Genomic DNA, 57,671 nt, shown 5'->3' on the forward strand with positions numbered 1-57,671 from the left:
ACGTCTACTTCCTCGCCGAGCCCGAGGACGGCGAACTGGCGATCCAGGAAGCCCCCTGAGCGGTCCACCGCGCTCGGCGCGCCGCGACGGACTCGGTGTTCCGTGCAGGAGTGGCAACGACAACGGCCGTACCCGACGATACCGCGGGGTACAGCCCCGCGACGTTCGTCGCCCCCTCGCCGCTCCGAAGCGGATTTTATATCGCGGTATGTGATTTATGTCGTCTCCCGTCGAGCACTGGTGGCAGTCCATCCGCTCGCCGAGTGTGGTGTCGATCGGCCGTGAGCGGGCTGAAACGGCCCGACCGACGCGGATCGCGGTCGACTGACCCGGGACGAGCGGCCGCGCGACACCATCCTTTTTGTGCGAGCTCGTCAGTCGGGGAACCATGGCGACGGCGACCGAGGACCTGACGGAGCCGCACGTGCTCGCCCGGGCCAAGCGGCGGCTGTTCCCCGAGGACGGCGCCGAGGCCTACGCGGTCGTCGACACGCAGTTCGCCCGGGAGCGGTGGGTCGACCGCGCGACGATCGACGAGGCGGTCCGCGAGGCGCTGGCGCCGTTCAACCACGTTCGGGTCGGGTCGGGCTACCCCGACCTGGTGGGCGTACGGCCGCTCGACGACGACCTGCTGGCGGTCGACCGCTTGGGCGGCGAGCCGCCGCTGATCGCCGTCGAGGCGAAGGGGTACGCGGGCGGCGGCGTCGACACCGAGCGCGGCATCGTCCAGGCCCGGGACCGCCTCGGCGAGGCCAACGTCGCGTTTCTGGCCGCACCGAGCGCGGCGATCTCCCAGACCGACCGCTCGCTGGCGAGAGAGTGCAACGTCGGCGTGCTCGCGGTCGACGGGGACGGCGACGTTCGAGCCCTCGAACGGCCCCGCGTGGTCGGCAACCGCACCGCCGACGCGGCGACGAGCATCCGCTTCCAGGCCAGCGCACAGGGCGTCGCCGGCAAGAGCTTCGGCCTCAACCACCCGAAGAACTACCTCGCCTACCCGCTGGCGGTCGCCCACGACCGCGACACCGAGACGGTGCTCGCCGAGCGAGTCGTCGGGGCGACCGACGCGGCCCGCGCGGGCGCCGCGTTCCTGAACCTCGTCGCCGTCGAACCCGACCGGACGACGCTGACGGCGCTCGGCAAGGAGGTCGTCCGCTTCGGGCTCGCGGAGTGCGGCAGCGTCGACGCCGCACTCGACGCCTTCGAGGCCTGGAAGCGCTCCCGAAAGCGCTTCTGCGAGGTCGCGCCGAAGTGGGGCCAGCTCGCCCGCCGTGTCGTCTACGCCTATCCGGCGACCGAGTTGCTCGTGACCGAACTCCAGTCGCTCCACGACGACGGCGAGCGCGACCCCACGCTCCGCGAGTTCGTCGAGTACCTGCACGAACTGCACCCGACGTTCACCGTCGAGTTGTTCCTCCGCGGTGACGAGGGCGTTCGCGGCCGCGCGCTGACCGACGACGGCGACCTCCGGAGCGAGGTCCTGGCCGACGGCGACGCCTACCACTCGCCGACCGTCTTCCAGCTGAAGGCGATGCTGTACCACGCCGGAATCGTCTCCGAACGCGGCAGCGAACCCCATCGGCTCGACCCCCGCGAGGACCGCTGGGCGCTGCGCCACGACGTGAGTCCCGTCCGCGAGTGAGTGCGCGGTCGACCGCCTCGGGACCGTGGCGCGTTCGCAACATCGTCTCACACCGCCGTCAGTTCTAAGTGCGGCCTCGGGATAGGTTCGGCCGAAGCGTTCTATGACCCGCCGGATCGTCGGTCGTCCGGTGTTCGACCCGCGCTCGCCGCCCGCGGCACGAGCGGCCCGATAGCTGCAGCACTCGGGTTCGCGTCGCTCCGCTACGTTCCGTAGCCGCAGTCGCTCGGTCGAACACACACGCACATGCCGACATCTGCCGAGTCCCCTAGCCGGGGCTCGTTCACGCACGCATCGTATCGACGACAGTCGCATCGCTCGCGGTCGCCCCGACCGCTCGAACCTCCAGACGCGCCGCTCGACTCCGCCGCTCCGCCCGCTGGAGGTGGTCACCGATGACCACTGCTACCGAGACGGTCGAGTCCGACGACGCGGTAGGCAGTGAAGACACGACCGCCGCCCAGCCGTCGCTCTGGCGAAACCGCGACTTCCGCCGCTTTTTCGCCGGACAGTTCGTGACCAACGCCGGGGACAGCCTCTACAGCGTCGCGGTGGTGTGGCTCGTCTTCGAACTCAGCGGCTCGACGGTCCTCACTGGGATCGCCAACGCCGTGTTGTTGCTCCCGTGGCTCCTGCAGATCCTCGCCGGGCCGGTCGTCGACCGGCTCCCGCTACGACCCGTCCTCGTCGGGTCCCAACTGCTCCAGGGCGTCGTCGTCCTCGCGCTGCCGCTCGCGGCGGCGACCGGGAATCTGAGCGTCGGCATCATCTTCGCGGTCGTCCCGCTTCTGACGCTCGCGACGCTGCTGATGGCGCCGATGCAGGCGACGGTCGTCCCGCGGATCGTCCCCGACGAGCAGCTTTCGAACGCGAACTCCGCGCTGGCCACGGTCACGCTCGGCCTGGACATGATCTTCGACGCGCTCGGCGGCGCCGTCATCGCCGTCTTCGGCGCGACGGCGCTGTTCATCTTCGACGCGGGGACGTTCGTCCTCGCCGCCCTGCTGTTCGCCGGAGTCGCGGTGTCGCGGTCGGCCGGCGGCGACTCCGTCCGGGAAACGGGCGGGGACGACCCCGACGCCAACGGCGAGTCGATCCTCGGCGCGTACGTCGCGGACCTGCGCGACGGGATCGAGGTGCTGCGCGGCACCGTCTTCGTCGAACTCGTGGTGACGACGGCGGTGGCGAACCTCGCGACGGGCGTGACGCTCGCGGTCCTGCCGGCCTACGGCGACGCGCTCGGCGGCCCCGCCGTCTACGGAGCCTTGCTCGGCGCGCTCGGCGTCGGTCGGCTGGTCGGCTCGCTGCTCGCGCCGTACCTGGAGGGCGTCCCGTACGGCCGACTGCTGCTCGTCGGCAACGCCGCCGGCGCCGTCTGCTGGCTCGGCGCGGTCGCCGCGCCGTCGCCCGCGCTCACCGTCGTCCTCTTCGGGCTCGCGTGGATCCCTGCGGGCGCCAGCGGCGTGCTCACGGCGACGCTCAACCAGACCGTCTTCCCGACTGACCTGCTCGGCCGCGTCTCGACGATCAAGGGGACCGCTTCCGGCGCGACGCTCCCCCTCGGATCGCTGGTCGGCGGCGTCGTCGCCGAACTGCTGGGAACGGCGACGACGGTCGGGCTGGCGGCGTTCGGGTTCGGGTTCACGGCGCTGTACCTGCTGGCTCGCCCGCGACTCCGGCGACTCCCGGCGGTCGCCGACGCCGACCCGGCCGCCTTCGGCGTGACGGTCGCGTCGGAGTCCGGGAGGGAGTGACGCCTGTACCCTGTCGCCGCCCCCCTCTCGCCCGTCGTGACGGACAAAGCACTTACTTCGGCCACCGCTCACCCGTAGACGAGCATGCGCCCAGCCCACGCGGTCGCCCTCTGTGTCGTCGTCACGCTCGCCGGCTGCGCGACGTTCGGGGGACCGGCGACCGACACCGGCACCGAGACGCCGCCGGCCGAGTCCGCGACTCCCGCGGCCGGTCCGACCGCGGGACCGACGACCGCGGGGACGGAGACGCCGGTCCCGCTCGACCTCCCGGAGGGTATCGACCGTGACGAGGTGACGCCGGCGTGGGGGCTCTCGGAGGGCGACCGGGAGAGCTTCGAGGCCGCCCGCGGGGCCGACGAGTGGGTCGAACTGGAGTCCAGCGGAGCCGCCGAGACGTTCAACGACCTCCGATACGTGTACGCTGACGGCCGAGTCTGGGAGGTCTGGTACACGTACGGGACGCCCGCGTATCTGGTCGACACCGGGAACGTGTCGGCCGACGAGCGCGTCGTCGCCTACGGGACCCTCTCGACGGAGCAACAGCGGCTGTTCGACCGGGTCCGCACGGGCTCCGGGTGTTGCCCGGGACCGGACCAGGAGGGCGTGGAGCTGCCGGCTACCGTCCGGTACGACGACGAGACCTACCTCGTCGAGTCGGGCACGCGGAGCTTCGCGCACGGCGCCATCGACGTCGACCCCTACGAGCCCCGGCGGACGGTCACCGAGGAGTGAGCCGACCCCCGTCGCCTCGCGGGCGCGACCGGCGGCGGACCGGATCCCGGCGCTTGCCGGTCCCGCGCTTTTGAGCCCGCTCGACGTATCTCGAACGGAACCATGAACTTCGACGAGTTCACCGGGACGGTCCAGCACCGACTCGAACTACCCGGGACGGGGGAGGCCGTCCGCGCGACCCGCGCGACGCTGACGACGCTCGGCGAGCGGATCCAGGCGGGGGAGGCGACCGACCTCGCGGGCCCGCTCCCGATGGAGGTCGACTTCTATCTGACCGGCGCCGTCGCCGAGCACGGCCAGCGCTTCGACTGGAACGAGTTCCTCGACCGCGTCGCCGAGCGGGAGGGCCAGACGGCGCCCGACGACCGGGCCGACGTGGCCCACCACGCCCGGACGGTCGTCGCCGTGGCCGCCGAGGCGATACCGGCGGGACAGCTCGACCAGGTCCGCGACCAGTTGCCCGCCGACGAGGGGTGGGGGAACCTGTTCGAACTGGTCGAGGCCGACGGCGCGCAGGCGGAGTGAGCGCCGGCGGGCGACCCTCGGCCGACTTAACGCGGCCTCAGTGATCAGCGGTAAGCGCTAAGTGGGCGTCGTCCGAAGCCGGCAGTATGTGGCGTTCTTCCCGACGGGGCCGCGACGAGGTGACCTGTATCGCCTGCGGCGACTCGGTCGCCCGTTCGGAAGCCCGGGAGTACGACAAGTTCGGCGACCGCTGGGAGCGGGCGGGCAAGGAGTTCGAGCACCTCTGCAAGCCCTGCGACCGCGAGCGCTGTCACCAGCCCCGCGGGAACCTCGAAGCCCTCCTCGAAGACGTGGAGACGGCCGCCGACGGTCGCGACCGCGACGCCTTCCTCGCCACCTACCTCGAACTCGCCGAGCGAGCCGACTCCGTCGAGGAGCGGTAGCCGCTCCCGGACGCCGCTCGCTACTTCGAGGGCTCGTTTCGCTCTCGCCACGCGGCTCACGGCGCTTCGCGCCGAAAGACTCGCTCCGCTCGTCTCTCGAGCCCTGTCTCACTCCGTTCGACAGGACGCCGTTCGCATCGAGGTCTCCCTGCGGTCGACCTCGCACTGCTCGCGGTTCCCTCCGGTCACCGCTCGCTGTTTCGAGGCTCTCACTGCGTTCGAGCCTCGCCTACCACAGAAAGCCTATCTGTACCCTGGTCATAGCCCGCTACATGACTACCGAAGACGAGCAGGCCCAGGCCGGCACGGTCGAGGGCCAGGGCCCCGTCGAGATCGACGAGGAGATGGCCCGCCATCTCGAGAACAAGCGCGAGGAGCTGTTCGAGAAGTTCGAGATCCGCGACGAGTTCCCCGCGGAAGTGATGCGCGAGGCCGAACAACGCACAGAGGGCGTCCAGGCGGAGATCGAGGAGGAAGTCGACGAACGGCGCGACCTGCGGGACATGACGACCTGGACGACCGACCCGATCGACGCCCAGGACTTCGACGACGCCATCTCCGTCGAGAAACGGGACGACGAGTACGTCCTCTGGGTCCACATCGCCGACGTGACCCACTACGTCAACCCCGACACCGCGATGTGGGAGGAGGCCGTCGAGCGGGGCAACACCGTCTATCTCCCCGACTACACCATCCACATGCTGCCGCCGATCCTCGCCGAAACCGTGTGCTCGCTGGTCCCCAACGAGGACCGGCTGGCCCACACCGTCGAGATGCACCTCGACCCCGAGACCCTCTCCTACGAGGACATCGACATCTACAAATCGGTCATCGAGTCGGACGCGCGGCTCACCTACTCCGAGGCCGAGGAGATCCTCGACGACCCCGCGAGCGCCGACGACCTGCTCGAAGACACCGAGGTAGACCTGGCCGAGAAGACCGAACTCGTCTGGGAGCTGGCCGACCGGATGCACGAGCAGCGCAAGGAGGACGGGTCGCTCGTGCTCAACCCGGCCCGCGACCGCGCCCACACCATCATCGAGGAGTGCATGCTCAAGGCCAACAAGGCCGTCACGCACGAACTCATGTGGGACCGCGGGGTCGAAGCGATGTACCGCGTCCACCCCCAGCCCTCCCCCGACGAGTGGGACGAGGCGCTCCGGGAGATCCAGGATCTGGACGGCGTGTCGATCCCCGGCGACAAGTGGGACGACCCGCGCAAGGCCGTCAACGCGACGCTCGAAGAGGCCCCCGGTCGCCAGCTGAACAAGATCCAGCGGGCCGTGATGTTCGTGATGCCCCGCGCGAAGTACATGAGCGACCCCTTCGGCGGCCACCACGCGCTGAACTTCGAGATCTACGGCCACTTCACCTCGCCCATCCGACGGCTGTCGGACCTGATCAACCACTGGATCGTCGCCACCAACGACGTGCCCGAGGACCTCCAGGCGCTGTGCAAGCACGCCTCCGACCAGCAGAAGGACGGCGAGCAGTGCGAACGCGAGTACAAGCAGTTCCTCGAAGAGGTCGGTCTCGACGCCCACGCCGTCAACAACCGCGGCATCGAAGTGATCGACGAGGAGGAGTAGCGCGGAGGGTGCGGTCCCGTCCAGTCGTCGCCGACATCCCCTCGATTCACGAACAGAAATTTCCTGCGCCAAACCTATTTCCCCCGACCGACTGAACCGTCGTCCCGATGACACAGTCGCCCACGCGACGCGGGTTCCTCGCCGGGGTCGCCGCGACCGCAGCGGCCACCGGGTCGGCGGCGGCGGCCCCCTCCGACGACGGTCCGCCCGCCGTCGACCCGTCCGGCCCCGGGCGTCCAGCCGCCCTGCAGGACGACGGCGGGGACACCGGTATCGAATCGCTGCTCGACGACCTCGTCGAGTCGAGCCTGGAGGGCCGGACGGCCTCGGGCGCGACCGTCGCCGTCGTCGCCGACGGCGAGGTGGCGCTCACGAAGGGCTACGGGGTCGCCGACCGCGAGAGCGAGCGGCCCGTCGACGCCTCCACGCCGTTCCGCGTCGGGTCGGTCTCGAAACCCGTCGTCGCGACGGCGCTGATGGCTCGGATCCGGCGGGGGGATATCGACCTCGACGAACCCGTCGCGACGTACCTCGGCGCCGGGCTGGACGAGGCGGTCGGCTCGGCCACGCTCGCCGACCTCGTGACCCATCGCGCGGGATACGAGATGTCCAACGAGGGGCTGTGGATCACCGACCCCGACGACCTGCGGCCGCTCCCCGAGGCGCTCCGGCGGTGGCGTCACGCTCGCGTCCGGCCGCCCGGTGAGGCGCCCGCCTACTCGAACTACGGCTACGCCGTCGCCGGGGGCGTCCTCGGAGCGGTCGCCGACGCGCCCTTTCACGAGGCGGTCGCCGCCGACCTGCTCGACCCGGTCGGGATGACCGCGAGTAGCTTCCGCCAGCCGCTCCCCGAGTCGCTGGCCGAGTCCCACGCGACGGGGTACGGGCCCGGCAGCGTCTACGCCGACGGGGAGTTCCCCTACCTCGGCCTCGGTCCCGCGGGCGCGCTGTCGACGACGGCCGAGGACATGGCCCGGTTCGTGCAACTGCACCTGAACGACGGCGTCGTCGACGGCGAACAGGTCCTCCCCCCGGAGACCGTCGCGGCCTGCCAGCGCCAGTGGGCGACCGCTCACGAGCGGCTGCCGGGGATGGCGTTCGGGTTCGTCGAGAGCGACTACGGCGACGTGCGGACGCTCCGGCACGACGGCGGGACGCCGTCGTTCTACAGCCACCTCCTGCTGGTCCCCGAGCGCGGCCTCGGGCTGTTCATCGCGTACAACGGCGCCGACGGCGGTGCCGCGGCCGGTGACGTGCTGGAGGGGTTCCGCTCGGAGTTGCTCCCCGACCCGGAGTCGGACTCGGATCCGGAGTCGAACTCGGGCGCCGATGGAGGGACGCTCTCGTCCGACGGCCGGCCGACGCGGGCCGACGACCTCGGCGGCACCTACCGCTCGCTGCGTCGGTCGTGGGCCTGGCACGACCGGGTCACGACGACGCTGCAGGCCGGCACCGTCGAGGTGAGCGTCGCCGACGACGGCGCGCTGGTCACGACGGGCGGGAGCGTGACGCGCCGGTGGGTCGAGGTCGAGCCGCTGGTCTTCGAACGCGTCGACGGGAGCGAACGGTTGGCCTTCGACACGGGGGCCGACGGCGAGACCATCGAGTACCTCCACCGCGGCGCGAACCCGACGACGGCGTACGGCCGCGTCGAGGGAGCCGACCGGCTCTCGCTGCACGCCGCGCTGACCGTCGTCTCCCTGCTCGGCCTGCTCTCGGCGGTGTTCGGGTGGCCGGCGGCCACCGCCGTCGGGTGGTACCGGTCCGGGGACGACGCCGCGGCGGACTCGCGGCGGTGGACCGACCGGCCGGCGGCGCTCGCGCGTACGGTCGCCGCCGGGGCCGCGGTCGCCGTCCTCGCCTTCCCGGTCGCGGCGCTCGTCCACCTCGCCGCGGCGCCGTTCGCCGTCCTGTCGGCGCCCCCGCTGACGTTCGCGGCCCTGTTCGCCCTGCCGATACTGGGACTGGCCGGGACCCTGGCAGCCGTCGGGTTCGCCGTCCGCTCGTGGACCGACGGCTACTGGGGGCCGATCGGCCGGGTCCACTACGCGCTGGTCGCCGCGTCGCTGGCCGTCGCCTGCTGGCTGCTGTGGTACTGGAACCTGCTCGTCCCGCCGCTGTGACGGCGGTTCCGCCGGCTCTCCCGGTTCCGGCCGTCGGTCCGACTGACTCCCGGTCGAACCGGTCGCCGGCCCGCCCGAGTCCGCCCGACTCGTGCCCGAACTCTTAGACACGCCGAGAAGCGTCGAACGGAGCGTATCGGGTAGCAACGTGCGCCGTCCGACCTTCGATAGATACAAAAAATAATATACGAATATTCGAAGGAGGTTAAACGACTGTTCGAAGTGCGTTCGGAGAAATGATCTGGCATAACATTTTAGTGGGGATCGCCCGTACGTGTAACTGAGAGGTGATGAACCGATGTCGACCAGAGACAGGGCTCGACGCACACGGGAACACAGCGCAGCAGGCGGCCGGTTCTCCCGCTACGACCTCCTGCTACTGGTGATACCTGCGGCGTTCCTGCTGGCGCTCGTGGGATCGATCGTGTCGCCGCTCCCCGCGAGGGTGTTCGTGGCGGGGGCGTCCGTGGTCGGCGCGCTCGCCGTCGCGGACGGGCTGTTCGTCAATCCGCCCAAGCGCGGTCGCTGACCGGCGCGGACGCTCGCGGTCGAACCGTCACCAGTAACCGTCCCGCAGACACCGGCTACGGGGCGGTTCGCCGGACGCGGCGGTGACTCCCCAACCAGTTGGGGTAGTTGCTTATTTAATCTCTCTCGAACATATAGATACGAACGGTCGGCCGGCGCTCTGACCTGTGGTGGTCCCCGCGACTCCGAGCGGGCTCTCTACGACCGGCGACCCCTCATCAAACAATGCCAGCGAGCGACCAAGTCGATACGAGCAAGCAGATCCACAGGCGGACGGGGCGGACGTTCTACGCCGCCACGAAGCTCCTACCCGAGCGGGTCCGGGAGACGACGTACGTCCTCTACGCGTTCTTCCGGATCGCCGACGAGGTAGTGGACCGAACGGATGACCCCGACCCCCAGACCCAGCGGCGTCGGCTCGAAGCGATGCGAGCGGCCGCGCTGGGCGAGCCCGACCCGGGCGTCGACCTGACCGAAGACGAGCGAGCGGTCCTCGACGCGTTCCGGTCGCTGGCCGACCGGACGGGCATCGACGACAGCGAGATCGAGGTGTTCGTCGACGCGATGCTTCAGGACATCGAGACGGCCCGCTACCCCGCCTACGAGGACCTGGAGGGGTACATGCGCGGCTCGTCGGTCGCGGTCGCGAACATGATGATGGCCGCCATGGAGATGCCCGCGGAGGACCGCGAACAGGCCCGACCGCACGCCGAGGCCCTCGCCGAGGCGTTCCAGCTGACGAACTTCCTGCGGGACGTGCGCGAGGACATCCGCGACTACGGACGGGTGTACGTGCCGGGGGAGACTCTGGCGCGGTTCGACGTCGAGGAGTCCGACCTCGCCGAGGCGAACGTCACCGACGGGTTCGTCGCCGCGATGCGTCACGAACTGCAGCGGACCGAACGCCGCTACCGCGAGGGGGTCGCCGGCATCCGCATGCTCCCCGAGGACTGCCAGTTCGGCGTGCTCCTGGCGGCGGTGTTCTACGCGGAACACCACCGGCTCATCCGCGCTCGCGACTACGACGTGCTGACCGAGACGCCCGAGCTCGGCCGGCTCCGACGGGGGTACCTGCTCGTCCGGACCTGGATCCACTGGCGGCGCCACCGCGACCCCGAGGCCACGTTCTACGCGGTCAGCGCCGTCTCGCCCGGCGGCGAGGGCGACGGCGTCGAGACCGACGGCGTCACGAGCCACGTCGCCTGAGGCGTCCGCGGTCGGTTCGGTCGCTCGTGATTCTCCCGTCTCCCGGTGTCCGGACAGCGGCGGCTCCGCGGACAGCGCTCGCTCCGCCGATAGCGGCCGCTCCGGGTCGAAGCGACGCGAAAAGTGCGGTTCGCCGGGTCTACCGGCCGCGGTTCTCGTTGCTGGAGAGACTCGGCCGCGTGCGTTCGGAGCCCTTGCCGCGGTTGTTCAGGCCGCGGTTGCGGCGGCCGGCGCTGGTCAGCCCGCGCAGCGCGCGGTCGGTGTGCTGGTCCTCGCAGATCCACGAGAGGTCGTCGTCGTTCTCGATGGCGGGGTGTTCGGGGTCGACGAGGATCACTTCGAACCACTTCTGGCTGCCGTCCTGACCGACGGAGTAGGAGTTGAGCACGCGGAGGTTCGGGTAGACGCGGGTGGTGCGCTCCTCGGCGACGCGCTGGAGGTTCTTGCGGCGGGTGATCCGCGTGACGCCCTGGCGCTTCGACCGGCGACCGGCCGTGAAGCGCTGCTTGCGGGCACCGCCCTTGCGGATGGACGCACGGACGACCACGACGCCCTGCTTGGCCTTGTAGCCCAGCGAGCGCGCGCGGTCGAGACGGGTCGGGCGCTCGATGCGTTCGAGCGCGCCCTCCTCGCGCCAGTCCTGTTTTCGCTGCCACTGCAACTCCGCCAGCTTGCCGTCGTCCGGGTCCTTCCAGGCGTCCCGGATGTACGTGTAGAAGCTCTTTGCCATGGGTGTTCACCGCCGGGCGTTGCGTGGTTCAAGAGCGAGGCCCGCAGGGCCTCGACCGAGGCGGCGAAGCCGCCGAGGTGCGGGTGACTCGACACTCACATCCCGACCTGCACAGGCAGGCGCCCGCTGGTGCCCGACCGCCCAGCGAGTTACCCGCCAGTTACCCGTTCGCACCCTTAAGGGATCCGAACTCCCGACGACGCGACCGCTTCGCGTGTCACTCCACCGATGCTTGTCATGCGAATATTATTATATTGGTGTATTATATTCCGTTAAACACGATGGAACGGGACGAGATTCTGGGGGGACTGGAGGACGCGGGGTTGACCTCCTATCAGGCCGACGCGTATCTGACGCTGCTGGACATGGGGGTATCGCCGGCCGTGGACGTGGCCCGGAACTGCTCGGTCCCGGTACCGCGTATCTACGACGTGCTGACTGAGTTAGAGCAGATGGCGTGCGTGGAGACGCTCGACCGGGAGACGCTGCACGCTCGCGCGCGCGAGCCCGCGGAATTCGTTCAGGACCTCCACGAGAAGAGCGACCGGCTCTCGGCGGTCGCCGAGGAGATCGAGGACCGCTGGGAGGCGTCGCCGCTGGGGGACAACAAGATGAACGTGACCAAGCGGGTCGACACGGTCGTCGACCACGTCGAGGGGCTGATCCGCGAGGCGGACTCGACGGTCGATCTGGCGCTGACAGACGAGCAGCTCGTCGCCTACGAGAGCGCGCTGACCGAGGCGATCGAGTCAGACGTGGTGGTGCGCGCGTCGGTCGTCCCGTCGGGGGAGGTGGGGATCGCGGACCACCCCGTCAGCGATGTCGTGACGGAGATCCGCGAGCGGCCGCTCCCCGGGCCGTTCTGCGCGCTCGTCGACCGGACGAAGGCCTGTCTCGCGCCGACCACGCGCATGCCCGAACCGTACGGCGTCGTGATCAACGACGACATCATCCCGTTTATCTTCCGATGGTACTTCCAGACCTGTCTCTGGGCGAACTGGGAGACGGTCTCGCGGTGTCGCGAGCGGCCGCCGGTGTACGTCTGCCTGGAGGAGTTCATCCGGGACGCCTACCCGCTGTGGTGGGACGACGCCGTCGTCTCCGTGACGGTCCGCGGGATGGAGCCCGACTCCGGACGCGACCGGGTGGTGTCGGGCGTCCTCACCGATATCCGGTACTCCGCGCCGTCCGCACGCACCGGGCGTCGTCCCACGTTGACCGACCTCTCCGGCCGGGCGACGATCGTCCTCTGGACCCCCGAAGGGCGGTGCACGGTCGGCGGCTGGGGCGCGCTCCAGGAAGACCTCGAAGTCAAGCGCGTCACCGTGGACGGCGTCGAGTGGCTCGGCTGACCGACCGTCCACCGCCTCGGCCGCTCGTCCGGTCCACAAAACATCATTCAATTGTGTAATGCCATAATATAGTAATCGGGTGTAAAATACTTGTATTAACTGCTGTATAAACGATAGTGAAGTGGAGAGAACGTGCGGGACCGCCCCGTCTCGACGCCGAAACCTCGTTCGTCCGTTCGAGTCAAATCCGATATCTGTTCGAATACTTACTACGACTTGACTGTTTTCTTATATAGTTGTGCGATCCGTCTAATCGCTCGAATATGGGGTACTGGAGCGCTATAAAACGTTATTTTGAATTCGAGTAATTCATTATATCTCGGGCTAGAAAAACGTTTTATACCGGTCGTTCGATGTACGGTTCACACACCGCACGGTGTGTATCGGAGGTCGAAATGACAAACAAGAAGCAACCCCCTGACGGGGGACGAGAGGCATCGCAATCCAACGGTTCGAGCGTGGACGAGGGGGGACCGTCCCGCCGCACCTTCCTGAAGGGGACGGCTGCGGCCGGCGCGGTCGCGCTCGGTGTCGGCGCCGGCGCCGTCGGATCGGTGTCAGCGGGGATCCCGACCCCTCAGCTGCATCGCGACGGAAATCTGATCAAGGACCCGGACGGCAACGTCGTGACGCTTCGAGGGGTCAACATCGCCGACCCCAAGCGGATCAACGTCACCGCCCCGGCCCGTGGGAAAGACGCCGTGCAGGTGATCGACATGCTCACCGACGCGAGCAACGGCTGGTACCCGCGGATGATCCGCGTCCCGGTCCAGCCCGTCGACATCGGCGAGTACGAGCCCGGCTCGGGCCCGCCGGTTCCGGCGTTCACCGAGGGCCAGCTGGAGAGCTACCTCACGAACCACCTCGACGAGGTCGTCCAGCGCTGCGCCGAGCGGGGCGTCTACTGCATCATCGACTACCACCGCCACCGCGACGTGCAGTGGGCCGAGGGCCAGGACGGCCCGGTCAACGCCGAACTCCAGGACGAGGTCGACATGTTCTGGGATATCGTCGCGCCGCGGTACGCCGAGGACTCGCACGTCCTCTACGAGGTGTACAACGAACCGACCGAGCCCGGGATGTGGGAGGACCCCACTACCACGCAGTGGGTCGCCGACATCTGGGACCTCTGGCTGGAGATGGCCCAGCCGTGGGTCGACACCATCCGGAGCCACGCCGACAACATGATCCTGATGGGGTCGCCCTCCTGGACCCAGAGCCCCGAGGGCGCGCTCGTCGAGGAGTTCGACGGCGAGGACATCGCCTACACCTACCACATCTATCCGGGGCACAACTCCAGCAGACAACAGAACTGGGAGGACGCCTCGATCAACGGCGAGGGCGTCGAGGGCGTCTACGAGCAGGCGCCGCTGTTCGTCACCGAGTTCGGCTGGGAGGAGGGCGGCGGCCAGTACATCGGCGGGACCGACGAGTTCGGGACGGCCTTCCACGACTTCCTCGAGCAGAGCCCGGCCATCCACTGGACGGCGTGGTGCGCCGACCCCGTCTGGCGCCCGGTCATGTTCGAGCGCCCGTTCGCCGACAACGCCGACGACTCCGTCGGCGACCCGTACAACGGTACGGTCCCCGAAGCCTGCTCGGACCTGCCGTGTGAGTGGTCGCTGACCACCGGCAGCGGCGCCATGGGCGACGACATCAAGAGCTGGCTCGAACAGTACCGCAACGACGGTATCCCCGGCGAGGGCACCGTGACGCCGCCGACGGACACGCCCACCCCGACGGACGAGCCGAACACGCCGACCGACGAACCGGAGACGCCGACCGACGAGCCGGACACCCCGACGGACGAACCGGACACCCCGACCGACGAGCCGGACACCCCGACCGACGAGCCGGACACCCCGACGGACACGCCGGCTGCGGACGCGATGGTCGTCGACAATTACGACGGCAGTCCCGGCTGGTCGTCCCATCGTAACGATCTGGGCGAGTGGTGCGGCGCCGGGTCGTTCGAGAACGGCGGCGGCGAAGAGATGGACGGCGCGCTCGTGCTGGAGTACGACAACGGCGGCTGGTTCCAGGAGCAGATCAACGAGGACGTGTCGGACTACTCGACGCTGGTCTTCGAGATCAGCGGCGCGGACGGCGGCGAGGAGTCCGAGGTGCTGTTCGACATGGGCGGGGTGCGGACGCTGCTCGCCAACGTCACCGACGACACCATCGGCACCAGCATGGGGACGGTGCGCGTCGACCTGGCGGCGGCGGGCGTCGACCGCTCGTCGCCCTCGGTCCGATTCAACTTCTGGCAAGGGGGAGCCAGCACGCTCGAACTCTCCGAGATCCGACTCGAATAGCCCGATAACCGAACCCACACCTCACGACACAATGAGCGACAACGGCACACACGACGGCGCACAGACATCGAACGACGACGTATCGACCTCCGACTCGACAGGGAGCTTCTCCCGCCGGAGCGTCCTGAAGGCGACGGGGGCGGCCGCGGTCACGGCCGGCTTCGCCGAGGCCCTGACGGGCTCGGTCGCTGCGGTCGGGATCGACACCCCGCAGCTGCACCGCGACGGTAACAAGATCAAAGACCCCAGCGACAACGAGGTCATCCTCCGCGGGGTCAACATCGCCGACCCCGCCCGGCTGGCCCGCAGCTGGCGCGGCAAGGACTCCATGGGCGTCTTCGAGAAGGCGACCAGCACCGACGAGTCCGACGAGGGCGGCTGGTACAGCCGGATCATCCGGCTCCCGACCCAGCCCCAGGACATCTCCAGCGCGTCGAACGACCTCAAGATGGTCCACGGCGACGACTGGGGCCCGCTCCTGCCCGGGCAGTTCGACGAGAGCGACATGGAGACGTACTTCTCGACGTACGTCGACCCCATCATCGACGCCGCCGAGGAGCAGGGGCTGTACGTGATGATCGACTATCACCGACACTTCCCCATCTTCCACCAGCCCCAGCACGAGGAGGACCTGGGTGACTACCAGTGTGGGAACGAGTCGTTCCCCAACGACATCGGCTTCTGTGGCGAACGCGGCGTCCTCTGGAACTCCGAGGAGCAGGCCTCCGAACTCGACGGCTACACCGAGGAGTACGCGGAGGAGCTCGACCAGGAGCTGCACGACTACTGGAACTTCGTCGCGCCCCGCTACAGCGACCGCTCGCACGTCATCTACGACGTCTACAACGAGCCGACCGGTCCCTACGCCGGCGACTGGGGCACGCCCAACCGCGAGCCCAACGCCGGCGAGGACGCCGGCCAGGACACCGACGTGATGGCCCAGGAGTCCAAGCGCTACTGGGACATGTGGGTCGACCGAGCCCAGCCGTGGATCGACACGGTCCGCGAGCACGCCGACAACCTCCTGACCATCGGGTCGCCCCGCTGGAGCCAGTACACCTACTGGGCGCCCCAGAACGAGTTCCAGGGCGAGGACATCTGTTACTCGGGCCACGTCTACACCCACGACGGCCTCCGGCCGCTGTCGGACTACTACGGGACGCCCGCCCAGGAGGTCCCCGTGTTCTTCAGCGAGTTCGGCTGGGCCGAGGGTGGCGGCAAGGACAACTTCTCGTTCCTCGAGGGCACGGCCGACGAGTACGCCGACGACTTCGAGTCGTTCATCGACGAGTACCCGGTCCACCCGATCTGCTGGAACTTCGACCACACCTGGGAGCCCGCCTTCTTCCAGCACGACTCCAGCCAGGACGGGACCTGGGAGATCCACGACTACCAGTCCCGCCCCGGCCAGTGGTGGCAGGACTACCTCGAACAGCACCGCAACGACGACCTGCCCAACCCCGACGAGAGCGACACCGAGACGGCGACGGCCACGCCGACTTCGACGCCGACGGCGACGCCGACCGACGAGCCGAACACGCCGACGCCGACCGACGAGCCGAACACGCCGACGCCGACGGACACCCCGACGCCGACGGACGCGCCCGAGACGCCCACGGAGGGGATGACCGTCGACAACTACGACGGCGACCCCGGGTGGGACAGCCACCGCAACGATCTGGGCCAGTGGTGTGGCGCCGGCTCCTTCCAGAACGGCGGCGGCGAGGAGTCCGCGGGCGAGCTAATCTTGGAGTACGACAACGGCGGCTGGTTCCAGGAGCAGATCAACCAGGACATCAGCGACTACGACACGCTCGTGTTCACCATCCGCGGCGCGAACGGTGGCGAGGAGTCCGAGGTGCTGTTCGACATGGGCGGGGTGCGGACCATGCTCTCGAACGTCACCGACGACTCCATCGGCACGGGCGTGAGCGAGGTGCGCGTCGACATGGCGTCGGCGGGCATCGACCGCTCGTCGCCGTCCATCCGCTTGAACTTCTGGCAGGGCGGCAGTAGCACGCTCAGGATCAGCGGCATCCACCTGGAGTAATCCGACGACCGCGGCGGTCGTCGGCGCCCGGGTCGGCCCGGACGCCGGGGGGCGACCACCGAGCGTTCGACACGCGGACGGACCATGACAGGGAACGAGCACGCCGACGGGGACGACGGGAGACCGCGCGACCGCGGTACCGGGGGTACTGCGCCGGTCGCGCGGGCCGCACCGACCGGACTGACCGTCGACGCCACCACCGCCGTCACGGCCGCGCTCTCGTGGTCGACGACGGCGCCGGCGAGGACCGACCACTACAGCGTCTATGTCGACGGCACCAGGCGGGCCGAAACCGACCGGGGACGGACCCGCGCTCGCCGCGGTCGGGCGACACCGACCAGGGCGACCGAGCGACCGAGGAGCACAGCTAACGGACCGACCGACGACGGGGCACGGCCCCGCGGCACACACGGACACATGACACGAGACGACGACACGACCGAACCGAGCGACGAACGCGCGGCCCCGCAGTCGAGCGAGGCCGAACCGACCGCACGGGGCGACGACCGCGCGGCCGACACGCCCCCGGGCGCCGCGAGCAGACGCAGCGTCCTCAAGGCGGGTGCCGCCCTCGGCGCCGGCGGCCTCGCCGTCGGGCTGGGCGACCGGGTGTCGGCGGCGAAGGTCGAGGAGATCTGCGACTCCAGCGACTACGGCGCCATCGAGGTCGCCGACGGGTTCTCGCTGATCGACAACCAGTGGGGCAACTCGGCGGCCGAGCAGTGCATCTGGCTCGACGAAGACGGCAGCTACGGCTACGACTTCGACGCCTCGGGCACCGGCGGCGGGATCAACTACCCGCAGGTGCTCGTCGGCACCAAGCCCTGGGGGTCGGACACCGGCGTCGCCGACTTCCCGGTGCGTCGGCGGAACGTCGACGAGCTGACGATCGACGTCGAGGCCGACTACAGCGAGTCCGGCGGCGAGTGGGACTGGGCCGAGGAGTGGTGGCTGCTGGAGGAGCCCGTCGGCGAGGAGCCCGAGACCCACCAGTACGAGATCATGCTGCTGCTGGACTGGAACGACCAGCACGACCACGGCGGCGTCGAGGCCACGGGTCTCTGGACCGACCAGTACGGCAACACCGTCGACCACTGGGTGACCTACGGCGGCGGTGGCGGGACCAACGCGGAGTTCTACATCTTCCGGATCCAGGGCGGCCACGACGGCGGGAAGATCGACCTGAAACCGATCGTCGACTACCTCACCGACGAACACGGCGTCAGCAAGGACCTGTGGCTCTCCGGCATCGAACTCGGCAACGAGTACTGGCCCGGCTCGACCGGACAGACGACCTACGAGACCTTCGACGTGACCGTCAACGGCACTACTTACGCCAGCGGCTCCGGCGAGTCCGCGGACAACGGCGGCGACACCGACACACCCACCCCTACCCAGCCGCCGACCGATACGCCGACGGACACGCCGACCGACGAACCGGACACACCCACGGACGATCCCGGGGGCGGCGACGGCGGGGCGCCCGCCGACGCCCTCGTCGTGAACGACTACGACGGCGACCCGTCGTGGTCGGCCAGTCAGAACGATCTGGGCGAGTGGTGCGGCGCCGGGTCGTTCGAGAACGGAAGCGGCGAGGTCGTCGACGGCGCGCTCGTCTTAGAGTACGACAACGGCGGCTGGTTCCAGACGCAGATCAACCGCGACGTGAGCGACTACGACGATCTGGTTCTGGGAATCAGCGGCGCGAACGGCGGGGAAGAATCGGAGGTGCTGTTCGACATGGGCGGCGTGCGGACCGTGCTCGCCGATGTCACCGACGACTCCATCGGGACGACCGCGAGCGATGTGCGCGTTGACCTGGCGTCGGCGGGCGTCGACCGCTCGTCGCCGTCGCTGCGACTGAACTTCTGGCAGGGCGGCAGTAGCACGCTGACCATCGAGGAGGTGCGTCTGGAATGACGGACGAGTCATCGCCCGCCGACGCCTTCGACGGGACCAGCGAGGACGCCCGCGACGGCACCGCGACGGCGACCAGGCGGACAGCGTTGAAGACGATCGGCGCGGCGGCGGCCGGCGGGACGCTCCTGTCCGGCCGCGCGAGCGCGGGCGTGCCGACGCCCCGGCTGCACACCGACGGCAAGTGGATCCGCGATCCGCAGGGCAACGCGGTGCAGCTGCGCGGGATGGCGACCGCCGACCCCGCGTTCTACCGGCGTACCCACCCCAAGTCCTTCGAGGAGGTACTGCGGTGGGCGACCGACACCGAGCGGGGCTGGCACCCCAACGTCGTCCGCCTGCCGTTCACCCAGGACAACGTCGCCCACTACGGCATCGACACCCTGATCTCCGAGTTCATCCGCCCTGCGGTGGACATTCTGGCCTCCCGAGACGTGTACGCGCTGGTAGACTTCCACCTCATCCGGCCCTACACGCAGGAAGCCACGGAGACGTACAACTCGGAGAACGAGGACACGCTCGACCCCATCGACGACGTGATGCGGAACTTCTGGAACGCGGTCGCGCCGGAGTTTGCCGACGACGAGCACGTCGTCTACGAGCTGTTCAACGAGCCGACCCAGCCGACGATGTACGGCGACGACGAGGGCGCCTGGCAGACCTGGCGCGACGCGGCCCAGCCGTGGGTCGACCTCGTGCGCGGGCACGCGCCCGAGACGCCGATCGTCATCGGCTCGCCGCGATGGACCTCGGTGACCCACATGGCGCCGGAGTACCCCTTCGAGGGGGAGAACCTGATCTACGCGGCCCACATCTACCCCGACAACGGCGCGCCCTCGGAGTTCGACCAGTACTACGGCGAGCCGGCCAACGACGTGCCGGTCGTCGTCACGGAGTTCGGCTGGGACCCCGACGGCGGGAGCGTCGACCAGGGGACCACCTCCGGCTGGGGGGAGCCGTTCCGCCAGTGGGCGGAGGGCTACGCCAACATGGGCTGGATCTCCTGGTGTTTCGACGACTCGTGGGCGCCGACCTTCTTCGACTCGCCGGGCGAGGGCGCTGCCGAGCCCTGGACGCTCAAGACCGGCGCCGACCAGATGGGCGGGTACATCAAGACCTGGCTCGACGAGACGCAGTCCGACAGCGTCCCGGCGAGTCCCATCGACGACTCGATAGCGCCGCCGGCGCCGGCGAATCCGACGGTCTCGAACGCCACCGAGATCAGCGTCGACCTCTCGTGGGACGCGGTCACCGACGAGGGCGAGGCCGGTCTCTCGCACTACACCGTCTATCTCGACGGCGAGCGGGTCCAGGAGGCACTGCCCGGCGCCACTACGACGACGGTCGCCGGGCTCTCGCCGGGGACGACCTACGAGTTCGCCGTCACCGCCGAGGACGACGCCGGCAACGAGTCCGACCCGGCGACCGTGGTCGCCGAGACGATCGCCCGCGACGCGGGGCAGTCGCCCTACAACGGCCCGCACACGCTGCCCGGGCGCGTCCAGGCCGAGGACTTCGACGAGGGCGGCCAGGGGGTCAGCTACTACGACACCACCGCCGCCAACCAGGGCGGCGCTTCCTACCGCGACACGGCCGTCGACATCGGCACGTCGGCGAACACCGGCTACAACGTCGGCTACATCTCGACCGGCGAGTGGCTGGAGTACACCGTCCAGGTCGAGTCGGCGGGGTCGCGCACGACGCGGGTGAACGTCTCGGCCGGGTCTGGCGGCGGCGGGGCGCTCCGTATCTCAGTCGACGGCGAGACGCTGGCGACCCAGGACGTGTGGCAGACCGGCGGCTGGTCGAACTGGCAGACGATCCGCGTCGGCGACCTGGACCTGCCCGAAGGCGAGCACGTCGTCCGGGTCACCGCCGAGTCGGGCGCCTGGAACTTCGACTGGATCGAGTTCGGCGAGTCCGAGGGGAGCGCTGATACGACCGCCCCGCCGGCGCCGACGAATCTCTCGGTGACCGGGACGACCAGCACCTCCATCTCGGTCGACTGGGACGCCGTCACCGACACCGGCGGGAGCGGCCTCGAGAGCTACGCAGTCCACGTCGACGGCAGCGAGGTCCAGACGGTCGCCGCGGGGACTACCTCGGCGACGGTCGACGGGCTGTCGGCGGAGACGAGCTACACGGTCGCCGTCTCGGCGGTCGACGGCGCCGGCAACGAGTCGGCGATGACGAGCGCCTCAGCCACGACCGACGCCGCGGGCGACTCCACCGCGCCGTCGGCGCCCGCGAACCTCTCGGTGACGGGAACGTCGAGTTCGTCGGTGTCGGTCGGCTGGGACGCCGTCACCGATTCCGGCGGGAGCGGGCTGGACCACTACGTCGTTTCCCTCGACGGAAGCGAGGACCGGACGGTCGCGGCGGGCACCACGGCAGTCACCGTCGACGGGCTGTCGGCCGATAGCTCCTACGAGGTCGGCGTCGCGGCGGTCGACGGCGCGGGCAACGCCTCGGCGGTGGCGACCGTGACGGCGACGACCGACGCCAGCGACGACGGCGGCGGGAGCGACGGCGAGACGCCCGCCGACGCGATGGTCGTCGACGACTACGACGGCGATCCGGGCTGGTCGAGCCACCGCAACGACCTGGGGCAGTGGTGTGGCGCCGGGTCGTTCGCCAACGGCGGCGGCGAGGTCGAAGACGGCGCGCTCGTCCTCGAATACGACAACGGCGGCTGGTTCCAGGAGCAGATCAACGAGGACGTGTCGGGCTACTCGACGCTGGTGTTCGAGATCAGCGGTGCCTCGGGCGGCGAGGAGTCCGAGGTGCTGTTCGACATGGGCGGGGTGCGGACGATGCTCGCCAACGTCACCGACGACTCGATCGGCACGAGCACGAGCGACGTACGCGTCGACATGGAATCGGCGGGCGTCGACCGCTCGTCGCCCTCGGTGCGCTTGAACTTCTGGCAGGGCGGGGCCAGCACGCTCACGATCGAGGAGATACGGCTCGAATAGCGATGCGACGGACTCATCTCGGCTCTCGACCGCTCTCGCTTCGACGCGACGGCGGCCACAGGAGGGACTCCCGGAACAGATGACAGCAAACGACCCGACACACGACACGGAGGAGTCACAGAACCGACCCGATCAGGCGCCGGCTCGAACGGCGGCCGACGACCAGCGCGCCGACCGATCGAGCGCGCTCTCCCGACGCGGCGTCCTGAAGACCGGTGCGGCGCTCGGCACGGGCGCACTCGCGGTCGGTCTGGGGGCGCAGGCGTCGGCGACCACGCCGACGGACCCGTCGAACCTCGACCTGTATCTCCTGTTCGGCCAATCGAACATGGAGGGCCAGGGGACGATCGAACCGCAGGACCGGGAGACGAACGACCGGATTCACGTCCTCGCGGACCTGGACTGTCCGAACCTCGAACGCGAGTACGGCGAGTGGTACCGCGCCGAACCCCCGCTCAACCGATGCTACGGGAACCTGGGTCCGGGGGATTACTTCGCGAAGACCATGATCGACGAGGTGCCCGAGGACAGGGGTATCGGCCTCGTCCCGGCGGCCGTCAGCGGAGCCGACATCAAGCTCTTCCAGAAGGGCGCGCCTATCGGACGAAACGGTCGCGACATCCCCTCGCAGTTCGACGGCGCCTACCAGTGGATGAGAGACCTCGCCGAGACGGCCCAGGAAGCCGGGACGTTCAAGGGCATCCTGTTCCACCAGGGCGAGACCGACACGGCAGACCAGCAGTGGACGGGCGACGTCCAGGGCATCGTCCAGAACCTCCGTTCCGACCTGGGGATCGGGACGGTCCCGTTCCTGGCCGGAGAGATGCTCTACGACTCCCAGGGCGGGTGCTGTGGTGCGCACAACTCCGAAGTCAACGAACTCCCCGACGTGATCGCGAACGCCCACGTCGTTTCGGCCCAGGGGCTCGAAGGCCAGGACAACGCTCACTTCACCGCCGAAGCCTACCGGGAACTCGGCCGGCGCTACGCCGAGGAGATGCTCCGGCACGTCGACCCCGGCGGTGGTCCCGCGACCGGCACCCCCACGCCGACGGACGAACCGGAGACACCCACACCGACCGACGAGCCCGAAACGCCCACATCGACGGACGAACCGGAGACGCCCACGTCCACCGACGAACCCGAGACGCCCACGCCGACGGACACGCCGGCGGCGGACGCGATGGTCGTCGACGACTACGACGGCGATCCGGGCTGGTCGAGCCACCGCAACGACCTGGGGCAGTGGTGTGGCGCCGGGTCGTTCGCCAACGGGGGCGGCGAGGTCGTCGACGGCGCGCTGGTGCTGGAGTACGACAACGGCGGCTGGTTCCAGACGCAGATCAACCAGTCCGTCGAGGAGTACTCGACGCTGGTGTTCGAGGTCAGCGGCGCGGACGGCGGCGAGGAGTCCGAGGTGCTGTTCGACATGGGCGGGGTGCGGACGCTGCTCTCGAACGTCACCGACGACTCCGTCGGGACGAGCACGTCGGAGGTGCGCGTCGACCTGGCGTCGGCGGGCATCGACCGCTCTGTGGGGGATCTCTCGGTGCGGCTCAACTTCTGGCAGGGCGGTAGCAGCGTCCTCGCGATCGGGGAGATACGGCTCGAATAGCGCGCGAACCGGACCAAAGGCACACACGGAACCCATGACGAACGACGACACACACGAGACGGGAGAGACGGAGCGAACAGACACGGCGGCCACCGACGCGTCGGCCGACGGCGACGAGGTCGCGGCGGCGCTGGCGTCGATGGACCGCCGGGACTACCTGAAGGCGTCGCTGGCCGCTGCGGCGATGGCCGGCCTCGGCGGTGCGGCGAGCGGGACTGCGGCCGCCGAGACGGCCGACACCTCGAAGACGGTGGACGAGCGCATCCAGGAACACCGGGCGGGCGACCTCGAAGTGGTCGTCGAGAACCCCGACGGCTCGGCGGTCTCGGGCGCGGAGGTCTCGGTCTCCCAGCAGGAACACGCGTTCGGCTTCGGGACGGCGGTCAACGCCGACACGCTGATCAACCAGTCCGGCGAGGGCGACAACTATCGCCAGTACATCCCGGAGCTGTTCAACAAGGCGGTGATGGAGAACCGCCACAAGTGGGACTTCTTCGAGAACGAGCGGGCGCTGGCCGACGAGGCGACCGACTGGATCCTCGACCAGGGGCTGGACATGCGCGGGCACGTCTGCCTGTGGGGCCGCGAGGACGTGGCGGCCATCCCCGCTGACGTCAACACGGCCATCGACGACAACGACGCCGAGACGATCCGCGACCGCTCGATGGCCCACATCGAGGAGATAATCACCCACTACGGCGACGACTTCACCGAGTGGGAGGTCGTCAACGAGGCGATGCACGCCTATCAGATGCAGATCGGCGTCTACGGCGACCAGATCGACACGGAAGAGCCCTGGACCGGCGAGGTCGTCCCGTGGACCTCCCAGCTTTTGGCCGACTGGTACGACGAGGCCGAGTCGGTCATCGACGAGAACGACCTCGACCTCGGGATCGCGGTCAACGACTTCAACCAGTTCCCCTACGCCTACACCGACAGCCGCTACGAGTCCGAGATCGACCACATCAACAGCAACGCCGTCCAGCTCGACACCGTCGGGCTCCAGGCCCACGTCGCCGCTCGCACCGGCGAGTTCAACAGCAACTCCAGCCCGGACGGCCGCATCGACGCCGGCCAGGTCGCCGCGGAGATGAACAAGTGGGCCGACCACGGCGCGCGCCTGAAGATCACGGAGTTCGACACGTACAACGGCAGCGACTGGAACTCCGACGAGGAGCGCGCCCAGATGCTGGAGAACTACTTGCGGGGCGCCTTTTCCCACCCCGGCTGCGACGACTTCATCATGTGGGGGTTCTGGGACGGCCGCCACTGGGAGAACGAGGCCCCCCTGTTCTATCAGGACTGGTCGCAGAAGCCGGCCTACGACGTGTGGACCGGGCTGGTGTACGACGAGTGGTGGACCGACGACAGCGGGACGACCGACGGCTCGGGCGCCTACGCGACGACGGCGTTCCTCGGCGACCACGAGGTCACCGTCAGCACCGACAGCGCGGAGACGACGGAGACGGTCTCGGTGTCCGAGGCCTCGGGCACGACGACGGTCACCGTCACCGTCGAGGGCGACGGCGGCGAGACGGGGGACACCCAGCCGCCGTCGGTGCCGGAGACCCTCTCGGTGTCGTCGACGACCGACTCGACGGTCACCGTCACCTGGGACGGCGTCTCCGACAACGGCTCGTCGGGGCTCTCGGCGTACGTCGTCTGGGTCGACGGGACCGAGGACCAGACGGTCGGTGCGGGCATGACGACGGCGACCGTCGAGGGGCTCTCGCCGGAGACGAGCTACACGGTCGGCGTCACGGCGGTCGACGGTGCGGGCAACGAGTCTGACGCCGCGACGGTCTCGGCGACGACCGCGGCGAGCGACGACGGCGACGACGGCGACGATGGCACCGACCAGCCGGCCGGCGACGCGCTGGTCGTCCACGAGTTCGACGGGAACGCGTATCCCGGCTCGAACGACCTGGGCAACTGGGCCGACGGGGGGAGCTTCGCCAACGGCGGCGGAAGCGGCGAGGTCGCCGACGGCGCGCTCCGCCTGGAGTACGACAACGCCGGCTGGATGGGCTCGAACGTCGCCCGGTCGATCGCCGACCGACCGACGCTACATCTCCGCGTCCGCGGCGACTCGGGCGGCGAGGAGAGCGACTTCACCGTCCAGGTCGGCGGCGCGAGCGACGTGCTCGCGACCGTCACCGACGACACCATCGGTACCGAGTGGTCGACGGTCACCGTCGACCTCGAGGCGATGGGCGCCGACCTGGACAACCCCCAGTCCGTTCGCCTGAACTTCTGGCAGGGCGCCTCCGGTGCCGTCGAGATCGACCGCATCGCCCTCCGCGGCCCCGACGCCGGTTCCGGTGACGGCTCGGACGGCTCGGACGGCTCGGACGGCTCGGATGGATCGGACGGTTCGGACGGCTCCGATGGCGACTCGGGCAGTAGCGGCGACCTGATCGCGGAGATCGACCCGAGCGCGACCGCGGCGTCGGTCGGCGAGCGGGTCACCTTCCGCGTCACGGACACCACCGACTCGGGCCACTGGATCGACTCGCTGTCTTGGAGTCTGGGCAACGGCGAGTCGGCCAGCGGCTGGTACGCCGAGACGACCTACGACGCGGCGGGCACCTACGCGGTCGAACTGACCGCGACGAACGACGAGGGCGCCTCGACCACCGACACGGTCGAGATCACGATCGCCTGACGACCGCGACACGATACGACAGAGACCCATGCACTCCGACGACTCACCACGACAGGCACAGGACGACGAACAGCGACGCGATCGGGCGGACGACGCCGCGACCGGCGGGACCCAGCGACGGACGGTCCTGCGGGCGCTCGGGGGCGGCGTGGCCCTCGGCGCGGTCGGCACGCTCGGCGCGGAAGTGTCGACGGCGACCGGCGCCGACCTCGGCGACGGCGTGAACCTCATGCCGCCGTACTACTGTAGCGGCGACCAGGACCTGGGCTGGGACCTGATGGACGAGTATCCGGACATCGAGACGGTCCGCATCGAGATCGAGCCCCCGTCGATGGGCGAGAGCCAGTCCACGATGGACGACGCCAAGCGGTGGATCGACGAGGCCCACGAGCACGGGTACGACGTTCTGGCGACGTACCACCACCATCCGCACAACGGCTCGGCCGACCCGGCCCACCTCCAGAACGCGGCCGACTGGTGGGTCGAACACTACGACTACCTCTCGCAGGACGCCGAGTTCACGATCAACATGATGAACGAGTGGGGCAACCACCAGGTGACCGCCGACGAGTACGCCTCGGCGTACGACGAGGCGCTCTCGACCGTCCGCGACGGGACGAGCTACTCGGGACCCATCGTCTGTGACGCGCCGGGGTGGGGCCAGGGGACCTATCGGCTCGCCGACGCCGTCGAGTCGATCGGCGACGACGACCTGATCCTCTCGGCGCACGTCTACCCCGTCGGCTGGAACGCGACGACGGGCGAGTACCTCGCCGCCGAGGACCTGGACGTCCTGGAGGAGACGGACTACCCCTGCATGGTCGGGGAGTTCGGCAGTATGCCCCAGAACAGCGACGGCGACGCCGACTGGTCGGCCATCATCGACCACGCCAACGAGCTGGGCTGGCCGGTCGTCGGCTGGTCCTGGAACGGCGACGGCGGCGGCATGAACATGGCCGACCCCTACTGGGGCGACGACTGTTCGGCCGACAGCTACTCGACGAGCGACTACTTCCCGGTCGTCTACGACAAGCTCGGCGACGGCAGGACGACGACGGACACGCCCACCGCCACCCCGACGGACGAACCGGACACGCCGACCGACGAGCCGGAGACGCCGACCGACGAGCCGGAGACGCCGACCGACGAGCCGGAGACGCCGACCGACGAGCCGGACACGCCGACGGACACGCCGGCGAGCGACGCGCTGGTCGTCGACGACTACGACGGCGACCCCGGCTGGGCGTCCCATCGGAACGATCTCGGGCAGTGGTGCGGCGCCGGTTCCTTCGAGAACGGCGGCGGCGAGGAGACCGGCGGCGCGCTCGTCTTAGAGTACGACAACGGCGGCTGGTTCCAGACGCAGATCAACCGGTCGGTGAGCGACTACGACGACCTGGTGATCCGCGTCAGCGGCGCGAACGGCGGCGAGGAGTCGGAGGTGCTGTTCGACATGGGCGGGGTGCGGACCATGCTCGCCGACGTCACCGACGACTCGATCGGCACGAGCGCGAGCGAGGTGCGCGTCGACATGGAAGCGGCGGGCGTCGACCGCTCGTCGCCGTCGGTGCGCTTGAACTTCTGGCAGGGCGGCAGTAGCACGCTCGAGATCGGAGGGATACGGCTGGAGTAGGCGCTTCGCCCCCACGCTCACGTTCCCTGGGTTTCCACGCCCCGATCGACGCGTTTCGGACCGCGCCGCGCAGCGCGGTTCGCCCGCTGTCGGGTCCGCCGGGACCCGAAGAGATTAGCGTTTCGCAAAAATTATTTTTCTATTCGTTAACTTTAACAGCTATCGGTCGTATGTGTACTCTGCAATGGTAGATAGACGAACCGTACTGAAGGGGGGGGGCATCGCATTCGGAAGCCTGGGCCTGGTGTCGACGGTGCTGGGCCAGGAGTCCGCGCTGGTCGTCCACGAGTTCGACGGGGGGACGTATCCCGGGTCGAACGACCTGGGCAACTGGGCCGGCGCGGGGAGTTTCGCCAACGGCGACGGGAGCGGCGAGGTCGCCGACGGCGCGTTGCGGCTGGCGTACGACAACGCCGGCTGGTTCGCGAGCAACGTCGGCCAGTCGGTCGCCGACCACGGTCACCTGACGATGCGAGTCCGGGGGGACTCGGGCGGCGAGGAGAGCGACTTCCTGGTCGATATCGGGGGCGCCAGGGGGCTACTGTCGAATCTCACCGACGACACCATCGGCACGGAGTGGTCGACCGTCTCGGTCGACCTCTCGGCGGCCGGCGCCGACCCGGAGAACCCGAAGGCCGTTCGGTTCAACTTCTGGCAGGGCGCCTCCGGCGCGGTCGAGATCGACCGCATCGCGTTCACGAGCGACGGCGAGGCGCCGCCGTCGACCGCGACGGCGACGCCGACACCCGACCCGTCGACACCGACGGACGCGCCCGACGACGAGACGCCGACGGACACACCCACCGACGAACCCGACGACGAGACGCCGACGGACGCGCCCGACGACGGCGGGAGCACCTGGGACGTGCCGTTCCCCGAGCGGCCGCCCGAACCGGACTCGCTGCCGGCGGCCTCGGCGATCACCGAGAGCACGACGGTCGCGGAGCTGTGCGAACACTTCGACGACCCCTACTACGTGCCGCGGGACTTCACGGACTACCTGCCGGGCGAGACGGGCTCGAAGCTCCAGGAGTGGACCGACTCCGAGAAGGCCGAGGAGTTCGATTACGACGTGAGCGCCGTCGAGGAGAGCGCCGGCGACGGCTCGCTGACGCTCGGCCAGCTCGGTACGCAGGCGCTGCCGTACGTGAAACAGTTGGCCGAGCACGACTTCCCGGCCCACGCGACGGTGAAGCTACTGCCGCGGCTGGCGCTGCTGCCCGACGAGGAGGAGGACCCCGGCGTCCACGACGAGCCCTCGACGGTCTGGTCGGAGACCGCGGGACCGACCGCGGCCACCAACGACCCCGACCAGCTGATCCAGGACCGCTGGCCGACGGACGCGCGGACCTACCAGCCGATGGAGGTCCGCGTGCGCGACCGCGCTCACGACCAGCCCCAGTACGACGACAGCCGCGAGTGGGCGAGCTCCGGGAGCATCTCTGACTCCTTCTACAACGACGAGACGAACCCGGTACTCGACGCCGCCGCCGAGAAGGTCCACCCGGCGACGGGCGAGTCGCTCGGCGGCGACGGCTTCACCGCCAACGCGCCCATGGAGGCGGAGATCCGGATCCACGAGACCGGCGGGGGCTACCTCAACCAGTACATCAAGCTGAAAAACACCAGCGAGGTGCCGTACTTCCAGGACGCCGCGGTCATCTGGTGGCTCGGCCCCTCGGGGAACGCCTCGAACCTCTCGGACGGCCACTGGAACAACCCCCACCGGCCGAGCGCGTCGCTGGGCCACCCCCAGCGCGACGTGATCGAGGTGAACCACCCCGACTACACCGATCTGTCGGTGTACGCCGTTCGCCTGGCCAACCACGACGAACCGTACCACATGCGGACGATCTACCCCGGCCAGAGCGTCGCCATGGAGATCGGCACGCCCCGCGACGGCAGCGCGTGGTCGAGCAGCGCCGAACGGCAGGATATGGTCGACACGATGCTCGACTCGCTGCACGTCGAACTGGAGACGGACCTGAACCGCAACGACCCGATCGTCGACGCCATCGACCTGACGTACCGCGTGCCGAACTGACCGCGGTCGCTCTCGAACCGACCGCGGCGGTTCCCGAACCGACCGAAACCGTTCCCTGTCGCCGTCCCCGCCCGCGACCGCGGCGTCGCGGCCCCCGACCGTGACGCCGACCGCCACGCCTGCGGACACCCCGACGCCCAGCGGCCCCACGTCGACGCCGACACCGACAGACGCGCCGAGTACGTCCTATGAACAGATCGACCGCGACGTGAGCGACGACTCGACCGGCGCCTCCTTCTCGGAGGTCGCCGTCGACACGGAGTCGCCGAGCGTCGACCGGACCTCGTCGACCCTCTCGCTACGATTGAACTTCTGGCAGGGCGGGGCCAGCACGCTCCGAGTCGACGGCGTCCGCCTGGCGTAGCGTCGTCGTCGCTTCTCGCGCTCGGTGGGACCGACTCGCCGGTCCTCATTCGACGAGGTTTCCCACTCGCCGAGAACGGTTCTCGGTCGGAGAGAACAGCCTGTCGGGTATATACTCCGAACCGGCGTCTGTCCAGATAGAGGTCAACACAATGGCAACGACCACCCCCGGCGTCAACGAGTTCGAGAGCGAGATCGGCGGCATCACGGTCCGCGGGAAAGCCCACAGCCTGTCGGCGTGGTTCGTGCTGGCGCTGCGGCTCATGATGGGCTACGCGTTCCTGTACTCGGGCGCGACGAAGATCCTCGAGGGCGGATTCGCCGCCGACGGCTATCTCGTCCACTCGGCCGCGACCAACGGTAACCCCCTGGCCGACGCCTTCCTCTGGATGGGGACGACCGACTGGTTCGTCGCGTTCGCGAACGTGGCCGTCCCGTGGGGGGAGGTCCTCATCGGCCTGGGCCTGCTCGTCGGTGCGCTCGTCCGCCTCGCGGCCCTGTTCGGCGCGCTCATGATGGCCCTGTTCTACTTCGGGAACTGGGAGGTCGCCCACGGGGTCATCAACGGCGACTTCGCCTACATGCTCGTGTTCCTCGCCGTCGCCGCCTTCGGCGCCGGCCGGATCCTCGGGCTGGACGCGCTCGTCGAACGCTACGAGGTCGGTGGGCAAGCGCTGATCGAGCGCTACCCGCGCCTGCGCTACGTCCTCGGCTGACGCCGGGGGCGAGTCGGTCCGAGTGTCCGAGCCCGCCTGTTTTTTCGCTCGCGGATCCGAGATGTCGTCCGAGAGGCTTCGTCTCCCCGAATTCTGTGGGCGTGCGTCGACAGGGCAGATTAGATTTGGTATCGCGATATACGATTTATCTGCCCGAGATGCTAACGGAGGTTCCGTCGGAATTCGTCGGACAGAATGCTGCGGACCGGCCGAGAACGGACTTATTCGGCGAACTCGGCGACCGACTCGAACGAATCGTCGGCGAGCGCCCCGGCGAGGGCGGGCACGTCGACCTCGTCGACGTGACTGGGGTACTTGCGGGCGAAGTAGCCGACGAGGTTCTCCACGTCGCGTTCGAGGAGTTCGCGGGCGTTCTCGTGGTCGGTGGGGACGGCCTGTGGCCAGTCGAAGACGACGACGCCCTCTTCGGTGACGAAGACGTTGTACTCGCTCATGTCGGCGTGGACGTACCCCTCGGCGTAGGCGGTCGCCATCTCCGCGAGGATCAGCTCCATGACGGGGATCACCTGGGCGTCGGTGAGCTTCGTCCGGGAGAGCTCGACGCCGTCGACTTTCTCCATGACGAGGGCGTGGCGGTTGTGGTCGACCGGCTGGGGGACCGACACGTCGGGGTACAGCGATTCGAGGGCGTCGTACTCGCGCTCGGCGGCCTTGCGCGCGGTGTACTGCCAGGAGACGTGGTCCCGATCCGAGGTGTAGTCGCGCTCTTTCATCACCTCGCGGAAGTTGGTGTAGCCCTCGCGGTGGTACTTCAGCGCGAGCGGGCGATAGGACCGGACTTCGTACACGTCGCTCTCCTTGCCGACGCCCAGGGGCGCGCCGACGCCGTCGAAGGTCTCCCGCTCGGCGAAGGTGTGCAACGCGAGCGCGTCGTACCCCTCGAAGGTGAGCTTGAACCCCTCGTACTGGATGGTCTTGCGCTCGACCAGCCCGCGGTCCTCACAGCGGTCCAGCCGGTAGTCCACGTCCTCGGCCGACAGGCGGGTGTACTCGGGGAGCGTCTCGCGGTCGACGTACTCCGAGAAGCGCATCCCCTGTTCGACCCCCGAGAGCAGATAGAAGTCCTCGGCTTCGAGGTCGGCTATCACGGACGCCACGTTCTGGACCATTACTCGCCCGTACTCCGTCGATAGGGAAAAGCCCGACGCGTCGGCCGCGACCGGGCGATAAATCACATAACGCGATATCGAATCGTTCCCGGGCCGCCCGGATGACCGCTCTGGACGGTCGACCGCACGGGACACCGATCGCCCGTTCGCGATCGCCGGAGCCCGGACTCGATGAGCGGAATCGTCGTTTCCCAGGCCCGAACGGCCGAACGAGCTGGCCGAAAATATTGTGAAGAAATTTTTCCACCAGAAATTATTTCAAGGGGTGGCGCACAGTAGGGCACGGATCATGGTAGTTAATCACGAGGGTAACGAGGCGGACGGCGAGTCGACGGACGGGGTCTCGCGTCGTCGGTACGCGCAGGTGATCGCGGGGCTGGGCGCGGCGGGGCTGGCCGGCTGTCCGAGCGAGGGCGGGTCGACGGCGACACCGCTCGGGTCGAGCGACGACACGGTGGAACCGATCGAGCCCGAGAACACGGCGTCCGACGGGTCGGAGAACACGGCGGCACCGACGGCGACCGACCGCGAGCCGGTCGTCGACACGATCGCCTTCGCCCACGCGAACTCGCCGGACGTGTTCGACTGGAACCCGTGGACGCCCCAGGACAACACCGCCGGCGACCTGTGGATGTCGGACCTCCACGGGCTCCGAAACGTCCACACGACGAACCTGTCCTACAGCGGGACGACGATCCCCACGCCGCACAAGCCCGACCACGAGGAGATCGAGGTCATGACGTGGATCGCGAGTACCGATGTCGAGCCCCCCTACGACTGGTACGACCACCACGACGACCGCTCGGCCTATTGGAACGGTGACGCCCACGACGCGGTCGCCCGCGAGAAACACAACCACGTCGAGTTCTTCCAGGCCGGGAACAAGTTCACCGAGGGCGCGACGTTCAACCAGCAGGCGGAGGACCAGTGGACGCTCCACCAGTGGACCGACAAGGGGTCGGTCCCGGCCCAGGAGCCGGACCCGACGGCGAGCAACATTCTGGAGACGTACGCGGGGCCGGTCGACGGCGACCCGCCGCTGCACCCGTCGTTCACGGAGCCGTACCTGGAGCAGTACCGCGACGCGGGGTCGCGCGACCGGGCGACGGCGGTGACCGACGAGGTCAAGAGCGACCGCGTCTCGCTCGACCGCATCGCGCTGGCGGGCGGGACCGACGAGTATCTCGCAGGCACGGGGCCCTACCGGCTGGAGTCGATGGACGACGTGGGCTCCGAGCGGATGATCCTCCGGCTCGACCCGGAGCACCCCAACGCCGGGCACACCAACGTCGAGAACCTCGCGATCTACTGGGCGGAGGGCGACCGCGCCCAGACGCTGAAGACCGAGGGCGTACTGGACGTGAACGTCGGGGACGTCTCGCCCGGCGCGTCGCTGAACCGCGAGGTGCTGCCCGACTACATGCAGGAGTTCACGCGGTGGCTGCGCGCCACGGGCGGGGACATGTGGAAGTTCAACTGGAACAACCCGCACCTCCAGAACCTGTGGGTCCGCCGGGCCTTAGTCGAGGCCGTCGACTGGAACGCCGTCTCCGCCAACGGCTGGGGTCAGGGCGGCGCCCAGCCGCTCGCCCACGACACGTTCCTGCTGGACGCCCAGTCGGAGGCGGTCTTCTCCGAGGAGTTCCTCGACGGCCTGCACGCCTACTCGCGGGGGTCGAACACGGAGGCGGCCACCGAGTACATGAACCGCGCGGGGTACACGAGGCAGGGCGGCCAGTGGGTCGACCCGACGGGTAACGCCGCCGAGATCGACCTGTTCGCCACGTCGACGATCCCCGAACACGTCCAGGCGGCCCAGACGATCCGGGCGAACCTGGCCAACTGGGGCTTCGGCGTGAACCTCTCGACGCAGGGGTGGTCGACGTGGTCGAACAACTTAGACCCCAACGGCGGGCTGAACTACGAGACCTCGCTGTACTGGCACGGCGACCCGTACGTCTTCCAGTACTACCACGACGTGGGCGCCTGGTGGGACGAGACGCTCGTCGCCGGCAGTCCCACCTCGTCGGACCCGATCGAGGCCAAGCCCGAGGACACCGTCGACACCCAGGGCAAACCGATCGTCCAGCAGGTGCCCGACGAACCCGGTGCCTTCGAGGCGCCCGACGAGGCCGGCAAGGCCCCCGATCTGGACGACGCCACCGAGGTCAACCTCGTCGAGACCGTCAACGCGATCCGCCAGCCGGGCAACAGCGAGGCCGAGCGCCAGCAGCTCTACCGCACCTGCGCGAAGTACTACAACTTCTACGTCCCGCACTTCCCGTTCCACCAGTACATGCAGGGGTCGTTCGGCAACGTCCGCGACTTCGACTGGCCCGGTTCTTCGGCGCGGGCGTTCGACTACGAGCACTCGTTCGGTATCGAGAACGTGCTCGTGCTCGGCGGGATCGCACAGGCCAGCTACGACACCGAGTTCGAACCGCCGGAGGAGGGATGACCATGTAACGGCGCCCTCGTCGCCGGGCCCGGCGTCCGGCCGGGCGACCGGTACGACACTCCTTGTCACGAGGTTTCCGGCGACCGCGCCGCGCCGTCGCTCCCACCCTCGCGGTCGCCGGGGCGGCTCCCGCCGAACAACACACGGATTACTCGCGAGCGAGATATCGACACAAATGGACTCCGACGACGCGGCGCTGCGCGAACAGTTGCGGGTGTTCGGGCTCTCGGACAACGAGATCAACACGTACTTCGCGCTGCTGGAACTGGGCGAGGCGACGACCAGCGCCGTCGCCGACGAGGCGGGCGTCACCCAGCGGTCGGTGTACAACATCGTCGAGCGCCTCGAAGCGCGGGGGCTCGTGCGGGTCAACGACCACGCCTCGCCGACGACGATCCGCGCGCTCCCGCCGCGGGAGGCGATGGCCGACATCTCCGAGCGCATCGACGCGATGACGCCCGAACTCGAGGAGCGCTTCACCGAGACCCGGCCCCGCACCTCGGAGATCGAGATGGCGAAATCCCGGCGGAAGGCGCTCAAGAACCTGCGCGAGGACATCGAGAGCGCCGAGTCGGAGGTGCTGGTCTCGGTGCCGGCGGACGTGGTCCCCGAGATCGGCGAGGCGTTGCGCGCGGCCCGCGAGCGCGGGGCGCTCGTCCTCCTGTTGGTCGGCGAGGTCGCGGACGTCGGCGGGGCGGCCGACCGCTACGCGGACCTGGCGACGGCCGTCCGCTGCTGGGGCGGCGAGATGGCGTTCGCCTACGCCGCCGACGACGAGCGGGCGATGATCGGCAGCCCCGAGGTGTTCGACGGCGCCTACTTCGAGGAGGGGGTCGTCTGGGTGTCCGAGTGGGGACTGACCGGCGCCGTCATCGCCACGTTCCTCGGCGCCTACTGGCCGTTCCCGCGGGAGGTCCACGTGGCCGACCCGGTCGAGCTGCCGGCGACGTTCGAGTGGTTCCGCCGCGCGACGTTCGCCGCCGCTCGCCACCGCGAGGCGGGCGCGGAGTTGCGCGCAGCAATCGAGACGGAGTCCGGCGAGCGGATCGAGGGCCGCGTCCGCGAGGTGCGCCAGGCGCTGGTCGACCCGGTCACCAACGAGTTCACCCTGGAGAACAGCCTCGTCGTCGACACCGGCGAGCGGAGCGTCAGCGTCGGCGCGCCGGGCGGCTACCTCGAAGACTACCGCGGCACGTCCGTCCGACTCCGGCCGGTCGAGGACTGAGCGCGCGGGACGACGCGGTTCGCGGTCGCCGAATCACTCGCCGGCGACGGCCTCGACGGCCGCCATCGCGTCTTTCTCGTCGGCGTCCGCGCCGAGCCACTCGTCGGCCCACCCCTCGATGGCGTCGAAGACGGGACAGAGCGATTCGCCCTTCGCGGTCAGCGAGTAGAACGTCGCGACGGGGGCGTCCTCCTCGAGCCGGCGGTCGACCAGGTCCAGCTCCTGCAGGTCGTCGAGCACGCGCGAGAGCGTGCGCGAGCTCGCGCCGGTCGAGCGTTTGAGCTCGTTGAACCGCTGCTCGCCGTCCTGGAGGTCGTACAGCACCACCAGCCGCCACTGCGATCCGATCTGTTCGAGGGAGTCGACTACTGGACAGGCCTCGGGGTTCGCCGCTTCGGAGTTCGCGTCGGTCGCCATGTGCTTCCCCGTACTCCGCCCACCCACTTAGGTAGTTCGTTCACGAACCCGGTATCACCGAGACACCTGGATCCGGATGCCGTCACGGATCGCTCGGGTCGACTCCGCTATCGCCCGGTAACACGGCCGTCCCCCGGTGACACCAATGTCAGATAACGCATATTTGTATGGGGACTGTACGTGCTCTCGATGTCAGAGGCACGCGTTCACGACGACGGCACGGACGACGAACACGCCGCGGTCAGACTCGGGGTGATGGCCTGATGGTCGCCGAGTCGGCGGCGGGCGAGGTGATATTCCTGGTCGCTCGCCTGCTGTTCGGCGGCGTCCTCGCGTTCATGGGGATCAACCACTTCTCGGGCGTCGAGGGGCTGGCCGGGTATGCCGAAATGAAGGGGATCCCCGCGCCGACGTTCTCGGTGATCGCCTCGGGCGTGGTGCTCGTCCTCGGCGGAGTCGGGGTCGCGCTCGGCGCCGCGCCGGTGCTTTCGGCCGGCGCGCTGGCGACGTTCCTGCTGGTCTCGGCGGTGACGATGCACGACTTCTGGGCGGTCCCCGACGACCAGACCCAGGACGAGATGACCGGCTTCCTGAAGAACGTCGCGCTGGCGGGCGGTGCGCTCGGGTTCCTCGCGCTCGGCGGGCAGGCGTGGCCCTACGCGGTCGGCGTCGGGCTCTTCTAAAACGGATCGCCGGCGGTGTCGGTTCGACGGTGTGGTCGGTCGTTTAGGCACTCCTCGACACTTCCTTCACCGATCCACGTCGCCCATGATGGGGTCGAGGCTGCCGATGGTGGCGATGAGGTCGGCGACGAACTCGCCGCGGGCGGCCGCCTCCAGTGCGGAGAGGTTCGAGAAAGAGGGGCCGCGGATCTTGAAGCGAGCGGGCTCGTCCGTGCCGTCCGCGCGGATGTAGATGCCGAGTTCGCCTTTCGCGGACTCGACGGCCCGGTAGATCTCCGTGTCGGGGTCGGGCCGCAGCGTCCGGGGAACGTTGGCCTGGACGGTGCGGTCGGCCTCGGGCCACTCCTCCAGCAGGTCGACGCACTGCTCGACGATCCGGGCGGACTGTTCTATCTCGCGCAGGCGCACGAGCACGCGCGCGTAGTTGTCGCCGCCCTCGGCGGTGACCACGTCCCAGTCCAGTTCGGGGTAGTAGCCGTAGGGGTCGTCGCGCCGGAGGTCGTAGTCGACGCCCGAGCCGCGGGCGACCGGGCCGGTACAGCCGTTTTCCTTCGCGGTCTCGGCGGATAACTCGCCGGTGTCGACGGTCCGAAGCTGGAAGACCTCGTTGCTGGTCAACAGATCGTGGTACTCGGCGAGCCGTTCGGGCAGGTCGTCGACGAACTCGCGGATCTCGGCGAAGAACTCGTCGCGGGGGTCGGGCAGGTCCCAGGCCACCCCACCCAGTCGGAAGTAGTTGAACATCAGCCGCTGGCCGGTCAGGTCCTCCAGGACCGACTGGATGCGCTCGCGCTCTTTGATCGCGTACATGAACGAGGCGGTGAACTCGCCGATCACGTCCAGCGCGTAGGTGCCCACCGCGAGGAAGTGCCCGAGCAGTCGCGACAGTTCGGCGCTCATCGTCCGGATGACCTGGGCGTACTCCGGCACGTCGATGTCGGCCAGATCCTCGGCGACGCGGGCGTAGGCCCACTCGTTGCAGAGGCCGGCACCGGTCCAGTCCCACCGGTCGGGGTAGGGCATGATCTGGTGGCGGTAGGTGCCCTGCTGGCACATCTGCTCCTCGCAGCGGTGGATGTAGCCGATATCCGGAGTCACCTCGGCGACGCGCTCGCCGTCGAGCGTGGCGCCGACGCGGAGCACGCCGTGGGTCGCCGGGTGGTGCGGCCCGAGGTTGACGTACATCGTGTCGCCGTCGCGGTGGTCGTCGGCCAGCGGGTTCTCGTGCTCGCGGAAGGGCACGATCTGCGGCTCTTCGCCGCCGAAATCCGGGTCGAGCGGGTGGCCCTGCCAGGTCTCGGGCAGGAGGATCCGCCGCAGGTCGGGATGGTCGTCGTACTCGATGCCGACGAGGTCGTAGGCCTCCCGCTCGTGCCAGTCGGCGGTCGGGTACACCGGCGCCGCGCTCTCCTGTTCGGGATCGGCGGCGGGGGTCGGGACGACGACGGAGAGTTCGCGCTGGGGGTCGTCGTAACTGCGGAGGTGATAGATCGACTCGTAGCGGTCGCCGTAGGCCTGGCCGGTGACGCAGGCGCAGTGGTCGAAGCCCGCCCGGTCGCGCAGCGCCGACAGCACCGCCTGCACGCGGTCGGCCCGGACGACGAGCGCCGGGGCGTTCAGGTGCTGTTCGGTGTCGGTGACGGCGCCGTCGGGGACGACCGCCAGTGCTTCGTCGAGGGGCGACTCGGCGTCGGCCGGTGCGAGCGACGCGGGGGCCGTCCCCCCGGTCTCGCCCACCTGTCGCTGCCGTTGGTCCATACGCGCCGTTGGCGCGGTCGGACAATCGCCGTTGGGCCTCACGAGTGGGCAGGATTTAAGTCAGCGCGGTGAAACCGATCGCGCGATGCGGTACCTGCGCGTCGCGGTCCACCAGGAGCCGGCCGTGCGACACCCGATGCACCAGTTCGTCGTCGAGCAGGAGGGGTACACTGTCTCGCGGCTGCTCCAGTACAACACGTCGCTGGCGGAGGAACCGGCCTTCCTGTTCCACGTCGACGGTGACCCCGCCCCCTACGAGCCGGTCCTCGACGAGGTCGAGAGCGTGTCGACCTACGAGATATCCCGGTGTCCCGACGACACGTTCTACCTCTACGTCCGCGAGACGATCCCCGAACACAGTCAGGACTTCGTCGGGGCGTTCACCCAGCCTGGGCTGGTCGGGCTGATGCCGGTCGAGTACCGGGCCGACGGGACCGTCCGGCTGACCGCCGTCGGACCGGCCGAGATGCTCCAGACGGCCGTCGACGAGACGCCCGACGGGATGGACGCCGAAGTGCTGGAGATCGGGGAGTACGACGCCCGGCGGCTGGACGCCGGCAGCGACCTGACCGACCGGCAGTTCGAGGCCGTCCTCGCGGCCGTCGACTGCGGCTACTACGAGACGCCCAGCGAGGGCAGCGTCGCGGACGTGGGCGAGCGCCTCGACTGTGCCCCCGGCACCGCCGCCGAACTCTTGCGTCGGGCCGAGCGCTCGGTCATGAAAAACGTCGTCTCCACGGGACCGTTCTGAACCGACCGGGCCGCTCGGAGTCGTCGGACCTGACGAACGCAACCGATTTCCTGCGACCGTCCCAACCCAGGATATGAGCCTGGCCGACCGGGAGTGGCGGCTGATCGCCGAGGAGTCCCGTTCGGGGCCGCTGAACATGGCGCTGGACGAGGTCGCCGCTGAATCGGCCGCCGAAGACGGAACTCGCACGCTGCGCGTCTACCGCTGGGCGCCCAGCACGCTCTCGCTGGGCTACCACCAGGACCCCGAAACGATCGACTGGGACTACTGCGACCGGGAGGGGGTCACGGTCACCCGCCGGCCCACCGGCGGCGGCGCGATCTACCACGACGACTTCGGCGACATCTCCTACTCGGTCGTCGCCCCGGCCGAGGAACTCCCCGGCGATCTGCTGGAGTCCTACGAGTTGCTCTGCGAGCCGCTGCTGGACGCCTTCGAGCGGATGGGCGTCGACGCCCGCTTCGCCGACGAGGAGCGGCCGGCGGTGTACGAACCGGCGTGTTACCTGCGGGCGCTCCACCCCGCCCACGACGTGGTCGCCGGCGACGGCCGGAAGATCTCGGGCAACGCCCAGTACCGCCGGAAGGACGCGGTCGTCCAGCACGGGTCGATCACGTTCTCGCGGACGACTGACCGGCATCTGGATTGTTTCGCCGACCCCGACGCTACTGCCGCCGAGTTCGACGAACGGGTGACGAGCGTCCGCGAGCAGACCGGGATGGGTCGAGCCGAGACTGTCGCGGAGTTGGAAGAAGCGCTCCGCTCGTGGGTCGATGCCCACGAGGGAACGTGGTCGGACGAGGAGTTGTCGCGAGCGCGTGGGCGGGCCCGCGAGAAGTTCGAGACCGACGAGTGGACGCGCGAGGGCGACGACCCCCTGTGAGGGCGGTGGGCTGGTGGTGCGGGTCTCGCTACTCCTCGCGGGCCGCTCCGCTCCCCGCTCGGATGTCGGAGACGCTCACTTCGCTCGCGTCTCCCTACTCCTCGAACCCGTCTTCGAACCTGAATGTGCCGTCGCGCTGGACGACTTCGCCGTCGACCTCGATGAACGACTCGTCGTTCATGTCGACGATCATGTCCATGTGCATCGCCGAGTCGTTGCCTTCCACGTCGCCGTCGTCGGGGACGTTCTCCTCGATGGTGCGGCCCAGGGCCATGTGGACGGTGTCGCCCATCTTCTCGTCGAACAGCATGTTGTAGGTGAAGCGGTCGATGTCGCGGTTCATCCCGATACCTAGCTCGCCCAGTCGTCTCGCACCGGGGTCGGTGTCGAGGACGGCGGCGAGCACCTCCTCGTTTTTCGCCGCCTCGAACTCGACGACTTCGCCGTCCTCGAAGACGAGGCGCACGTCCTCGACCTCCCGTCCCTGGGCCATCAGCGGCATGTCGAACAGCACCTCCCCCTCGACGCTGTCGGGGACGGGCGCGGTGAACACCTCGCCGCCGGGGAGGTTCTTCTCGGCGTAGTCGTTGGCGGGCACCATCCCCTCGACGGACATGGTCACGTCGGTGGTGTCCCCGGAGACGATCCGGACCTCGCTGGCCCCGTCCAGGATCTCGACCATCTGGGCCTGGAACTCGCGCTGTTCGTCCCAGTCTTTGGTGACGGCGTCGTAGACGAAGTCGGCGTACGCCTCGGTGGACATCTCGGCGTCCTGGGCGTTGCCCGTGGCGGGGTACTGGGTGCCCACCCAGCGCTTGCTCATGATCTCGTCTTGGATCGGCTTCATGATCTTCCCGTAGGCGGCGTTCTTCTCGGGCGGCACGTCGCCCCGCTCGTGGGTGTTGCTCGACGCGCGGATCGAGATCGCCACGTCGATCTCCTCGACCATCGCCCGGAGCGCGGCCGGCGGCTCGTCGTAGTCCTCGGGGTCCATCGCCCGCATGAACGCTCGGCTGGCGCGACTGCTCCCGATGCGCGTGACGCTGTTGGCGCCGCGCTCGCCGATGCGCCGCTGGAGGGCGACGACCAGGTCCTCCGCCTCGGGCGAGGCCGAGATAAGCACCTCGTCGTCGGCTTCGATCCCGACCGAGTGGTCGACGATGACGTCCGCGTGGTCCTCGACTCTGGGGTCCATACCGTCGGATCGTCCGGCAGCCCGTTAACAGTTCCTCGACGGACCGCTCCCTGTCGCCGTCGATCGTCCTGAACCGGTCCGTGGGGAGTCGTTACCCCCGATGTTGAGGTCGCCGACCCAACCGTCGCGAGCGCCTACGGAGAGACGATGGATATCGCAGATGACATCGCGGCGGAGATCGGCGACACACCGCTCGTCAGACTGGACTCGTTCGCCGACAACCTCGCGGGCAAGGTCGAGTCGTTCAACCCCGCCGGCTCGGTGAAAGACCGCATCGGCGCGGCCATGCTCGACCGCGCCGAGCGCATGGGCCACCTCGACGAGGCCGACCTGGTCGTCGAGGCGACCTCCGGCAACACGGGCATCGGGCTGGCGACGGCCTGCGCCGCTCGCGGCTACGACCTCGTGCTGACGATGCCCGAGTCGATGAGCGAGGAACGCCGCGCGTTGCTGTCGGCGCTCGGTGCCGAGGTCGTGCTCACCCCCGCCGACGGCGGGATGGACGGCGCCATCGAGGCCGCCGAGACCATCGCCGACGAGCGGGACGGCGTCGTCGCCAGCCAGTTCGAGAACATCGCCAACCCCGAAGCTCACCGCTCGACGACCGGCCCCGAAATCTACGAGGACACCGACGGCGAGGTCGACGCCTTCGTCGCCGGCGTCGGGACGGGCGGAACGATCACCGGCGTCTCCGAGTACCTCAAGGAGGAGCGAGGGGCCGACGTGGAGAGCGTCGCCGTCGAACCCGCCGACTCGCCCGTGCTCTCGGGCGGCGACGCCGGGTCGCACTCGATCCAGGGGATCGGCGCCGGGTTCGTCCCCGAGATCCTGCGGACCGAACTGGTCGACGAGGTCCGCACCGTCGAACACGAGCGGGCGGTCGAGACGACCCGCAAGCTCGCCCGCGAGGAGGGGATCCTGACCGGCGTCTCCGCCGGCGCCGCGCTGGCCGCGGCGAGCGAGGTCGCCCGCGAGCGCCCGGACGACCTGGTGGTCGTCGTCCTCCCCGACACCGGCGAGCGCTACCTCTCGACGGACCTCTACGAACCGGCCACCGTCAGCCACTGGGAGGCGAACGAACCCGCCCCCGCCGACGACTGAGACCGGGCGATCTTCCTTTTCGGCGCGCGCTGTCGCGCGCTTTCATGCGCGCGACGAAACTGCGCGAGGGATGAGCGACCGTAGGGAGCGAATCGGCTGGGGAGGTGTGTGGCTGTTTGCGGTGCTGTGCGGGACGGTGCTGTCCTGGCGGACTGAAAGGGCGAGGCGCGCTCGCGTTCACTTCAGTCGTCTGGGCGGGCCACTATTCGAGCGAGTCGTGCGAGCGAGAATATCCCGCCTCAGCGACCGCGAGCGCGTCGAGGGCTTTCAGTGCTTGCTGTCGTCTGCGGTCACCTCGATTCAGAGCGAGCGCGTCGAGGGCTTTCAGTGCTTGCTGTCGTCTGCGGTCACCTCGATTCAGAGCGAGCGCGTCGAGGGCTTTCACCGGTAGCCGTCGAGCACAGTAATCGATCCAGCTAGCCAGCGTGCCGAGAATCTCCACCGTCCACGAACGACAACAGAACCAGCTACTTCACCCGGCCGACGGTGACGAAGAAGGGGACCGTCTCGGTGCGGACGTACGCCTCCTCGCCCATCTGGTCGACCACATCGCGGCCCATCGCGCGCCAGGCCGAGCGCAGGTCGTCGTACTCGCCCTCCGACGTATCCCCGGACAGGATCGTCTCGCGGTCGTCGGCCAGCCCCTCGCCGGTCACTTTCCTGCGGGCGGCCTCGACGGCGGCCTCGGAGTAGGGCGGCGCCACCACGCGCTCGTGGTCGTACCGGCGGGTCGACACCACCTCCAGCCCGGCCGCCTCGAACACCCCCCGAGCGCCGGCGCCGAGGGTCACGTCCGTCTCGACGCCGTCGAGGAATCGCTCGCGGGCGCGGCGGGCCAGCGGCGGTTCGGCGTCGACGGTCGAGTCCACCGTGACCGCGCCGTTGTCAGGCTCGACGGCCGCGACCAGGTCCGAGGAGACGCGGGCGAACTCCGCGACCGCCTCGGCGGGGTCGGGGAGGTTGATCAGCAGCGCCTGGCAGACGACCAGGTCGAACGCGTCGGCGCGGAAGGGGAGACGCGTCGCGTCGGCGCGGACGACGGGTCCCACCTCGCTCGCGGCGGCGAGCAGCCGCGGGTCGGCGTCGGCGCCGACGACCTCTGCGCCGCTCTCCGCGGCGAGGACGCGGGTGAGTTCGCCCGTCCCGCAGCCCACGTCGAGGACTCGCTCGCGGGTCGCGAGGTCGAGATCCGTCAGGGCTTCGCGGGAGTCGGCCCACATGCCCTCGCGGGTCGTCTCCAGGTAGTCGGCGCTGAACTCTCGCACTGACCGTTCGTTCGCCCCCGCGGCCGCATAGGCGCGTCGGTCGACGGCGGTCGGTCCGCCCCAGCCGGCTACTCGACGTCGCGTTCGTAGAGCCAGCCGGCGCCGAGCGCGTCGGCGATGGCCTTCGGGTCGTCGACGTGGGGGGCCACGAGCGACCCGGGCGTGTCGTCGTGCTCGACCTCGTCGGGGTCGGGGACGGTGAACTGCAGTTCCGGGCTCCGGTCGCCGCGGTCGAACTCGACGGTGGCGGTGTCGAACGTCCGGTCGACGAGGTCGGTCTCGACGGCGACGCTCCGTACGTCGTCGCGCTCGATCCGCTGCTGGGGCTCGTCGAACAGCGTGTCGTAGGCGACGAGGACGCCGTCGTAACAGCGGTACTCCAGCGGGCCGTACCTGAGATAGCGAGTGGCGGCTCGGAGCGTCCCGAACGCGACGACGACGGCGATGGGAACCGCCGCGAGCCGAAGCGCGAAGACCGCGAGGAACGCGGCGACGGCGTAGAGAAAGACGACGGTGCTGGTCAGGGTGTAGAGGATCCCGCGGTAGAGCGCGTCGGCGACGGCGACCGCTCGCGAGGGGCGGGCGCGGAGGAGGGGGTCGCCGTCGGGTTCGACGACCGGTTCGGGTTCGATCTCGGTCTCCTTGCTGCCGTAGAGTCGGTAGAAGACGCCCCGCCTGTCGGGGTCGCGTTCGACCTGTATCGTCCGGAGGTCGTAGACGAGCTTGCCGGCGACGATCAGCGCCAGCACCGCCCCGCTGTCGACGCCGGAGGGACCGGCGACGAACAGGAGCGTGCCGACGCCGAAGACGTACTTAAACGGGGCCAGGACGACGGACCGCGGGGAGTGGTCGCGGTAGCCGCCGTCGCGGAAGTAGTCGGCGGCGGTCTCGACGCCGCGGGCGGCGAAGACGCCGACGCCACCGAGCAGCATCTGCCCGGTGGTCTCGGCCGTGATCGTCGGGTCCGCGAGCGCGAACATGAGGAACGCCGCGCCGAGCTCTATCGGCGCGAGGAGGACCACGAGCGTGACGAGCGTCGGTAGGTTTCGGAGGTACACCGGCGGGAGCGGTCCCGGGAGGTCGATCCCGCCGCGTTTGGCCTGGAGCGCGCCCAGCAGCCGGTGGTCGTCGATCGCGTTGTTCGGCCGCTTGGCGGCGAAGGGGACCTTCACCGCCGCCCACCACAGCACCGCCGCGAGTTCGAGGACGAACACGCCGAGGAGGACGGACGCCGACCACCCGAGCGCCAGGACGACGACGGGGGCCACCGCGTTCGAGGCGACCACCGCGAGCGGCCCCGGGCGGCCGAGAGAGGGGACTCGCATACCCGGGTGTGGGCGCTCGTTCAATTGAGAGCCACGGTTTTCGGACCGTTCGTCGGTCAGTCGTGGAGTCAGACATATGTGGACCGGGCGAAAAGACCGGACAACGAATGGGAGCGGACGAGCCGGAGTTCGACCGCGGGGTGACGCTGTGGGAACAGGCACGGGAGTACCTGGAGTGGTACCCGACTGCCGACGTGGACGCCCTCGTCGTCGGTGGCGGCGTTCAAGGCCTCGTGCTGCTGGACGAACTCGTCGACCGGGGGTACGCCGCGGCGCTGGTCTCGAACACGCCGCTGGGCGCCGGCCAGACCTTCGACTGGCCGGGCGTCCTCGCCAAGGGATACCTGAACCCCGACCGCGCCCGCCGCGAGGCCGTCGACGAGCGGTGGCTGCCGTTCGCCGAGGACGCCCGCGTCCCCGTCGAGGGCGGCGAGTGGTACGTCGCTTCGACGGACTACCCGTACCGGCACCTCGTCGACGGGTGGGACGAGGCCGGCTACGAGTACGACGAGCGGGGAGTCGAAGGGCTTCACGAGGTCTACCGCGAGGGGACCGTCTTCGCGAAGGGCAGCGGCGAGCACGTCGCCGCGATCGACGAGTACGTCGTCGACCGCGAGGCGCTCGTCCGCGCGCTCGCGGCGGACCACGCCGAGCGCATCGTCGTCGGCGACATCACCGACGCGGCGTTCGCCGGCACGGGGGGCGACCGCGACGGGGCCGACGGGGCCGGCGCGCCCGCACTCGACCGGCTCACCGTCGAGACTCATCGGGATCTCACGCTGCAGGTCGAGCCGGACTACGTCGTCGCGGCGACCGGGACGGGCACCCATCGGTTCGTCGACTCGCTGGTGGGGAGCGAGTCGTTCCGGGAGGCCGGCGGCGACGCCGGCGCGGTCCGAGGGTCGCTCGACCCGGTGACCTACCGCAACCAGCTCGTCCTCGCGGTGCGCGGACCGGCCGAGGACCTGCCGGCGGTCGGCGCGCACCTCCCGCACAAGGGGATGAGCGTCGTCCCGCGCCGGCACCGCTATCGCGACGAGAACTACGTCACCTGGTACGTCACCAACGACTCCGCCGCCGAGGAAGTCGACCCCGACGAGACGACCGACGAGGCGATGGGCACGCTCGACCCCGAGAAGGTCGAAGTCGGCTACAACAAGCTGTTCGAACTCGTCCCCGCCGTCAAGAACCGCGCCGCCGAAGACGCCGACCTGGAGTTCTACGCCTACGCGACGCTCCAGCAGCGGACCGGGGACGGGGCCGTCCCCCACGCCGAACCGCTGGCGGGGATCGACAACGTCGGCGTCGCGCTGCCGTCCTGCGCCGCGGGCGTCTGGCGGGCGACCGACGACGCCGTCGAGTTCGTCGCCGACGCGGTCGACCCCAGCGGTCCGGTCGACGGGGTCCCGACCGGTGGCGACCCGCCGTACGGCCAACTCGCCGACGACCGCCCCGGCGCTCGCTGGCTCGACTGGACGGCGCTGGGTGTCAGGTATCCGCGCGTACAGAACCGCCCCGACGCCGTCGAACGGTAACGAAAGGGAACGACCGTCGCCGATCCCGGCGACGGCGGTGGAGTGGAGCTATCCGGCGCCCGCCGTCAGTTCGCGGAGCGGTCGCCGTCGACGACGGTGACGTTGTCGCTGTCGACGGTCCGGCTGACGACCTCGCTGTCGTCGATCAGTGCGCCGTCTTCGACGCGTACCGACTCCTCACCGAGGTCGGCGACGACGATCGTCTCGGGGCCGCCGTCGGATGCGTTCGCGTCCATGTGGACGCGATCGCTTGGGTCGACCCCGCTGACGCTCAGGGTCACCGTCCCGTCCTCAAAGCGATCGGCCAGCGACGCGACGGCGTCGTCGGCCTCGTGGATGAGCGAGCGGGTCCGCTCGCGCTCGTCGGTCGTCAGTTCGCCGTCGGGGTCGACGACCTCGACGGTGATATCGGCGGTGTCGTCGTGGTGCTGTGCTACCGGTCGATCGGGCGTCCCGAGATCCGCCGCGGCGACGGAGGCGCCGCCGAGGGCGAGCGCCGCGACGCAGAGGGACGCGATCAGGGTCTTGCGTTTCATCTGTCTGCTCGCGTGACGCGTGCGCCGTCGCCGGTCGCACTCCGGCGCGACACCGCGCCACGGCGGGTACACGTTGCGTGAAAGACCGGATATATCCCCGTTGGAAACGCCCGAAATCGCCGTTCGATCGCCGTTTCAGACGTATTTCACCGGAGGTAGACGACGTTTCCCATGCCCCGTCGCCTGCGTTCGAGGAGGTCCTTGCTCTCCAGCGTGTCGAGCGTGCGGCTGACCGTCGCCTTGGAAAAGTCCGTCCCGGCGACGATCTCGGTCTGCGGGAGGACGCCGTCGGCGTCGAGTACGGTCTCGTAGACGGCCCGTTCGTTGGTCGAGAGTCGTCTCGCCGTCTCCTCTAGCTCCTCCCGGCGCGTTTCGACCAGCTCGTCGCTCGGTTCGGGTCCGGACGACCGTTCGGGAGCGGTCGAGTCGACGGTGGCGGCACCGCTCTCGGGGAGCGACTCGGTCGCGGCGCTGGCCGTCGAACTGACCGCGTCGGGGGTCGAACTGTCGCCGACGAGGAGGTACGTGCCGCTCGCGCCCAGTAGCGCGCCAGCGGCGGCGACGACCGCGATGTCTTCGGGGGTGAAATACGTCCCGAGTTCGGAGACGGTCGTCCCGTTCTCGCCGACGGAGACGACGACCGGGGAGGGGGTGATGAGCTGCACTGCGAGGACCACCGCGGCGGCGACGAACGCGACCGCCGCGGCGAGCTGTCGTCGCTGGAGGGGCGGCATACGTTCTCGGCCATCCTCCGCGATCCCCTAATGCCACCGGTTCGTTACCCTCCGGAACGCCCGTGAAACAGCGACGAAACGCGTTCCGAAGCGCTTTCACCTGAACGCTGATGAGGGCTTTCAGACAACTGTCTACCGATGACCGACATCCGACTACGGGCGCTGGCGCTGGTCGCGCTCGCCGTGCTCGGCGGCGGCGCCGGCTACGCCGGGACCGCGCTGGGCGTCGGCGGCTCGCTCACCGACCAGGCGCCGGCCGGGGAGTTCCGCGTCTCGGACAGCGGCGTCAGCGTCTCGGGGACGAGCGGGAACGTCACCGTCGTCGAGAACATGACCGGGGTCACGGCCGTCGAGATGAGCGCGACCGACGGTCGGCTGGCCGTCGAGACCGCCGAGGGGCCGCTCTCCCCCGCGGACCGGGAGCGAGCGAAAGCGATCGCGCGGAGCGACGAGCGAGTCCGACAGCGCGTCGCCGAACTGGACGAGTACGAACTCACCGTCGAACCGATCTACGGGATCAGCGCCGACCGGGTCCGGTCGACGAACGTCTCCGTCGACGGGAACTGGACCGTGACGGCGGAGAACGGGACCGAGGTGGGGGGCGTCGGGACGTTCGAGGTCGAGAACGCGACGGTCGAAACACGGGACGGGTCGGTGACCGTCGGCGAGCAGTCCTACGACGGCCACGTCGAGGTCGAGATCCGTAACGAGACCGGCGCGGTGGCCGTCGAAGTACAGGTGGATCTCGCGAACGAGGAGGTCGTCGTCGTCACCGAGTGACCGCAGACCGGTTCGACGTATCCCCGCGGGAGTCGCCCGCCGTCGCTACCGGTCACCGGCGATCGACCGGGCGGTGTCCAGTCGTTTCGCTCGCTCACTCCGACTGTCGTTCGCTACGCGTCACGCAGCTCCCGCACCCGCTCGACGTTCCACGCGAAGCTCTTGCCGTCCTCGGTGGGCGTCTCCAGCACCAGCGGCACGTCCAGCAGGGCCTCGTGATTCAGAAACGCGCGCATGCCGTCCTCGCCGATCTCGCCCTCGCCGACGTGGGCGTGTTCGTCCTTGTTCGTCCCGCAGGCGTGTTTGGAGTCGTTGAGGTGGATACACTCCAGGTGGTCCAGCCCGACCACGTCGTCGAACTCGGCGACGGTCTCTTCGACCCCTTCGGGCGTCGAGAGGTCGTAGCCCGCGGCGAAGGCGTGGGCGGTGTCGAGACACACGTCCAGGTCCTGACCCGAGCGGTCGAGTACTTCCGCGAGGTGCTCGAAGTCGCCGCCGAGCTTCGTCCCGGAGCCGGCGTCGGACTCGACGAGGACGGTGACGCCGTCGGGGATCGCCAACTCGTCCAGCGCGCTGGCGGCGTTGTCGAGGCCGCCGTCGACGCCCGCGCCGGTGTGGGCGCCGAGGTGGACGTTGACGTAGGGGATATCGAGTTTGTCGGCGGCGTCGACTTCCTTCTGCATCGAGTCGACGGACTTCTCGCGGAGGTCGTCTTTCGGCGTGCAGAGGTTGACGAGATACGAGGAGTGGATCACCCACGGGCCCAGGTCGTGTTCCTCGTTCAACTCGCGGAACTCGGCGGCCTCGTCGTCGCCGATATCGGGGTCCTGCCAGACCTGCGGGGAGTGGGAGAAGATCTGGCCGCAGGTGCCGCCGATCTCCAGCTGTTCGTCGACGGCGTTGGGGACGCCGCCCGCGATCGATGTGTGTGCGCCGACACGGGTCATGGCCGACCGCAGGGAGTCGACCGGCAAAGTCGTGTCGGACCGTCGCGCGCGGCGACCGTCGCGAAGCCGCCCGGGACCGCGGCCGCGGCTCCGGCCCGACGGTCACACGCGCGTCCGCCGGTCGCGGCCGTCGCCGTACGCGTACACCAGCGCCAGGAAAAACAGCGTGACGAGCGCCCAGGTGAGGACGCCGAGGAGGATCGCCCACAGGAGCATACCGCGACGGACGCGGTCGCGACCGATTGTTATACACTGCCTGACCGCAGTCAGGCGGTCGTTTCGCGGTCACCGCACGCGTCGCGGCGAGTGCGCGTCCGCTCGCACGTTCCCCGCGAGCGGTCGCTCACACCACGTCGCCGCGGACGGTCGCGCCTTCCTGGCGCTCGCGGTAGGCGCGCAGCGCGTCGGCGGCCTCCTCGGCCACGTCCGGGTCGGCGCCGAGCATCTCCAGGGCGCCCGACAGCGTCGGGAGGACGAAGTCGCCGTCGCGCAGCTTCCGGAAGGCCTCGTCGCTGCGCTGCCCGTCGACCCAGAGGCAGGCGCCGCGGGGGTCGAGGATCTGCTCGTAGTCGCCGGTGGCCAGGGCCCCCTCCAGGCGCTGGGTGACGTTGTCGTCGAACGAGGCGTTGCACACTTCGAGGTGGACGGGCTCGTCGTCGTCGACGAGGTGGGCGGCCAGGCACTTCTCGGGGGCGGCGTAGCCGTTGGCGTTGGTGCGGACGTGCTCGGTGTGCTCGGCGGCCCAGTCGGCCCGGACCGTCTCGCCGATGCCGTCGACGCCCAGCGCCAGCTCGTGGGGGTCGGTGTCGCTGTCGTCGCCGCCGACGAGGATGTCCTTCGTGAGGTAGATGTCGAGGCGCTCGACGGGGTCGAGGCCGAGCGCGGCGTCGCCGAACACCCAGATCTCCCTGACGGGGACGGGCATGGGCTCCTCGTCGACGCGGGCGACGAGGTCCTCGACGCGGGCGACGGCCTCCTCGCGCGAGAGGTCGGTCATCGACGCGAGGTAGCCGCCCGAGGGGGAAAACGGTTTCTCGATGGCGCCGCGCGGCCGGCGGTGGTATCACACCTCGATCTCGGAGGAGCGCAGTTTTATGCGGCTCCTCGGAAAATGGTAAGCGATGCGACTCCGGACGCGGTTCGTCCTGGCGCTGGCGCTGGTGGCGCTGGTGCTGTCGGCCACGTCGCTGGTCGGGTTCGTCCTCTACCGGGACGCGGTCGTCGCCCAGGAGCGGACCGAGCTGGCCCACTCGGCGGAGTCCGTGGCCACCCAGGTCGGCGCCGTGCTCACCGAGCGGGAGCGACAGGTCGAGCTGTGGGGGTCGGCGCCGTCGCTGGTCGACCACGGCTCGCCGCCCCAGGAGGCGCGGCTGCGGTCGTTCGTGCGGACCACGGAGTTCAGCGGCGCCTCCGTGATCGCGGCCAACGGGACGATGACGGCGCTGTACTCGGCGGGACTCACCACGAGCGCCCGCGAGCGGCTCGTCGGGCAACAGTTCGGCGATCGGACGTACTTCCAGCGAGCGATGACGGGTGAAACCTACGTCAGCGACCCCGTCAGGGCCGAGACGGGGAACCTCATCGTGACCGTGAGCACGCCGATCCGGGAGACGGGTGAGACCGTCGGGACGTTCAACGCCGCGTTCCACCTCGAACGGGGGGACCTGGCGTCGATCGTTCGGGCCAACTCCGGCCCGACCCAGGGGATCCGGATCGGCGCGAACGGGACGACGCTGTACGCGGTCGGGCCGGTCACCGAGACGGGCGCGGACGCCGACCTGATCGTCGCCGACGAGACGGTCGCCGGGACGGGCTGGACGGTCTCGGCGACGACGACGCGGGCGGCCTTCGAGTCCCAGCTGTGGGCCGCCACGGCCGCCCAGGGCGCGGCGTTCGGGCTGGTGTTGCTGTCGATCGCTGCACTCGGCCTCTGGCTCTACCGCGAGTTCGTCGGCAACATCGAGCGGCTCCACGGCGGGTTCGGCGCCCTGGTCGACGGCGACTACGGGTCGACCGTCTCGCTGACGGGCGCGACCGAGTGGGTCGAACTCGAAGCGGGGTTCAACGACCTGAGCGAGGTGCTCGCCCAGCGCCGCTCGGAGGTGATCGTCCTCAACCGGGTGTTGCGACACAACCTCCGCAACGCGATGACGGTCGTCGTCGGCAACGCCGACCGCATCGCCGAGCGCACCGACGACGAGACGACCCGGACCGAGGCCGACCGCATCCGCCGGCGCGGGGAGTCGCTGCTCGAACTGGCCGACCACGCGCGAGCCGTCGAGTCATCGCTGGGCGCGCGACCCGAGGAGGCGGCGGCCCGGCCGGCCGGCGCCATCCTCGAAGACGTGTCGACGACGCTCCGCGAGGAGTTTCCCGACGCGGACGTGCGGGCGGCGGCGCCCGAGGTGCCGGTCGCGGTCCCCGACGGCGACCTGTTGCTCGTGGCGCTGGACGAACTCGCGCGCAACGCGATCGCGCACAACGACGCGCCGACGCCGACGGTCGCGATCGACGCGGCGGTCGCGGACGGGACGGTGACCTTTACCGTCGCCGACGACGGTCCCGGGATGCCGGCGGTCGAGCGCCGCGTCCTCACCGACAGCTTCGTCGAGACGCCGACCCAGCACGGGGCGGGACTGGGCCTCTGGCTGGTCACCTGGCTGGTCCACTGGGCCGACGGCGAGGTGTCCGTCGACGTGGACGGCGGCACGACCGTCACCGTCACGGTGCCCTGCGAGCCCGACGATGGAATCGACGAGCCGCCCGCCGAGTGAGCGCTCGCCTGACGGTAACACGGGCGGCCGACGACGGGCGCCCCCGGCGGCGAGTCGGGAGCGAAACCCTGACACCCGTCGCCGCGATAGGTCGGGGCGATGGACTGCGACAAGTGCGGGTCGGCCGCGGTGATGCACGCCGCCTACTCCGGGCTGCACCTCTGCGAAGACCACTTCTGTCGAACCGTCGAGACCCGGGTCCGTCGGCGCGTCCGCGAGGACAACCTCCTCGCCCGCTCGGCGACGCCCGACGAGCCCGAGACCTGGGTGATCGGCCTCTCCGGCGGGAAGGACTCGGTCGTCCTCACCGAGATCCTCCACGACACCTTCCGCGAGGACCCGCGGGTCGAACTCGTCGCCCTCTCGATCCACGAGGGGATCGAGGGCTACCGCGACGAGTCGATCGACGCCTGCGAGGAACTCACCACCGACCTCGAGATCCGCCACGAGGTCGTCTCCTACGCCGAGGAGTTCGGCGTCGAGATGGACGACGTGGTCGAAGACGACCCGGAGGGGATGGCCGCCTGCGCCTACTGCGGCGTCTTCCGCCGCGACGCCCTCGAACGCTACGCCGAGAAGCTGGCCGCGGACAAACTGTTGACGGGGCACAACCTCGACGACGAGGCTCAGACCGCACTGATGAACGTCTTCGAGGGCGACGTGGGGCAGATGGCCAGCCACTACGACGCGTCGCTGGGGCCGTTCCCCGAGGAGGACCACAACGGCGACCCGGTCGACCCGCCCGCGGACCCGACCGAGCGGCCGCGCCACGCCCAAGAGCACCACGTCCCGCGGGCCAAGCCGCTGCGGGACGTGCCCGAGAAGGAGGTGGCGCTGTACGCCCACCTCCGGGACCTGCCCGCTCACATCACCGAGTGCCCCCACGCCGAGGAAGCGTATCGGGGAGAGATCCAGGAGCTACTGCTCGGGATGGAGGACAACCACCCCGGCACGCGTCACTCGATCATGGCCGGCTACGAGCAGTTCGCGGCGCTCGCCGCGTCGGCGTTCGGCGGGACGGAGTCGCCCGACTACGGCGAGTGCGAGGTCTGTGGCGCGCCGACCGGCCGGCAGACCTGCCGGAAGTGCGACCTCCTGGACGCGCTGGAAGCGGTCTGACCGGTTCCTTCCGCGCCGCGTCACCCGCCACCGACGCTCGCGTCGTCACTGTCTCCGCTGTCTGACATCGTGTGACGAGCCGCGGCGCTCCGCTGTCGGACGAGCACCCGCGAGCCGGTCGGCGTCGTCACTGACCGGTCGGAAACGGAAAGAGAGAGTGGGTCGAGCGGTCCCTGGAACCGGTGGAGGGGTCTCCAGTGGGCCGACTCGGGAGCCTTAATCCGGGCGGATGACGTCCAGCCCGTTGTTCTTCTCTAAGTTGTCGCGGCCGCCGTCGGTGTGGCCGTAGTCGGGCTCGCCGCCCGAGTTACCGCCCGCACCGCCGTGGCCGCTACCGCCGCCCATGCCGCCGGAGTCGCCGAACTCGGTGTCGACGTTCTCGCTGGCGTCGAAGGTCGAGTCGTCCACGTCGTCGAGCGCCTGACGGGACTTGTCGGCCTGCTTCTGGGTCGTCGGACCGAGGACCTGCGCGGACTTGACGCCGGTCATGATTGCCATGACCCGCACCTTGCCCTTGTACTCCTCCTCGATGCGCGCGCCCCAGATGACGTTGGCGCTGGCGTCGAGGCGCTCGGTGATGTTCTGCGCGATGCCCTCGGCCTCCTTCAGCGCGAGGTCCGGACCGCCCGTGATGTGGACGAGGCCGCCGGTGGCCCCGCGGTAGTCCACGTCCAGCAGCGGGTGGTTCATCGCGTCTTTGACGACTTCCTCGGTCTTGTTTTTGTCCTGGGTCTCGCCGACGAGCATGACGGCGACGCCACCTTGATTCATGATGGCGGTCATGTCGGCGTAGTCCAGGTTGATGAGCGAGGGCTGGGTGATCGTCTCCGAGATGCCCTTGACCGTCTCGGCGATGATCTGGTCCATCACGGAGAAGGCCTTGCCGATGGGCAGGTTCGGGACGTAGTCCAGCAGCCGGTTGTTGTCCAGCACGATGATGGAGTCGGCCTCGCTGCGGAGGGTCTCGAGACCCTTCTCGGCCTTGACCGTGCGGGCGCGCTCGACGTTGAACGGCGTCGAGACCATCCCGACGACGATAGCGCCCTGGTCTTTGGCGATGTTCGAGACGACCGGCGCCGCGCCGGTTCCCGTCCCGCCGCCCATGCCGGCGGTGACGAACACGAGGTCGGCGTCGCCCAGGACTTCCTCGATGGTGCCCTGAGCCATCTCGGTGGCGCGCTTGCCCATCTCGGGGTCGCCACCGGCGCCGAGACCGTTGGTCAGCGACTTGCCGACCAGGATCTTCGTGTCGGCCTCGATCATCTGCAGGTGCTGCTTGTCGGTGTTGATGGCGACGGTGTCGGCACCGTCGACGCCGATGTTGTACAGGCGATTGACGGTGTTGTTCCCCGCGCCACCGCAACCGACGATGACGATCCGGGGGTCACCGAACCCGTCGCCCTCCTGCTCGTCCATCTGCTTCTGTTCGGCCTCGTCCCGTTCGAGGGCCTCCTTGACGATATCCTGCATCGGTCAGGCCCTCTGGAAGCTGCGGCGCTTCCGTTTCTCCGACGGGCGCTCCTTGCTCCCGTCCTGCTCGTTTAGTTTCTCGCGGACGGCCGCCCGGATGGCTTCGCTCCGGTTGGGGTACTCCCCCGTTTCGACCATTCGCTCGACCTCTTCGATCTGCTGCTTCGGAATCCGTAGTGTCACACGCTCCATGTTTGATGTTCCCCTTTGGGTAAGACGGCAGCCGTGGACGCGGTCGCCCGTTCGTCTTACACGGCGACTTCGTACTCCCATCCGACGTAATCGCACGATGGCGCGGGTCACACGTCCGCGCCGCGGCCCGTGTAAGACGACCGTCTTACGCAGGAATTACATCTGGGTGTAGGGTTATAAAGGTAACGGCGAGCGTCATACACTTGCTCGTTTACGCCGTTTAATAGCCTCTGTGTGGCGTTTGCGGCGTATTCAGGATTGGTCGAGCACGTCGGCCGCGGGGGTGCGTCGGCCGCAGCTGGGGCAGAAGGCCCAGTCCGACCGGAGTTCGTCCCCGCAGTCACAGAAGACGCGGTGGGACGCCTTCTCCCCGCAGTTCGGGCAGTAAACGTGCCCAGCGGAGACGTTCTCGCCGCATTTGCCACACGAGCGTTCCGCGTCGTCGGGCGCGTTTTCGCCCGCGTCCGCGCCTGTCTTACGACCGGGATCGACGCCCGACGCCTCGGCCGCTGGGGCCGGGGACGCGTCGGCGTCCGGTCGGCTAGCTGCGGCGTTTTCGCCGTCGAGAGCGATGTTTACGTTGATGTCCTGGGGCTGGCTCGGCGTAAACGCGCCGTCCAGCCGGTCGGCGACGATGGCGTCGACGCGCTCGGCGATGAGGTCGTCGATCGACTCGCTCGTGTCCGACGGCTCGGCGGTCGGCGTCGACTCGGTCGCCGTCGCGCTCGGTCGCGTGTCCGACGCCTCGCCGAGGTACTCCCGCAGGGCCTCCCGCATGATCTCGCTCTTCGAGGCGTCGAACCCCTCGAGTCGCTCGATGAGATCGTCGTCCGCGCGGAAGGTTATCTTGCTCATCCGACTCGTCAGATCCGTCGTCGCCCGGGTATTTCAATCTTCCCGCAGTGTCTGACGCGTGTCTGTCGCACCCCGGACCGGCGTGGCTGGGTCACTCTCCCACTCCCGGCGCGAGTCAAAACGGTTAAGTCCGACACGGCGGCTACCTGCAAGTGCGCCCGCCCTTAGCTCAGACTGGTAGAGCAGTCGACTGTAGATCGACTTGCCCCCCGTTCAAATCGGGGAGGGCGGACTTGGAATCCCGTTGAACTACAACAGATAGCTACGCGGCCGCTTGCGTGGGCTGTGGGCCGGCTACTCCCGGAATCCGGTTCGGGAAAACCGGACCGATTTGGTGAGTTCAACTGGAAGCAAGTGGCGGAACCACGCCGTCCTGCGAATTTTGTAGTTGAAACGGAGGGGTCGGCGTGAGTCAGCGCGCGACGAGCGAGCCGCGCGTCAAGGTGGAGACGGCCGTGCGGAACCGGTCGCAGTACGCCGACACGCTCCACCGGCTCGACCCCGACGCCGACGAGCCCGAGCCGGCCTGTGTCGAAGCGGAGTACCGTTCGGACGCCGAGTTCACCGACGTTCCCGTCGCGGCGTATCCCCACTACAGCCTGTGCGGGAACCCGGAGTGTTTCGGGAGTGAGTGGTGGTGACCTACCAGTCGTCACTCTTCGAGTACGAGGAGGACCTGTCGGCGCTGTCGGACGCCCAGCGGGAGGTGTACGAGGCGGTCGTACAGGACGGCTACGGGATGCGCGAGTACGCCCGTAAGACCGGCCGCTCCGCTGGGACCGTCGGGAACCTCCTACGCCGCGCTCGGCGCCGTCTCGACGGGGGTGAGGCCGCGTGACCGAGTTCATCCGCGCCTCCCGCCTGTACGACGTTGAGGCGGGCCAGCGCGTCCGCTGGGACTGGGGCGGTCAGCAGCCGGTCGCAGAAAGCGAGGCGCGAGTCCAGCGCGCCGTCGCTGAAGTCGAGCGTGAGGGGTGAGCGAAGGTGAAGACGGTCCAACTCGCCCCACACGAATTTAACGCGAACCTGTTGTTTAACGATAACGGGCTCGCCCCGTTTTTCGGGCTGGATAGCGCCGTCAAACAGGCGGGTGGCTCCCGGAGTGAGGAGTTCCACGCCGACGGCCAGCGGTGGGTAGCCCGGCTGTCCTACCAAGAGAGCAACATCGTCCACCCCGGCGGTCAGACTCCGCAGGGAACCGACTTCCGCATCGAGACGATCCGCGAGTACCGCATCAAGGTGATGCGCCACCCCTCCGAGGATTCCGTGGGAGAACAGGACTTCACCGCCCACGTCGCGCCCCGCTGGCCGGGGATGAAAGGCGAGAAGGGCGACGGCACGCGCGTCGAGATTCCCGTCCCCGACGGCTTCGGCGAGGGCGTGAACGTCCGGGTGAAGGGGTCGAACATCGCGTTCGAGCGCTACCCGCAGTTGCTCCGGCGAGCGGCCGGAGTCCTGGGTATCGCGACGCGGTACTTCGAGGACCCGCACCCCTACTCGAACATTCAGGACGCCGAGCGGTACGCGCGGGCCCACAAGGATGCCAGCGGTCCCGTCCACGCCCGCGACGGTCCACTGGCGGCGATGGGGCACCTACTCGAAAGTGACCGCTCAGGCTACCGCAAGGTCGTTCAGAACGACGACGACAAGCGCGGCCGGAACCTACCCGGCTACTACCACA

The 57,671-nt window shown here is 69.3% G+C and carries 50 protein-coding genes and 1 tRNA gene (2 of these 51 cut by a window edge); 37 read left to right on the forward strand and 14 right to left on the reverse strand.

Going from position 1 to position 57,671, the window contains the following annotated elements:
- The 10 genes from HZS55_RS07440 to HZS55_RS07485 all read left to right on the forward strand — a co-directional run.
- On the forward strand, positions 1 to 59 hold the 3' portion of the coding sequence (locus HZS55_RS07440) for a cupin domain-containing protein (RefSeq protein WP_179911067.1). The gene continues 322 nt to the left of window position 1, outside the view; the window shows 59 of its 381 coding nt (coding positions 323-381); its start codon lies beyond the left edge, outside the window; its stop codon occupies positions 57 to 59.
- A 329-nt stretch (positions 60 to 388) separates the two neighbouring features.
- Positions 389 to 1,642: a hypothetical protein gene (locus tag HZS55_RS07445; RefSeq protein WP_179911068.1), complete on the forward strand. Its 1,254-nt coding sequence runs from the start codon at positions 389 to 391 to the stop codon at positions 1,640 to 1,642.
- Between the two features lie 395 nt (positions 1,643 to 2,037).
- Positions 2,038 to 3,396, forward strand: a complete 1,359-nt coding sequence (locus HZS55_RS07450) for an MFS transporter (RefSeq protein ID WP_179911069.1) — start codon at positions 2,038 to 2,040, stop codon at positions 3,394 to 3,396.
- 84 nt (positions 3,397 to 3,480) lie between these two features.
- Positions 3,481 to 4,128 carry a hypothetical protein gene (locus HZS55_RS07455; RefSeq protein ID WP_179911070.1) on the forward strand — a complete coding sequence of 216 codons (648 nt, stop codon included), beginning with the start codon at positions 3,481 to 3,483 and terminating at the stop codon, positions 4,126 to 4,128.
- 102 nt (positions 4,129 to 4,230) lie between these two features.
- A complete protein-coding gene (locus HZS55_RS07460) occupies positions 4,231 to 4,653 on the forward strand; it encodes a DUF2267 domain-containing protein (RefSeq protein ID WP_179911071.1) in 423 nt (140 codons plus the stop codon).
- 86 nt (positions 4,654 to 4,739) lie between these two features.
- The gene (locus HZS55_RS07465) at positions 4,740 to 5,036 is read left to right on the forward strand and encodes a DUF7562 family protein (RefSeq protein WP_179911072.1); all 297 of its coding nucleotides are present in this window, start codon (positions 4,740 to 4,742) and stop codon (positions 5,034 to 5,036) included.
- A 272-nt stretch (positions 5,037 to 5,308) separates the two neighbouring features.
- Entirely contained in the window at positions 5,309 to 6,625 is a 1,317-nt protein-coding gene (locus HZS55_RS07470; protein ID WP_179911073.1) for an RNB domain-containing ribonuclease, read from the forward strand.
- A 107-nt stretch (positions 6,626 to 6,732) separates the two neighbouring features.
- Entirely contained in the window at positions 6,733 to 8,748 is a 2,016-nt protein-coding gene (locus HZS55_RS07475; protein ID WP_179911074.1) for a serine hydrolase domain-containing protein, read from the forward strand.
- A gap of 298 nt (positions 8,749 to 9,046) precedes the next feature.
- Positions 9,047 to 9,277, forward strand: coding sequence for a hypothetical protein (locus HZS55_RS07480; protein ID WP_179911075.1), 231 nt, complete (start codon positions 9,047 to 9,049; stop codon positions 9,275 to 9,277).
- 224 nt (positions 9,278 to 9,501) lie between these two features.
- On the forward strand, positions 9,502 to 10,482 hold the full coding sequence (locus tag HZS55_RS07485; protein ID WP_179911076.1) for a phytoene/squalene synthase family protein: 981 nt from the start codon (positions 9,502 to 9,504) through the stop codon (positions 10,480 to 10,482).
- A gap of 139 nt (positions 10,483 to 10,621) precedes the next feature.
- Here HZS55_RS07485 and HZS55_RS07490 read toward each other — a convergent pair whose 3' ends face one another.
- The gene (locus tag HZS55_RS07490; RefSeq protein ID WP_179911077.1) at positions 10,622 to 11,212 is read right to left on the reverse strand and encodes a 50S ribosomal protein L15e; all 591 of its coding nucleotides are present in this window, start codon (positions 11,210 to 11,212) and stop codon (positions 10,622 to 10,624) included.
- Between the two features lie 281 nt (positions 11,213 to 11,493).
- On the opposite strand from HZS55_RS07490, the gene HZS55_RS07495 reads away from it, so the two are divergent.
- From HZS55_RS07495 to HZS55_RS07550, 11 genes are all read left to right on the forward strand, one after another.
- Positions 11,494 to 12,564: a TrmB family transcriptional regulator gene (locus tag HZS55_RS07495; RefSeq protein WP_179911078.1), complete on the forward strand. Its 1,071-nt coding sequence runs from the start codon at positions 11,494 to 11,496 to the stop codon at positions 12,562 to 12,564.
- A 395-nt stretch (positions 12,565 to 12,959) separates the two neighbouring features.
- A complete protein-coding gene (locus HZS55_RS07500; protein WP_179911079.1) occupies positions 12,960 to 14,879 on the forward strand; it encodes a glycoside hydrolase family 5 protein in 1,920 nt (639 codons plus the stop codon).
- Between the two features lie 31 nt (positions 14,880 to 14,910).
- On the forward strand, positions 14,911 to 16,929 hold the full coding sequence (locus tag HZS55_RS07505; RefSeq protein ID WP_179911080.1) for a glycoside hydrolase family 5 protein: 2,019 nt from the start codon (positions 14,911 to 14,913) through the stop codon (positions 16,927 to 16,929).
- A gap of 417 nt (positions 16,930 to 17,346) precedes the next feature.
- The gene (locus HZS55_RS07510) at positions 17,347 to 18,849 is read left to right on the forward strand and encodes a GH12 family glycosyl hydrolase domain-containing protein (RefSeq protein ID WP_179911081.1); all 1,503 of its coding nucleotides are present in this window, start codon (positions 17,347 to 17,349) and stop codon (positions 18,847 to 18,849) included.
- Complete coding sequence (locus HZS55_RS07515) at positions 18,846 to 21,821, forward strand: fibronectin type III domain-containing protein (RefSeq protein WP_179911082.1); 2,976 nt, start codon at positions 18,846 to 18,848, stop codon at positions 21,819 to 21,821. The genes HZS55_RS07510 and HZS55_RS07515 overlap by 4 nt, the downstream gene beginning before the upstream one ends.
- Positions 21,822 to 21,900: 79 nt before the next feature.
- The gene (locus HZS55_RS22390; RefSeq protein WP_218927287.1) at positions 21,901 to 23,436 is read left to right on the forward strand and encodes a sialate O-acetylesterase; all 1,536 of its coding nucleotides are present in this window, start codon (positions 21,901 to 21,903) and stop codon (positions 23,434 to 23,436) included.
- A gap of 34 nt (positions 23,437 to 23,470) precedes the next feature.
- Positions 23,471 to 26,101, forward strand: coding sequence for an endo-1,4-beta-xylanase (locus tag HZS55_RS07530; RefSeq protein ID WP_179911083.1), 2,631 nt, complete (start codon positions 23,471 to 23,473; stop codon positions 26,099 to 26,101).
- Positions 26,102 to 26,129: 28 nt separating this feature from the next.
- On the forward strand, positions 26,130 to 27,734 hold the full coding sequence (locus HZS55_RS07535; protein ID WP_246308382.1) for a cellulase family glycosylhydrolase: 1,605 nt from the start codon (positions 26,130 to 26,132) through the stop codon (positions 27,732 to 27,734).
- 184 nt (positions 27,735 to 27,918) lie between these two features.
- Positions 27,919 to 29,778, forward strand: coding sequence for a hypothetical protein (locus tag HZS55_RS07540; protein ID WP_179911084.1), 1,860 nt, complete (start codon positions 27,919 to 27,921; stop codon positions 29,776 to 29,778).
- A gap of 100 nt (positions 29,779 to 29,878) precedes the next feature.
- Positions 29,879 to 30,142, forward strand: a complete 264-nt coding sequence (locus tag HZS55_RS07545) for a hypothetical protein (protein ID WP_179911085.1) — start codon at positions 29,879 to 29,881, stop codon at positions 30,140 to 30,142.
- A gap of 151 nt (positions 30,143 to 30,293) precedes the next feature.
- On the forward strand, positions 30,294 to 30,857 hold the full coding sequence (locus tag HZS55_RS07550; RefSeq protein WP_179911086.1) for a DoxX family protein: 564 nt from the start codon (positions 30,294 to 30,296) through the stop codon (positions 30,855 to 30,857).
- Positions 30,858 to 31,078: 221 nt separating this feature from the next.
- On the opposite strand, the gene HZS55_RS07555 is transcribed toward HZS55_RS07550, so the two are convergent.
- Positions 31,079 to 31,987, reverse strand: coding sequence for a serine/threonine-protein kinase RIO2 (locus HZS55_RS07555; RefSeq protein ID WP_179911087.1), 909 nt, complete (start codon positions 31,985 to 31,987; stop codon positions 31,079 to 31,081).
- Between the two features lie 289 nt (positions 31,988 to 32,276).
- Between HZS55_RS07555 and HZS55_RS07560 the strand changes: the two genes are divergently transcribed.
- A complete protein-coding gene (locus HZS55_RS07560; protein ID WP_179911088.1) occupies positions 32,277 to 34,445 on the forward strand; it encodes an ABC transporter substrate-binding protein in 2,169 nt (722 codons plus the stop codon).
- A 175-nt stretch (positions 34,446 to 34,620) separates the two neighbouring features.
- Positions 34,621 to 35,670 carry a TrmB family transcriptional regulator gene (locus HZS55_RS07565; protein ID WP_179911089.1) on the forward strand — a complete coding sequence of 350 codons (1,050 nt, stop codon included), beginning with the start codon at positions 34,621 to 34,623 and terminating at the stop codon, positions 35,668 to 35,670.
- A gap of 33 nt (positions 35,671 to 35,703) precedes the next feature.
- Here the strand turns inward: HZS55_RS07565 and HZS55_RS07570 are convergent, their stop codons facing one another.
- A complete protein-coding gene (locus tag HZS55_RS07570; protein ID WP_179911090.1) occupies positions 35,704 to 36,087 on the reverse strand; it encodes a winged helix-turn-helix transcriptional regulator in 384 nt (127 codons plus the stop codon).
- Positions 36,088 to 36,350: 263 nt separating this feature from the next.
- On the opposite strand from HZS55_RS07570, the gene HZS55_RS07575 reads away from it, so the two are divergent.
- Entirely contained in the window at positions 36,351 to 36,770 is a 420-nt protein-coding gene (locus tag HZS55_RS07575; protein ID WP_179911091.1) for a DoxX family protein, read from the forward strand.
- A gap of 66 nt (positions 36,771 to 36,836) precedes the next feature.
- Here the strand turns inward: HZS55_RS07575 and HZS55_RS07580 are convergent, their stop codons facing one another.
- A complete protein-coding gene (locus HZS55_RS07580) occupies positions 36,837 to 38,528 on the reverse strand; it encodes an NADH-quinone oxidoreductase subunit D (protein ID WP_179911092.1) in 1,692 nt (563 codons plus the stop codon).
- A gap of 85 nt (positions 38,529 to 38,613) precedes the next feature.
- Here HZS55_RS07580 and HZS55_RS07585 point away from each other — a divergent pair, with 85 nt between their 5' ends.
- Together HZS55_RS07585 and HZS55_RS07590 are read left to right on the forward strand one after the other, a co-directional pair.
- A complete protein-coding gene (locus tag HZS55_RS07585; RefSeq protein ID WP_179911093.1) occupies positions 38,614 to 39,279 on the forward strand; it encodes a helix-turn-helix domain-containing protein in 666 nt (221 codons plus the stop codon).
- Between the two features lie 73 nt (positions 39,280 to 39,352).
- Positions 39,353 to 40,162, forward strand: coding sequence for a lipoate--protein ligase family protein (locus tag HZS55_RS07590; RefSeq protein ID WP_179911094.1), 810 nt, complete (start codon positions 39,353 to 39,355; stop codon positions 40,160 to 40,162).
- A gap of 94 nt (positions 40,163 to 40,256) precedes the next feature.
- On the opposite strand, the gene HZS55_RS07595 is transcribed toward HZS55_RS07590, so the two are convergent.
- Positions 40,257 to 41,357 (reverse strand): aminopeptidase, encoded by a 1,101-nt coding sequence (locus HZS55_RS07595; RefSeq protein WP_179911095.1) that lies wholly within the window; start codon positions 41,355 to 41,357, stop codon positions 40,257 to 40,259.
- Positions 41,358 to 41,504: 147 nt separating this feature from the next.
- On the opposite strand from HZS55_RS07595, the gene cysK reads away from it, so the two are divergent.
- Both cysK and HZS55_RS07605 read left to right on the forward strand, forming a co-directional pair.
- Positions 41,505 to 42,458, forward strand: a complete 954-nt coding sequence (cysK, locus tag HZS55_RS07600; protein WP_179911096.1) for a cysteine synthase A — start codon at positions 41,505 to 41,507, stop codon at positions 42,456 to 42,458.
- Positions 42,459 to 42,528: 70 nt separating this feature from the next.
- Complete coding sequence (locus HZS55_RS07605; RefSeq protein WP_179911097.1) at positions 42,529 to 42,849, forward strand: hypothetical protein; 321 nt, start codon at positions 42,529 to 42,531, stop codon at positions 42,847 to 42,849.
- 76 nt (positions 42,850 to 42,925) lie between these two features.
- Here HZS55_RS07605 and HZS55_RS07610 read toward each other — a convergent pair whose 3' ends face one another.
- Both HZS55_RS07610 and HZS55_RS07615 read right to left on the reverse strand, forming a co-directional pair.
- A complete protein-coding gene (locus tag HZS55_RS07610; protein ID WP_179911098.1) occupies positions 42,926 to 43,723 on the reverse strand; it encodes a class I SAM-dependent methyltransferase in 798 nt (265 codons plus the stop codon).
- Between the two features lie 68 nt (positions 43,724 to 43,791).
- Positions 43,792 to 45,048, reverse strand: coding sequence for a DUF6498-containing protein (locus tag HZS55_RS07615; protein ID WP_179911099.1), 1,257 nt, complete (start codon positions 45,046 to 45,048; stop codon positions 43,792 to 43,794).
- Between the two features lie 107 nt (positions 45,049 to 45,155).
- Between HZS55_RS07615 and HZS55_RS07620 the strand changes: the two genes are divergently transcribed.
- Positions 45,156 to 46,583 carry a hypothetical protein gene (locus tag HZS55_RS07620; protein ID WP_179911100.1) on the forward strand — a complete coding sequence of 476 codons (1,428 nt, stop codon included), beginning with the start codon at positions 45,156 to 45,158 and terminating at the stop codon, positions 46,581 to 46,583.
- A 65-nt stretch (positions 46,584 to 46,648) separates the two neighbouring features.
- Here the strand turns inward: HZS55_RS07620 and HZS55_RS07625 are convergent, their stop codons facing one another.
- On the reverse strand, positions 46,649 to 47,119 hold the full coding sequence (locus tag HZS55_RS07625) for a hypothetical protein (protein WP_179911101.1): 471 nt from the start codon (positions 47,117 to 47,119) through the stop codon (positions 46,649 to 46,651).
- 146 nt (positions 47,120 to 47,265) lie between these two features.
- Positions 47,266 to 47,853, reverse strand: a complete 588-nt coding sequence (locus HZS55_RS07630; protein ID WP_179911102.1) for a helix-turn-helix transcriptional regulator — start codon at positions 47,851 to 47,853, stop codon at positions 47,266 to 47,268.
- A 138-nt stretch (positions 47,854 to 47,991) separates the two neighbouring features.
- On the opposite strand from HZS55_RS07630, the gene HZS55_RS07635 reads away from it, so the two are divergent.
- On the forward strand, positions 47,992 to 48,633 hold the full coding sequence (locus HZS55_RS07635; protein WP_179911103.1) for a hypothetical protein: 642 nt from the start codon (positions 47,992 to 47,994) through the stop codon (positions 48,631 to 48,633).
- A gap of 113 nt (positions 48,634 to 48,746) precedes the next feature.
- Here the strand turns inward: HZS55_RS07635 and HZS55_RS07640 are convergent, their stop codons facing one another.
- Both HZS55_RS07640 and HZS55_RS07645 read right to left on the reverse strand, forming a co-directional pair.
- Positions 48,747 to 49,580 (reverse strand): deoxyribonuclease IV, encoded by an 834-nt coding sequence (locus HZS55_RS07640; protein ID WP_179911104.1) that lies wholly within the window; start codon positions 49,578 to 49,580, stop codon positions 48,747 to 48,749.
- Positions 49,581 to 49,923: 343 nt separating this feature from the next.
- On the reverse strand, positions 49,924 to 50,577 hold the full coding sequence (locus tag HZS55_RS07645) for a DUF7095 family protein (RefSeq protein WP_179911105.1): 654 nt from the start codon (positions 50,575 to 50,577) through the stop codon (positions 49,924 to 49,926).
- Positions 50,578 to 50,701: 124 nt separating this feature from the next.
- Here HZS55_RS07645 and HZS55_RS07650 point away from each other — a divergent pair, with 124 nt between their 5' ends.
- Entirely contained in the window at positions 50,702 to 52,354 is a 1,653-nt protein-coding gene (locus HZS55_RS07650) for a sensor histidine kinase (RefSeq protein ID WP_179911106.1), read from the forward strand.
- 99 nt (positions 52,355 to 52,453) lie between these two features.
- Positions 52,454 to 53,473 (forward strand): tRNA 2-thiolation protein NcsA, encoded by a 1,020-nt coding sequence (ncsA, locus tag HZS55_RS07655; RefSeq protein WP_179911107.1) that lies wholly within the window; start codon positions 52,454 to 52,456, stop codon positions 53,471 to 53,473.
- Positions 53,474 to 53,689: 216 nt separating this feature from the next.
- Here ncsA and ftsZ read toward each other — a convergent pair whose 3' ends face one another.
- The 3 genes from ftsZ to HZS55_RS07670 form a co-directional block, all read right to left on the reverse strand.
- On the reverse strand, positions 53,690 to 54,943 hold the full coding sequence (ftsZ, locus tag HZS55_RS07660; protein WP_179911108.1) for a cell division protein FtsZ: 1,254 nt from the start codon (positions 54,941 to 54,943) through the stop codon (positions 53,690 to 53,692).
- Between the two features lie 3 nt (positions 54,944 to 54,946).
- Complete coding sequence (locus HZS55_RS07665) at positions 54,947 to 55,135, reverse strand: ribbon-helix-helix domain-containing protein (RefSeq protein ID WP_006881776.1); 189 nt, start codon at positions 55,133 to 55,135, stop codon at positions 54,947 to 54,949.
- 252 nt (positions 55,136 to 55,387) lie between these two features.
- Complete coding sequence (locus tag HZS55_RS07670) at positions 55,388 to 55,990, reverse strand: double zinc ribbon domain-containing protein (protein ID WP_179911109.1); 603 nt, start codon at positions 55,988 to 55,990, stop codon at positions 55,388 to 55,390.
- Between the two features lie 158 nt (positions 55,991 to 56,148).
- On the opposite strand from HZS55_RS07670, the gene HZS55_RS07675 reads away from it, so the two are divergent.
- The 5 genes from HZS55_RS07675 to HZS55_RS07695 form a co-directional block, all read left to right on the forward strand.
- Positions 56,149 to 56,222: transfer RNA gene (locus HZS55_RS07675), tRNA-Tyr, on the forward strand.
- Positions 56,223 to 56,397: 175 nt separating this feature from the next.
- A complete protein-coding gene (locus HZS55_RS07680) occupies positions 56,398 to 56,631 on the forward strand; it encodes a hypothetical protein (protein ID WP_246308383.1) in 234 nt (77 codons plus the stop codon).
- Positions 56,628 to 56,828 (forward strand): sigma factor-like helix-turn-helix DNA-binding protein, encoded by a 201-nt coding sequence (locus HZS55_RS07685; protein ID WP_179911110.1) that lies wholly within the window; start codon positions 56,628 to 56,630, stop codon positions 56,826 to 56,828. The genes HZS55_RS07680 and HZS55_RS07685 overlap by 4 nt, the downstream gene beginning before the upstream one ends.
- Entirely contained in the window at positions 56,825 to 56,968 is a 144-nt protein-coding gene (locus tag HZS55_RS07690; RefSeq protein ID WP_179911111.1) for a hypothetical protein, read from the forward strand. The genes HZS55_RS07685 and HZS55_RS07690 overlap by 4 nt, the downstream gene beginning before the upstream one ends.
- A 6-nt stretch (positions 56,969 to 56,974) precedes the next feature.
- A protein-coding gene (locus HZS55_RS07695) for a DUF7845 domain-containing protein (RefSeq protein WP_179911112.1) crosses the window boundary here: on the forward strand, positions 56,975 to 57,671 show its start. 929 nt of this gene lie beyond the right edge of the window; the window shows 697 of its 1,626 coding nt (coding positions 1-697); its start codon is at positions 56,975 to 56,977; the stop codon falls past the right edge of the window.

The sequence above is a fragment of the Halosimplex rubrum genome, from assembly GCF_013415885.1.
Taxonomy (GTDB): domain Archaea; phylum Halobacteriota; class Halobacteria; order Halobacteriales; family Haloarculaceae; genus Halosimplex; species Halosimplex rubrum.

Excerpts from the sequence above, each read along its gene's own strand:
- HZS55_RS07445 (WP_179911068.1), top strand. The coding sequence starts at position 389 with ATGGCGACGGCGACCGAGGACCTGACGGAGCCGCACGTGCTCGCCCGG.
- HZS55_RS07450 (WP_179911069.1), top strand. The coding sequence starts at position 2,038 with ATGACCACTGCTACCGAGACGGTCGAGTCCGACGACGCGGTAGGCAGT.
- HZS55_RS07455 (WP_179911070.1), top strand. The coding sequence starts at position 3,481 with ATGCGCCCAGCCCACGCGGTCGCCCTCTGTGTCGTCGTCACGCTCGCC.
- HZS55_RS07460 (WP_179911071.1), top strand. The coding sequence starts at position 4,231 with ATGAACTTCGACGAGTTCACCGGGACGGTCCAGCACCGACTCGAACTA.
- HZS55_RS07465 (WP_179911072.1), top strand. The coding sequence starts at position 4,740 with ATGTGGCGTTCTTCCCGACGGGGCCGCGACGAGGTGACCTGTATCGCC.
- HZS55_RS07470 (WP_179911073.1), top strand. The coding sequence starts at position 5,309 with ATGACTACCGAAGACGAGCAGGCCCAGGCCGGCACGGTCGAGGGCCAG.
- HZS55_RS07475 (WP_179911074.1), top strand. The coding sequence starts at position 6,733 with ATGACACAGTCGCCCACGCGACGCGGGTTCCTCGCCGGGGTCGCCGCG.
- HZS55_RS07480 (WP_179911075.1), top strand. The coding sequence starts at position 9,047 with ATGTCGACCAGAGACAGGGCTCGACGCACACGGGAACACAGCGCAGCA.
- HZS55_RS07485 (WP_179911076.1), top strand. The coding sequence starts at position 9,502 with ATGCCAGCGAGCGACCAAGTCGATACGAGCAAGCAGATCCACAGGCGG.
- HZS55_RS07490 (WP_179911077.1), bottom strand. The coding sequence starts at position 11,212 with ATGGCAAAGAGCTTCTACACGTACATCCGGGACGCCTGGAAGGACCCG.
- HZS55_RS07495 (WP_179911078.1), top strand. The coding sequence starts at position 11,494 with ATGGAACGGGACGAGATTCTGGGGGGACTGGAGGACGCGGGGTTGACC.
- HZS55_RS07500 (WP_179911079.1), top strand. The coding sequence starts at position 12,960 with ATGACAAACAAGAAGCAACCCCCTGACGGGGGACGAGAGGCATCGCAA.
- HZS55_RS07505 (WP_179911080.1), top strand. The coding sequence starts at position 14,911 with ATGAGCGACAACGGCACACACGACGGCGCACAGACATCGAACGACGAC.
- HZS55_RS07510 (WP_179911081.1), top strand. The coding sequence starts at position 17,347 with ATGACACGAGACGACGACACGACCGAACCGAGCGACGAACGCGCGGCC.
- HZS55_RS07515 (WP_179911082.1), top strand. The coding sequence starts at position 18,846 with ATGACGGACGAGTCATCGCCCGCCGACGCCTTCGACGGGACCAGCGAG.
- HZS55_RS22390 (WP_218927287.1), top strand. The coding sequence starts at position 21,901 with ATGACAGCAAACGACCCGACACACGACACGGAGGAGTCACAGAACCGA.
- HZS55_RS07530 (WP_179911083.1), top strand. The coding sequence starts at position 23,471 with ATGACGAACGACGACACACACGAGACGGGAGAGACGGAGCGAACAGAC.
- HZS55_RS07535 (WP_246308382.1), top strand. The coding sequence starts at position 26,130 with ATGCACTCCGACGACTCACCACGACAGGCACAGGACGACGAACAGCGA.
- HZS55_RS07540 (WP_179911084.1), top strand. The coding sequence starts at position 27,919 with ATGGTAGATAGACGAACCGTACTGAAGGGGGGGGGCATCGCATTCGGA.
- HZS55_RS07550 (WP_179911086.1), top strand. The coding sequence starts at position 30,294 with ATGGCAACGACCACCCCCGGCGTCAACGAGTTCGAGAGCGAGATCGGC.
- HZS55_RS07555 (WP_179911087.1), bottom strand. The coding sequence starts at position 31,987 with ATGGTCCAGAACGTGGCGTCCGTGATAGCCGACCTCGAAGCCGAGGAC.
- HZS55_RS07560 (WP_179911088.1), top strand. The coding sequence starts at position 32,277 with ATGGTAGTTAATCACGAGGGTAACGAGGCGGACGGCGAGTCGACGGAC.
- HZS55_RS07565 (WP_179911089.1), top strand. The coding sequence starts at position 34,621 with ATGGACTCCGACGACGCGGCGCTGCGCGAACAGTTGCGGGTGTTCGGG.
- HZS55_RS07570 (WP_179911090.1), bottom strand. The coding sequence starts at position 36,087 with ATGGCGACCGACGCGAACTCCGAAGCGGCGAACCCCGAGGCCTGTCCA.
- HZS55_RS07575 (WP_179911091.1), top strand. The coding sequence starts at position 36,351 with ATGGTCGCCGAGTCGGCGGCGGGCGAGGTGATATTCCTGGTCGCTCGC.
- HZS55_RS07580 (WP_179911092.1), bottom strand. The coding sequence starts at position 38,528 with ATGGACCAACGGCAGCGACAGGTGGGCGAGACCGGGGGGACGGCCCCC.
- HZS55_RS07585 (WP_179911093.1), top strand. The coding sequence starts at position 38,614 with ATGCGGTACCTGCGCGTCGCGGTCCACCAGGAGCCGGCCGTGCGACAC.
- HZS55_RS07590 (WP_179911094.1), top strand. The coding sequence starts at position 39,353 with ATGAGCCTGGCCGACCGGGAGTGGCGGCTGATCGCCGAGGAGTCCCGT.
- HZS55_RS07595 (WP_179911095.1), bottom strand. The coding sequence starts at position 41,357 with ATGGACCCCAGAGTCGAGGACCACGCGGACGTCATCGTCGACCACTCG.
- cysK (WP_179911096.1), top strand. The coding sequence starts at position 41,505 with ATGGATATCGCAGATGACATCGCGGCGGAGATCGGCGACACACCGCTC.
- HZS55_RS07605 (WP_179911097.1), top strand. The coding sequence starts at position 42,529 with ATGAGCGACCGTAGGGAGCGAATCGGCTGGGGAGGTGTGTGGCTGTTT.
- HZS55_RS07615 (WP_179911099.1), bottom strand. The coding sequence starts at position 45,048 with ATGCGAGTCCCCTCTCTCGGCCGCCCGGGGCCGCTCGCGGTGGTCGCC.
- HZS55_RS07620 (WP_179911100.1), top strand. The coding sequence starts at position 45,156 with ATGGGAGCGGACGAGCCGGAGTTCGACCGCGGGGTGACGCTGTGGGAA.
- HZS55_RS07625 (WP_179911101.1), bottom strand. The coding sequence starts at position 47,119 with ATGAAACGCAAGACCCTGATCGCGTCCCTCTGCGTCGCGGCGCTCGCC.
- HZS55_RS07630 (WP_179911102.1), bottom strand. The coding sequence starts at position 47,853 with ATGCCGCCCCTCCAGCGACGACAGCTCGCCGCGGCGGTCGCGTTCGTC.
- HZS55_RS07635 (WP_179911103.1), top strand. The coding sequence starts at position 47,992 with ATGACCGACATCCGACTACGGGCGCTGGCGCTGGTCGCGCTCGCCGTG.
- HZS55_RS07640 (WP_179911104.1), bottom strand. The coding sequence starts at position 49,580 with ATGACCCGTGTCGGCGCACACACATCGATCGCGGGCGGCGTCCCCAAC.
- HZS55_RS07645 (WP_179911105.1), bottom strand. The coding sequence starts at position 50,577 with ATGACCGACCTCTCGCGCGAGGAGGCCGTCGCCCGCGTCGAGGACCTC.
- HZS55_RS07650 (WP_179911106.1), top strand. The coding sequence starts at position 50,702 with ATGCGACTCCGGACGCGGTTCGTCCTGGCGCTGGCGCTGGTGGCGCTG.
- ncsA (WP_179911107.1), top strand. The coding sequence starts at position 52,454 with ATGGACTGCGACAAGTGCGGGTCGGCCGCGGTGATGCACGCCGCCTAC.
- ftsZ (WP_179911108.1), bottom strand. The coding sequence starts at position 54,943 with ATGCAGGATATCGTCAAGGAGGCCCTCGAACGGGACGAGGCCGAACAG.
- HZS55_RS07665 (WP_006881776.1), bottom strand. The coding sequence starts at position 55,135 with ATGGAGCGTGTGACACTACGGATTCCGAAGCAGCAGATCGAAGAGGTC.
- HZS55_RS07670 (WP_179911109.1), bottom strand. The coding sequence starts at position 55,990 with ATGAGCAAGATAACCTTCCGCGCGGACGACGATCTCATCGAGCGACTC.